The sequence below is a fragment of the Polaribacter pacificus genome, from assembly GCF_038024035.1.
In the GTDB taxonomy this organism is placed as follows: domain Bacteria; phylum Bacteroidota; class Bacteroidia; order Flavobacteriales; family Flavobacteriaceae; genus Polaribacter; species Polaribacter pacificus.
This window is the reverse complement of record NZ_CP150664.1, coordinates 173,015-230,685: the sequence shown is the minus strand read 5'-3', so window position 1 is coordinate 230,685 and position 57,671 is coordinate 173,015. Positions and strand designations below refer to the sequence as shown.

Here is a 57,671-nt window from a genome sequence, read left to right as displayed (position 1 = left end):
TTTGAAAAAAATTCTCCTCATTCTTTTTTTAGCAACCTTAAGCAGCACTGTTGCTCAAGGAAAAAAAATAAACATCCTACAAGGTCGCTATCTAAGTAAAGATGAGGCCAAGTATCCTGGAGCTACTATTTTTACAAAAGACAGTGAAGGCTTGGTGACTTTTGAACTCGATGGAGCTATCCTAACTTGTAAGAGAGCAATCTACTATGAAAAATTGAATTTTTTTAAGGCATATGGAAACGTGTTGATCAACCAAGGCGACACCATCAAACAAACCAGTGATTATGTAGATTATAATGGAAACACAAAGCTAACTGTCTCTTATGGTAATGTGGTTTTAAGAGATCCAAAAATGACCTTAAAAACAGATACCTTAAACTTTGATCGAGCTCAACAAAAATTATTTTACAAGCATCACGCAATCATTAAAGACCAAACCAATACCCTTGCTAGTAAAATTGGTACCTATTCTTTAGAAACTAATAAATTTACAGCAACAACAAGAGTTAAGATTACAAACCCAGAGCATGAATTAGAGTCTGAACACCTTGATTATTATACAAATACAGGCTATGCTTATTTGCATGGAGCCTCTACCATTAAAGGGAAAGACAATACCATCTATACAGAGAAAGGTTTTTACGATACCAAATTAGAAATCTCTCGCTTTGTTAAAAACTCAAAAATATTTTTTAAAGATAGAACTATCGAAGGTGATAGCTTGTATTATGATAAATTCAAAGGTTTTGCATCAGCAACCAACAACATAAAACTGGTAGATACCATTCAGAATTTTGTAGCAAAAGGAAACTACGCTGAGTTTTATCAATTTAAAGACTCTGCCTTTATTGTAGACAAAGCAGTTGCCATTACTGCCATCGAAAAGGATTCTATGTATATCCGAGGTGACACATTGTTAGTTACCGGAAAACCAGAAAATAGAATTCTTAGGGTTTACCACAACGTTAAAATTTTTAAATCTGATATGCAAGGCGTTTGTGATTCTATCCACAGCAATCAACAAACAGGCTTAACACGTCTGTTTAAAAACCCGGTATTGTGGTCTAAAAAGAATCAAATTACAGGAGATGACATCCACTTGATTAGCAATCCTGAAACCAACAAACTAGATTCTATCAAAGTCTTAAAAAACGCATTTATTGTTTCCTTAGATAGTATTGTAGATAAAACAGCTACCTATAATCAAATAAAAGGTAGAAACATGTATGGTACTTTTGAAGAAGGGAACCTAAAATACTTTTTTGTAGATGGCAACGCAGAAGTAATTTATTACAACAGAAATGATAAGGGCTATATAGAAACAATTACCAAACAAATTACCAGTTCTATAGAGTTTGAACTTGGTGAAGACAATAGTATTGACAGAATAAAATACATTAAAAAACCAGAAGGTAAATCATATCCTCCTGATAAACTACCTACTCAAGGAAGGCTGTTAAAAGGCTTTATATGGAGAGAAACGGAACGCCCATTAAGCGTTGAGGATCTCTTTAAAACTGCAGATACTTTAAAAAGTATCAAAGTTCAAACATCATCTAAGTAAACATGCATTCAGATTTTATAAAATACCAAGCTCAAACTTCTCCTCACCCCTTGTATTTAGAGGTGTCTCACGCAAAAGGCTCCTATGTCTTTGATGTTGAAGGAAAACAATATTTGGATTTTGTAGCGGGTGTGTCTGCCAATAGTTTAGGGCATAATCACCCTAAAGTTTCACAAGCCATCAAGGATCAAGTTGACCAATATACCCACGTGATGGTCTATGGAGAGTTTGCTCAAGCAGCGCCAGTAGCTCTTTGTAAACTTCTAACAAGTACCTTGCCTTTTGATAATGGAGCCGTCTATTTGACCAACTCTGGAACAGAGGCTACAGAAGGAGCTATAAAATTAGCCAAGAGAAGTACAGGGCGTTTTGAAATTATAGCTGCTAAGAATGGCTATCATGGAAACACGCAAGGCGCTATGAGTGTATGTGGACATGAAGAAAAAAATCAAGCTTTTAGACCACTTGTTCCCGGGGCAAGGTTTATTGAGTTTAACGAGTTAAAAGATTTAGAAAAAATCACTAAAAACACAGCTGCAGTCATTTTAGAAACCATCCAAGGGGGGGCTGGTTTTATAGCGCCTACCAATGATTATTTGCAAAAAGTAAAAGCAAAATGTACTGAGGTTGGAGCGCTTCTAATTTTAGATGAAATTCAGTCAGGTGTTGGACGTACCGGAACTTTTTGGGGTTTTGATAATTATAAGGTAGTACCTGATATCATCATTACCGGAAAAGGATTAGGCGGTGGAATGCCCATTGGTGCTTTTATTGCTCCTACTCATTTAATGAATCTATTGAGTAAGCAGCCTAAACTTGGACATATTACTACCTTTGGAGGACATCCTGTAATTGCCGCAGCAGGTTTGGCTACCGTACAAGAAATTATCGGCAGTACTTTAATGCAAACTGCTCTAGAAAAAGAAGCGTTGTATAGAAGCTACTTAAAACACCCTGCTATCAAAGAAATTAGAGGAAAAGGGTTGATGTTAGCTGTTTTGGTAGAAACTCCAGAATTGGCCACTCAAATTATTCTGCGTTGTTTTGAAAAGGGACTGCTCTTATTTTGGTTGTTGTTTGAAGGTCGTGCCTTAAGAATTACACCACCGCTAACCATTTCTGATCAAGAAATCAAAGACGGTTGTCAACTACTCATTGAAACCCTTGACGAACTAGCTAGCTAGTAATTTGTCCACAAAATAATTAAGCATTTTTTCTACCTCATTTACAGTATCTTTTTGAAGAGAAACATCTGTTAACCTAGGCAAGTGTTTTGCATAAAACAAATGGTTGTTAGACATTTCAAATAGATTTGTCGCCAAAGCATATGGATACTTATAGGTTGGGTTCACTTCTGAGATAACACTAGACACCAGGGTTACCAGGTTTTTATAACTCATAAAAAAGCCTTTAGAATTTTCAGTATCTACTTCCTTGGTATGATAAGCCTTTACTCCTTCTGAGATAACAATATTATGGAGTTTACTTTCATTAACATAAGCTACATTGGGATTCTCTTGAGCTGCATACACAATAGAATGAATTATAATTTGAAGCTTTTCTTTAGGGTCTTTAATGTTTTTTGTATTAATGCTAATCAAATAACTTGTCCATTGCCAATACCAGTTGACTAAAAAAAGCAATAACATATGCTTGTTTTCAAAATAACGGTAAATCGAAGTTTCTGTAGAGTTTATCTCTACAGCTAACTTTTTAAAAGTAAAAAACTCAAAACCAACTTGGTCAATTAAAATAATACTGTGCTTAATAATTTTTCTCCCCAAAACAAACTCTTGTGGTTCTTTTAGGTATAAGCCATCATTTAGCGATATTTTAATTTCTATACTCATCTGTATTTCTCTTTTAAAAAATTAAAAAAACAAATATATGAAAGTTTAACAACTTTTTATGATAGTAATACTATCATTTAAAAAGTATTGCTATATTTGTAAAAAAATAAAACAAAAAACAAACAATAAATGAAAGCACACACAAGAGAAACTCAAGCGACAATGACTCCAGAGAAATCATTGCAGTATCTTAAGGAAGGAAATCAACGTTTCCAAAACAATTTAAAAGCCAATAGAAATCTATTAGAACAAGTCAATGATACAGCCGAAGGACAGTTTCCTTTTGCAACCATATTGAGCTGTATTGATTCTAGAGTTTCTGCTGAGTTGGTTTTTGATCAGGGCTTGGGAGATATTTTTAGTGTACGAATCGCTGGTAATTTTGTCAATGAAGACATACTTGGTAGTATGGAGTTTGCCTGTAAGCTTGCTGGAACTAAAATAATTGTTGTTTTAGGGCATACCAGCTGTGGAGCAATCAAAGGTGCTTGTGATAATGCAGAACTAGGAAACCTAACCAAAATGTTAGGTAAAATTAAACCTGCAGTAAACGCAGTTGAAACACCTAAAGATGAAAACTTAAGAAACTCATCTAATTTAGATTTTGTAAATGATGTAGCTACAAAAAATGTTCATTTGACTATGGATAGAATCGTAAAAGAAAGTGATGTCTTAGCAGAGATGCAGAAGAAAGGTGAAATTAAAATCGTTGGAGCAATGTACAATATCCACACTGGAGAAGTTGTTTTTTACGAATCTTAAAAAAAAATAAATGAATCTGAAAAAGGATTTAAAAAGAATGGTAGCATTAGCAGTTTTGTTTTTGCTACCTTTTACTTTAAGTGGTCAACAAAATGATTTAGGAAATTGGTTTGTTTACATCGGCAATAAAAAACTAAACAATAACTGGAACCTACACACTGAAGTACAATATAGAAACTACAATTTTATAGGAGATTTAGAACAATTACTGCTCCGAACTGGTTTAGGTTATACCTTTAATGATCAGAAAAGCAATATACTTTTGGGTTATGGGTATATTCTATCTGAAAACTATTTACAGGCAACCAAAGATAAAAACACAGTTAATGAGCATCGCATCTTTCAGCAATTTACTTCAAAACAAAGCATAGGCTCTGTAGCATTAAATCATAGGTATCGATTTGAGCAGCGATTTATAGAAAGTGATTTTAAAATGCGGTTTCGTTATTTTTTAGGGGTCCAAATTCCTTTTAGCCCAAAAGAAAGCAATAAATACTATGTTTCTGCCTACAATGAAATTTTTCTAAACACCCAGTCTTCTGTATTTGATAGAAATAGAGTTTATGCAGGTATTGGTGTTCATCTCTCAAAAAAAGTTAGACTCGAGGCCGGGTATATGAATCAAATTTTTGAAAACTCAGGAAGAGATCAATTAAATATCATGACGTTTATAAACTTTTAACTCCTAATTTTTTACTTTCCTTAACACAAAACTCTTAAATTGTGTTAAGAGCTGTTAATCAAGCGTTAAATTCGATTTTTCAAAAAAACTATTGTTCTTTTTCATAGTCTTAGAAGTATAACTTTAAAAAACAAGTATACCATGAAAAATTTAAAAGTAACTTTAGCAATCATCTTATTTAGTGTTTCAACAATTGTTTCTGCAGCAGTAAAAACTGAAAGCCCAATTGGCGATGACTTAAGAACAGAAGTAGTAAAATTATTGGGACATCACCAATATGATTTAGAAAACAAAACCTTAGAAGCAGAAGTTTCTGTCTTGGTTAACAATAAAAATGAATTGGTTGTTGTTTCTGTAAATTCAAGTGATGCTGCATTGATCGCTTTTGTAACTACGAAATTAAATTACAAAAAAATTGATGGAAAAGGAATTGCAAAAGGAAGCATCTTTACCATCCCTTTAAAATTAACCTAATAAAACCAATACAATTAGTTTAAAAAAGCCCTAGAAATTTCTCTAGGGCTTTTTTAGTATCCAAATACACCAAAAGTGTTGACACAAAAAACCATGGTTAAGTGCTCCACAACAGAACCTTCAACTTATTTATTCTGGATTTTTAGATTCATTTAACAAGAAACTCACAAAATCTGTTAAAACCTGTTAATCAAGCGTTAAACATCTATTTAGACTGAAACTCTTTTGTTTTCTAGACGTCTTATAAGTATAACATTAAAATTTATAAATCATGAAAAAATTTAAAACTACACTTGCAATTATTACAATCAGCTTCTCAACAATCGCGTCAATTTCTGCAAACACAACTGAGCCTACAAGTGGTGAATTAGCAAAGAAAGCTTTAAGAGCTAAAATTGTTAAACTCTTAGGGAATCATCCTTATGATTTAAAAAGTGATGTGCTTAAAGCAGATGTCGCCATAATGCTAAACAACAAAAATGAGCTAGTGGTTGTCTCGGTAGAATCAGACAATGATCAATTAGATAATTTTGTCACCGGAAAATTAAATTATAAAAAAGTGATGATCAAAGGGATTGCTCCTGGGACGATCTACAAGGTTCCCGTTAAAATTAAATAAAGTTGATTGCTACAGTTTAAAAAAAGCCCTAGAATTCTCTCTAGGGCTTTTTTATGAGTTTATTTAGTAGCTCTTGTACTGAAGTAGAATTCCAATCAGCTGCCCCTACTTTTTTTACGTGGATCTTAGAGTTTTTGTCTATGATAAAAGTTGTCGGGATAGAATTGGATTGTAATGCTTTAGGTGGTATAGTCAATGAATTATATACTGGAAAATCATACTCTTTTTTATCAAAGAATGCAGAAATTGTACCCCAGTTTTCATCACTTACAAAAATAAATTCAACCTCGTCTTTATAGTTGTCATACAATTCTTTCATACTAGGCATCTCTGCAATACACGGCGGACACCAAGTAGCCCAAAAACTTACAAAAACAACTTTGCCATTTAGCTCATTTGCTTGAATATCTTTAGTGTTTAATCCTTTTAGTTGCCAATCAGTATCTTTTAAAACCTGTTGATCTTCTGCTGCAATCACTGTTGGTGAAAAAGAAAATATGCGTAAAAAGTACACTTTTGTTGGTGGATAAATAAACAAACCAATCAACACAACAAAAGCAATATTCCAAAAATGTTTTTTAATTTTTTTTACCATAATACATCTATAGTCGAACAAACTCCCATTAAATTACAAAAAAAAGACCCTAAAATAGGGTCTTTTTTATATAAATAACTAGTGCATAATTATGCAGCGTTTTCTTTTTTAATTAAGTTTAATGCAGAACCTTCTTTATACCATTCAATTTGTCCTTGATTATAGGTATGGTTAGCAATAATACTATCTTTAGTTCCATCTGCATGAACAACTTCTATAGTTAAAGGTTTTCCTGGTGCAAATTGATTTAAATCTAAGAAGTTAAAAGTATCATCTTCTTGGATTAAATCATAATCTGCTTCATTGGCAAAAGTTAAACCTAACATTCCTTGCTTTTTAAGGTTGGTTTCATGAATTCTTGCAAAAGATTTAACCAATACAGCAGCAACACCTAAATGACGAGGCTCCATAGCAGCATGCTCTCTAGAAGATCCTTCTCCATAGTTATGATCTCCAACAACGATGGTCTTAATACCAGCAGCTTTGTATGCTCTTTGTGTTTTAGGCACAGCATCATACTCTCCTGTTAGTTGACTTTTTACAAAGTTGGTCTTCATATTATATGCGTTTACAGCGCCAATCAAACAGTTGTTTGAAATATTGTCTAAGTGTCCTCTATAACGCAACCAAGGTCCTGCCATAGAAATATGATCAGTGGTACACTTCCCAAAAGCTTTGATTAACAACTTAGCTCCAGTAATATCAGTTCCTAAAGGTGTAAATGGCTCTAACAATTGTAATCTTTCTGAATCTGTTGCAACTTTAATAGTTACTCCACTTCCGTCTTTTTCTGGTGCTAAATAACCATCATCCTTAACTTCAAATCCTTTTGGAGGCAACTCCCAACCTGTAGGCTCATCTAACTTCACTTTTTCTCCATTTTCATTGATCAAATAATCAGTCATTGGATTAAAGTCTAAACGACCCGCAATGGTAATTGCAGCAACCATTTCTGGCGAAGCCACAAAGGCATGCGTATTTGGATTTCCATCTGCTCTTTTGGCAAAGTTTCTATTAAATGAATGTATAATAGAATTCTTTGGAGCATTAGAAGGATCACTATAACGTGCCCATTGACCAATACACGGTCCACAAGCATTGGTAAATATTTTAGCATCTAGTTGTTCAAAAACACCTAAAATACCATCTCTATCTGCAGTATAACGAACTTTTTCAGATCCTGGATTGATTCCAAACTCTGCTTTTGTTTTTAAACCTTTATCAATAGCTTGTTGAGCAATAGAAGCCGCTCTTGACAAATCCTCATAAGAAGAATTGGTACAAGATCCTATTAATCCCCACTCTACTTTTAATGGCCAATCATTTTTTGTAGCTTTTTCTGTCATTGCAGTACCAACCTTAGTAGATAAGTCTGGTGTAAAAGGTCCGTTTAATAAAGGACTCAACTCTGATAAGTTAATTTCAATTACTTGATCAAAATACTGCTCAGGATTTGCATATACTTCTGCATCTCCAGTTAAATATTCTTTTACTCCATTTGCTGCATCTGCAACATCACTTCTATCTGTTGCACGTAAATAACGTTCCATAGAAACATCATAACCAAAGGTAGATGTTGTAGCTCCGATCTCAGCACCCATATTACAAATGGTTCCTTTACCTGTACAAGACATAGATTCAGCACCCTCTCCAAAATACTCAACAATTGCGCCTGTACCTCCTTTAACAGTTAAGATATCTGCTACTTTTAAAATAACATCTTTAGGAGCCGTCCAACCGTTTAATTTTCCGGTTAACTTAACACCGATTAATTTTGGAAATTTTAACTCCCAAGCCATTCCTGCCATCACATCTACTGCATCAGCTCCTCCAACACCAATTGCTACCATTCCCAATCCTCCTGCGTTTACAGTATGAGAATCAGTCCCGATCATCATTCCTCCAGGGAATGCATAATTTTCTAAAACAACTTGATGAATAATTCCTGCACCTGGTTTCCAAAAACCAATTCCGTATTTATTAGATACAGACTCTAAAAAATTAAAAACCTCATTACTGGTATTCAATGCAGATTGCAAATCTTGAGTTGCACCTACTTTAGCTTGAATCAAGTGATCACAGTGAACCGTAGTAGGTACCGCAACTTGGCTTTTACCAGCTTGCATAAATTGCAATAATGCCATTTGTGCAGTTGCATCTTGACAAGCAATTCTGTCTGGAGCAAAATCTACGTAATCTTTACCTCTTTCAAAAGCTTTAGTTGGTTTCCCTTCCCAAAGGTGGGCGTATAAAATCTTTTCTGCTAGTGTTAATGGTTTTCCTGTAATTTTTCGAGCTTCATCAACTCTCTCAACTACATTCGCATAAACCGCCTTAATCATTTCTATGTCAAATGCCATATATCGTAATTGTTTAGTTTTTTCGTGGAACAAAAATACAATTTTTAGCTGAAATTAGAAAATAAACAGTGTATTGAAATGAATAATGAAGTATTGATAAAAAATGACGCATAAATTGAATAAACACTAAATAGTAGCTTTCAAAATAGCTCAAAATTATCAACTTGATAAAATGAGAAAATGTAAAGAAGCAGGTCTATAAGCCGAATCCTGTCTCTAATGAATTAGAGTCTTATCATTTATCTAGTTCTAAAATTACTTTTAGAATCGATCTGCCCACCCCTTGAAATCGAGCGAGTAGCCCTCAATCTTCAATATACGTGGCATTGCACCGCATAGAGTTTACCTGGTTTCACTACAGCCGAACTGTACTTGCTTTCTGTTGCACTTGTCCTCGACTTACGCCGGACGGATGTTATCCGCTATGCTACTCTTTGGTGTTCGGACTTTCCTCTTTATTCTGAACATGATTCAGTACAAAGCGATAAGATTGACCTGCTTTTTACCCTGCAAAAATACGAATAAAAAACCCACTTAATTTCTTAAGTGGGTAAATAGCTTTAAAAAAATTTAATAGCCTTATTGCTTTCTGCTTGTAATTTTAAACAGTATTACATAAACATATCTTTTACCTTCTCAAAAAAGGATTTATCTGATGTTTGAGGGTTCGGAACAAAATTGTCATCATCTTTCATCTTATCAAAGAATTGTTTTTGTTCTTTAGATAATTGCTGAGGAGTCCATACGTTGATGTGGATTAAAAAATCTCCATTTCCGTATCTTTCTATACTTGGCAATCCTTTTCCTTTTAATCGTAAAATCTTACCAGATTGAGTCCCTGCTTCTATCTTTATTTTTACTTTCCCGTTAACAGTTTCTATTTCTTTACTAGTCCCTAGAACTGCTTCTGATAAGCTAACATATAAATCAAAATGAATATTTGTCCCTTCTCTTTTTAAGGTAGCGTGTTGGATTTCTTCTATTAAAACCAACAAATCCCCAGGAATAGAATTTTTACCAGGAGCTTCATTTCCTTTACCAGCAACCTTTAACTGCACTCCTTCTGTAACCCCTGCAGGAATCTGAATTGAAACAGTTTCTTCTTTTACGATCAAACCTTCAGAATCTGATCCGCTAGGTCTTTTATCAATACTTTGACCAGCTCCTTGACAAGTAGGACAGCTAGTAGCTGTTTGCATTCTTCCTAGTATGGTATTGGTTACTCTAGTTACTTGACCAGATCCATTACAGGTAGAACAGGTTGTATAGGTAACTCCGTCTGCTTGAACTTTTCTACGGACTTTTACTTTTTTCTCAACTCCTTTTGCAATTTCTTCTAAAGTTAACTTTACACGAATTCGCATATTGCCTCCTTTAACTCTAGTCTGACGTTGTTGACCTCCGCCAAATCCGCCAAAACCTCCACCAAAGATATCGCCAAATTGACTAAAGATATCATCCATATTCATACCACCGCCACCGAAGCCGCCGCCGCCATGACCGTTTTCAAAAGCAGCATGACCGTATTGATCATAACGTGCTTTTTTATCTGGGTCACTAAGTATTTCATAAGCTTCTGCAGCCTCTTTAAACTTAGCCTCTGCTCCTGCATCATCTGGGTTTTTATCTGGATGATATTTTATTGCCATCTTTCGATAGGCCTTTTTTATATCCCCTACACTTGCAGACTTGCTTATTTCTAAGATTTCGTAATAATCTTTTTTTGCCATAACTAATATACTATACAGTTTTAATGAATCTCAATCACGCTATAAAACGCTATCTCCAATCATTATAAATTGTTTATTGTCCGATTACCACTTTTGGGTAACGGATTATTTTATCTCCCAATTGATATCCTTGCTCAACTACGTCAATTATTTTACCTTTCAAATTATCCGAAGGTGCTGGAATTTGAGTAATTGCTTCATGTAGATCGGCATCAAATTGATCGCCTGCCTCAACCTTCATGATATTCAATCCTTTTTGCTCAAGAGTCTTTTTTAATTTATCATTGATCAAGTTCATTCCTTTAAGCAACTCCTTGTCTTTCGCTTTCTTAATTTCTGACAAACCTCTGTCAAAATCATCTAAAATTGGCAGTAAAGTTGTCATTAATTCTTGACCTGCAGTTTTAAACAATTCAATACGTTCTTTAGTAGTACGCTTTTTATAATTTTCAAACTCAGCAAACAATCGTAAATATTTATCTTTTTCAGATTGAATTAACTCTTCGGCTGTAGGCTCAGTTTTAGGATTCTCTTGGCTTTCTTCTGTTTTTACTTCGTTCTCAACATTGTTGATTTCTTCTTCTTGTAACTTTTCTTCTTTACTCATTGGATGTAAACATTAAAATTCTAAGCTTTTTATTGGCAATAATGTTGCCAATAAAAAAATAGTGCCAAGTTGACACTATTTGTATACTTTTTTTAAAAAGAATTAATTTTCAATACGTTCAATTTTTGCACCAATAGCCCTCAATCGCTGATCTATATCTTCATAACCTCGGTCTATCTGTTCAATATTATTAATGATACTAGTTCCTTTTGCAGACAAGGCTGCAATCAATAAGGATACACCAGCACGTATGTCTGGAGATGTCATATTCGTTGCTTTTAACATCGATTGGAAATCATGTCCAATCACGGTTGCTCTATGGGGATCACACAAAATAACTTTTGCTCCCATATCGATAAGTTTATCCACAAAAAACAAACGACTTTCAAACATTTTTTGATGTATCAAAACCGTCCCCTTAGCTTGGGTAGCAATCACTAGCACAATACTCAATAAATCAGGTGTAAAACCTGGCCAAGGAGCATCAGAAATGGTCAATACTGAGCCATCTATATAATTTTGAATTTCATAACTCTCTTGTTCTGGGATAAAAATATCATCATTGCGTTTTTCTAGTTTGATTCCTAGTTTTCTAAACACATTTGGAATTTGTCCTAAATCTTTCCAGCTTACATTTTTAATAGTCAAAGCAGATCTTGTCATCACTGCCATTCCTATCCAACTACCGATTTCTATCATATCTGGCAAGACAGTATGCTCACAACCATGAAGTGATTTTACACCTTCTATGTGAAGTAAGTTAGAACCAACACCCGTAATTTTTGCTCCCATGGCATTCAGCATTTTTGACAATTGCTGAATATACGGCTCACAGGCTGCATTGTATATGGTTGTGGTACCTGTTGCTAAAACCGCGGCCATTAAAATATTTGCAGTTCCGGTAACAGAAGCCTCATCCAAGAGCATATCTGTTCCAAAGAGTTCTTTGGCTTCTACTCCATAAAACGACTCTTCTTTATTGTATCGAAAAGTTGCTCCGAGTCTAATAAATCCTTCAAAATGTGTATCAAGACGTCGTCTTCCTATTTTATCTCCACCTGGTCTTGGAATATATCCCTTACCAAATCTGGCTAATAAAGGACCTACAATCATAATAGAACCTCGCAATGAACTTCCATCTCGTTTAAATTCTTCAGATTCTAAATAATTTAAATTAAGATCATCTGCTTGAAAAGTGTATGAATTTTTACTTATTTTTTCAATTTTTACTCCCAGTTCTCCTAGAATAAAAATTAACTTATTAACGTCAATAATATTTGGAATGTTATTGACAGTTACCTTTTTATCGGTAAGTAAAACTGCACAAATAATCTGAAGAGCTTCATTCTTAGCTCCTTGTGGGGTAATACTACCACTTAATTTGTGTCCACCTTCAATTTTAAATGATGCCATAGCAATTATTTTTTTCTGTGATTGTTGTTTTTATGAGATTTAAAATTATTGCTCTTGTGGTTTTTTGCTCCTCCTCCTTGCTGAGTCGTACGCTTTTTTAATAAGTTTTTTGATTCAGAGAGCGGCTCAGTCGAAGCGGTTAAATCAATATTTCCATCAGACAAGTCTAATAAATGCTTAAAAATAACAGCATCATCAACGGTGTCTTTGTTCCAGTTTAAGTAACACTTTTTCATATGATTGGCAATAGAGTATTCTAAAGCTTCACGCTTTTCGTCCTTTTCCCAACTAAGTGCAACATCAATCATGGTTTGAATGTTGTTTCCGTAATAACGATATCTAGATGCTGATTTAGGATACGCTAGTGCTTCTGGTTTCTCTTGGAGCTCTTCTTTAGATGGCTTGTCAAAAGGTGAATCAGCATCCAATTTAAAATCAGACATGATAAAAAGTTGATCCCAAAGCTTGTGTTTAAAATCTGGCACATCTCTTAAGTGTGGTTGTAGATTACCCATAACGTCAACAATGGCTTTTGCCATCACATTGCGTTCTTCTTGAGTTTCAAGGCTTAAGCAATGATCAACTAATTTTTGGATATGTCTTCCGTATTCAGGTATAATCATTAAAGTTCTTTCGGAGTTGTATTCTAAATCAAATTCCATGTTTCTTTTTGTGTGAAGTCTTTTGTTCTTGCCCTCGAGCGCAGTCGAGTTCTCTAAAAAAAAGGTCTCGACTGCGCTCGACCTATGCTTGTTTTAATACGCTAAAATAAGGTTTGCAAATTAAGTATTTATTTTAAGCCATCAAAACTTAAAAACAAAAGTTCTACCCGATTACTTTTAATTTTGCAAATTGTAATAACAATTTCTTAAGTCCGACAGTTCCGAACTTAATTTCGGCTTTTTTATTAGGGCCCGAACCTTCTAAGCTAATTACTTCTCCAGCACCAAATCTGTTGTGCTCAACAAGTGATCCTACAACAATATTGGTGTCAAAAAGGTTGGTAGTATCTCCAGAGCTAGGCCTCACTTTTTTAAGATTGCTCGGAGGTTTTATGGATTCTTTTTTGGCGGTAAATTCTTGACGCTGTCTCTTAATTGGTTTTTGAAATCGAATGGTTTTTGGCTCAGTATCAAATAAAGAACTATCTACAAATCGATTTGTGCTTGCTTGCGGGCTGCTTGGTGTTAGATATTCCAAAAAACGTTCATCAATTTCTTCAAGAAAACGACTCGGCTCAGCATCAGTCAGTTTCCCCCAGCGATAGCGGGTTTGAGCATAGGTTAAATAGGCTCCTTTTTCTGCTCTGGTCAGTGCAACGTAAAATAGTCTTCGCTCTTCTTCCAATTCACTTCTGGTATTCATGCTCATCCCAGAAGGGAACAAGTTTTCCTCCAAACCAACAATATAAACATAAGGGTATTCTAAACCTTTAGACTGATGAATACTCATTAAAGAAACTCTTGGACTATCATCTTTATTTTCAGAATCAAAGTCTGTAGCCAGTGCCACATCTTCTAAAAACGCCGTTAATGATGCGTCTTCTCCGGTCTCTATTCTATCGGTAATAAAATCTTTAATTCCATTTAAAAGCTCCTGTACGTTCTCTACCTTGCTAACTCCTTCTGGTGTTCCATCTTTTTGCAAGTCTTTAATCAATTGCACCTGCTTAACTACCAAATCAGCAATTTCATAAGCGTTTTTGGTCTTGGCATCAATTTGGAAACGCAAAATCATATTGACAAAATTTTGCAATTTGGTTTTGGTACCTGCGTTAATTTTTAAATCTACCTGATCTAAATGTGTCAGAAGCTCAAAGATTGATTTTTTATAGTGATTGGCAGCAATGGTTAATCGATCTATTGTGGTTGCTCCAATACCTCTTGTAGGATAATTAATTACTCGAATCAAAGCTTCTTCATCCTTTGGATTGATAAGCAATCGTAGATAAGAAAGCGTATTTTTTATTTCTTGACGTTGATAAAATGAGATTCCTCCATAAATTTTATAAAGGATATTCTTTTTACGCAATGCATCCTCTAAAGCTCTTGACTGTGAATTGGTTCTATACAACACCGCAAAGGCATCAGCCGTCAATTGCTTGTTCATCATATTCTCCCAAATAGACTTGGCTACAAATCGACCTTCTTCTCCATCAGAAATGGTTCTCATCACCTTAATTAAGTCTCCTTGTCCGTTTGAGGTCCAAATCTCCTTATCTAAACGAGTTTTATTTTTTTCAATCACAGAGTTTGCAGCTTCTACGATAGTACTCGTAGATCTGTAATTCTGCTCAAGCTTAAAGGTTTTGACCTCTGGATAATCTTTTTGGAAATTTAAAATATTGTTGATATTGGCTCCCCTAAAACTATAGATACTTTGAGAATCATCTCCTACCACGCAAATGTTTTGAAAACGGTCTGCTAAGGCTCTAACAATTAAATATTGTGAGTGATTGGTATCTTGATACTCATCAACCATAATGTATTTAAAACGGTCTTGATATTTTGCCAACACCTCAGGGAATCGCGATAAAATCTCATTAGTTCTCAGCAGTAAATCATCAAAATCCATAGCTCCAGACTTAAAACATCTAGCTACATATTCTTTGTAAATATCTCCTAATCTTGGTCTGTTTGCATGCAAATCTGCCTCTACCAACTCTGGATTATTTACATAGGCTCTAACGGTAATCAAGCTGTTTTTTAATGACGAGATTCTACTCAACACTTGTTTTGGTTTGTATCGATCTTTGTCTAGATTCATCTCTTTTATAATTGCTGTAATCAATCGAACTGAATCTTGAGTATCGTAGATGGTAAAATTAGACGGAAAACCCAATCGATCTGCCTCAGAACGCAAAATTCTTGCAAAAACCGAGTGAAAAGTTCCCATCCATAAATTTTTAGCCTCACTCTGCCCAACTACAGAAGCAATTCGCTCTTTCATTTCTCTTGCAGCCTTATTGGTAAAGGTGAGCGACAAAATATTAAAAGAATCAACGCCTTGTTTCATTAAATGCGCAATACGGTAAGTTAGCACACGTGTTTTACCAGATCCAGCACCTGCAATAATGATCATAGGACCTTCATTTTGCAATACTGCGTCTTTCTGTGCTGGGTTTAATGTGCTTAAATAATCTGACAATGGATTGGCTTTTTTATGGAATATCAAAAGTACTATACCCTGTTGAGTTTGGCAATAAAAGTTATTGACATTTTAAAATCCTAAGACTATTTAGCCTAAAAAATCTGATTTAGATTTAAGGCAATAAAAAACCCACACTGTCAAAGTGTGGGTTGTATAAAATTTAAAAATGTTTAAAAATAAAAACGAAGTCCTAAGTTATAGTTTCTACCACGAGTAGAATAACCAATAGTTTCTTCATAATCTTCATTAAAAATATTATTGATACCACCTGTAAACATCAATCGTTCTTTATAAATACTATAGTTTGCGCTTAAATCAACAATGTTAAAGCTCTCAAGGTTTTTCTCAACAGTTTGAAAAGTGGTAGCATCGTAATAGCGTCCCATACGTTTCCCTACATTTCTATAAGACACAGAAACATAGCCATTTTCAATTGGCTGAACCTCTAAGCTTGCTGTAATTTTATTTTTAGGGATATAATCATTTTCAAAATCCTTATCCGTATAGGTATAACCAACAGAAAACTCTATTTGTTTATGTGGATAAATACTTGCAAACGCCTCAAATCCTTTGGCTTTGATTGTTGTGTTGGCATTTCCATATTGACCCCAAGGAGCGGTAGACAAACTGTTAAAAATAATCGCATTTTCTTCAGTTCTTGAAAAATAAACTGCATTGTATTGTATCCAGTCTCCAAATGATCCTTCAAAACCAGCCTCAAAAGTCTCATTAGTTTCTGGTTGTAAATCTAGATTTCCATAATCAGAAAACAATTGATACAAACTAGGCGCAATAAATGCCGTGCTATAAGAACTCAATAATTTTAAAGAGCTTTTATCAGATGAAAACAACTCATAAGAAGGGTTGATATGATATACTGTATAGTTGCCATAATTACTATGCGTATTAATTCTACCACCAAAATTAAGCGTTAGATTGTTTTGCAAACTAACAACTGCAGTTGCATACACATCAAAGGTGTTAAAATTAGCCAAATCACTACTGATAGCACCATAAGGAGTATCCGTTTGATTGTTGTGCGCCTGATAATTTAATCCGCCAATTAACTGAAAATTTTCTGAAAAATCATACTTATTAACTGCATCAAGTTGAACACTTTTCCCTTCATAGTTACTAGTATTTAGGCTTCTTTTGATGGAGTTAAATGAAGCCAAAAGATAGGCAGATCCATTGTCATAGGTATACTGTGGTTTTAAGGATACTCTAAGCTGTTTATTACTACCCCTATTTAAAATATTATCAACATAAGATCCACCGTCGTAATCATAATTAAAATCGTCGTAATTAAAAGTAGACTCAATATTAAACGCTGTATTTAGGCGGTATCCCAACTTTAACAAACCATGTACACTGTTGTAGTCATCTTCCTCAAAAACAGTGCTTGCTACTTGACTTTTTGCCGCAGACAATCCACTCGATTTAGAATAACTCAATGAACTTAAATAACTAAAATCATTAACAGTACCGTTTATATTAACCTGTTGTTTACTACTTGACAAACGAGAATTTGTGCTCTCTGCTGTGTTATTGGTACTTAAATTAAGTGAATAGCTTCCTGAGATAGATTGTTTTGCTGATTTTTTTAAAATTATATTAATCACACCTGTCGCAGCTCCAGAACCATACATGCTACTAGAAGCTCCTTTTAATACCTCAATAGAATCAATTTGATCCAAAGACAGAAGTCTAAAATCAAACTCCTGATTGATACCGGTAGGGTCACTTACAGGAATCCCATCAATCAACACAAGAATCTGACGATCTCTTCCACCTCTAATATAGGTACCTCTAATTCCACCTTGATTAGAATCGGCTCCTTTTACCTCTATACCTACTAAATTGTTTAAGAGTTGAGATACAGTCTTCCCTGCATTGTTTTTAATTTGCTCTTGAGTAATCTTAATAATTACCTTACCAACTTTCTCTTTTGACAAAGAAAATTTTGTGGCAGAAATAACCACCTCATCAAGTTTTAAATTTTTTTCTTGTTTTTGTTGCGCAGTCACCTGAACACAGGAAATACCAAACGCGATAGCCGAAGCTACGAATAGATTTTTTTTCATCAGTTTTGATTAAATTTTTACAATGAAATCAGGAAAAACGAGTACGAAATGAATAGTACACAAACTTTTGTCCCGAAAGTTTTTACTTTTTGAAATTTACGGCAGGTCTCCTGGCTTGCGTCTTGTAATGTACCTTCCCATTTGCGCAAAAAATAGCAGACAAACAGTGGTTAAAGAAATCATTACAAGCATTCTTTCTAAAAGAACAAAGCTTACAGTTGCGGGAACAGCACAGGCATTGAAAATTACGGTCTTCTCTTTTTTAAAAAAGCTCAGAACTCCTTTTCGCACCTATTTCCCTTTTAATCTATCAACTCATGTACTGAGGTGATAAAACCAAAAATTCATTGGCGAAAGTACTGCAATTTCAATCAATAAAAAAGCATAATTCTTAGATTTTTTTTTGTAATCTTGCACAAACTAATCCTATGAATTTTCGATTTACCACGCCCTATTTTAGCCTTATTTGCCTACTTTTTATTGTGGCTTGCAACCCAAAAAAGAACACAACAAACGACACTAAAAAGAGTGAAGAAATTAGTAAGATAAAGTATGCTAAAGGATTTGAAATCAAAACCGTAGATGGCGAAAAAAAATTAATCATTAAATCTCCATATCCAAACGCAACTGAACAATTTGTTTATACCATCCAAGCAAAATCTTCAGAGCAAAAACCTGGTAAATCTTCTAATACCATCTATGTTCCTTTAGAAAAAACAGTTGTTACTTCTACCACACACATACCCATGCTAGAAATGCTTGGCGTAGAAAAATCTTTAATAGGTTTCCCTCACACCGATTATATTTCTTCTGAAAAAACAAGAGCAATGATAGATAATGGTCAGGTGCAAGAAATTGGAAATAAAGCCGATATCAACACAGAGGTTCTCTTAGCTTTAAACCCAGAAGTTGTTATTGGATTTAGCATGAGTAAAACCAATAAAACCTTAAACCTGATAGAAAGATCTGGAATTCCAGTAATTTTAAATGGTGCTTGGTTAGAAGAAACTCCACTTGGAAGAGCAGAATGGATTAAGTTTTTTGGTTTGTTATATGACAAAGAGTTAGAAGCTGAGCAAATATTTAATGATATCGAGGCCAATTATTTAGCTGTCAAAGAGATTGCAATGACTGCAAGTAGCAAACCGACGATACTATCTGGAGCAGTAATGAGTAAAGACATTTGGAATTTGCCTGCAGGGAAAAGTTTTGTAGCCCAATTCTTAACAGATGCCAATACTAATTATTTATGGTCTGACACCGATGGTACAGGTAGTTTATCAATTAGTTTTGAAAGTGCTTTAGACAAGGGTAAGGATGCTGATTTTTGGATAGCTCCTGGCTACTTTACCACTAAAAAACAAATGCTTACCAGCAACGAGCATTATAAAGAGTTTACTGCTTTTCAAAAAGATCAGGTATTTACATTTGCGACCAAATTAGGAGCCACTGGAGGAACCCTTTATTTTGAATTAGCGCCTACACGTCCAGATCTGGTTTTAAAGGATATTATTAAAATCACGCATCCAGAATTACTCAAGGACTATGTGACCACCTTTTTTGAGAAGTTAAATTAATCGTTGATTAATTGACGCAATGGTATTGGAAGATCTACACCTTCTTTTACAAAACGTTTATGAACCGCTTCTTTTAAATCACATTTAAGTTTAAACTCTTGAAAGGGCTCATTTAACCAGACATAAGCTCTTAAATGAATAAACTCTTCTGTAACATCGATTAGTCGAACAGTGATTTGATGACCATCTGTAAGCACCTCTTCTGGAGTTCTGTTATCAATAACAAACTCTAACTTAACAGCTTCCTCTTGGATGATTCGTTTTGCCAGATCAACATCTGCACGAAGTCCTATTCTAAAATTATTAAAACTCAAAATATTTGAATCTTCAATGGTATGATTTAAAACCGATTCTGTACTAATGATTGAGTTTGGAATGATCAATCGTTTGTTTTCAAAATTATTGATTACAGTATGACGCAGTGTAATATCTTGAACAATCCCAATCCGTTCTTCATCTAATTTAATATAATCACCAACACGGAAGGGTTTAAAAACAACGATAAAAACCCCTGCAATTAAATTGGATAGTGCTGCTTGAGCAGCAAAACCGATGATGGCTGCTAAAATTCCCGCCCCAGAAAAAATCAAGGTTGCTTTACTCCTTAACCAGGGAACATTTGCCATGATATAAGCAAAAGCGCAAATTCCTAAAAAAAATTTAATAGAGTTTTTTAAGAAAAAAACACTGGTTCCTCCAAAGCGTTCCTGCTTTTTGTGTTTGATATATTTTACCAAAAAGAACCGTATGATTCTAGAAAGAATCCAGGTCACAAAAAAGACGAAAAACATATAGAGCAAAATGCTCCAAAAGTTATCTAATTTTAAAATATCGTCTAAATAATTCATCTAAAGTCTTTTGCTAAAACATGGTAATTTGCCCTTCATCACTATTTGAGTCTTCTTCTGATACATCCTCTTCATCAACCACCTCAACATCATTGACTGTAGGTTCTTCATAAGGCAATGACTCCAATAAGTTTACTTGCTTTATTTTATCAGTTGTCAACTGATTCCCTTGTGCTTTTATTCCTTTGACAGCAATGAATGATTCAAAATCAACTTCTACAGCCTCTAGGCTTCTCTTAGAAAACTGAACTTCAGCGACAGGTCTATAATCTGTGGCAATGATTTCTAATTGCGATTTAGGGTGTTCTGATATAAACAGCTCCTCTTTATCTACCTGATCAATTAAAAAACGCTTTACATAATAACGTTCTTTTTCTCCATCAAAATAAATAGCAGAGATTGGTTTCTTTGGATTCCATTTTTCCAAGACAATCATGTCTTCTTCAAAGTGCATCGCCAAATCTGGCTTTACGGCTTTTACTTTTCCACTTTGGGTGGCAATCAATAATTTATCTTCTGCTTTAAACTCGCCCAACAACTCACCTCTTTCATCAACATTTAAGCGCTGTACTGCATCATCAAACCAGATTTTTCTAGGCTTTAAGGTCGATACTCCAGCGGCTTTGAATTCTACTTTTTTTATAGGGTATTTAGTAATAGTATTTCCTCTTGACGCTCTTCCTTTAATGGTCAAATCAGAAAAGTCTATATCCCATTTTAATTTTTTCACACTTCCAACAGCTCTAAGGTTTATGGTTACAACCTCTGCTTCTCCATTTGGATTTGCAGTGAAATAATGTACCAAAGAACCTTTGTTTCCATTCGCTAGATCATAATCCTTATCTCTTGTAATAGAAGTCACTGTAAAACGCTTCATATAGCTTGGACCGTTTTTTCCATCTCGGTACATCATATTATAAACCGTTCTTTTGTCATTCTTTTTAAAGATGGCTAGATGAATAATATCTTTTCCTACAAATGTTTTAGCATCTACTCTAGTCACCAACATACTACCGTCTTTCTTAAAGACAATGATATCATCAATGTCTGAACAGTCCGTAACATATTCATCCTTTTTTAAGGAAGTTCCCACAAAACCTTCTTCTCGATTTACATAAAGCTTGGTGTTTCTAATCACTACTTTGGTTGCTTCTATATCGTCAAAAATTCGAATTTCTGTTTTTCGTTCTTTTCCTTCACCATAGGTTGATTTTAAACGCTTAAAATAATCCACAGCATAGGTGATTAGATTTTCTAAATGGTGCTTTACTTCGGCAATTTTATCTTCTAAACCTTCTATAAATTGTTTGGCCTTGTCTATATCAAACTTAGATATTTTTTTAATTCGGATTTCGGTCAAACGAACGATATCTTCTTCTGTGATTGCTCTTTTTAAATGCTTAATATGTGGTTGTAAACCTAGGTCAATTGCTTTGATAACACCGTCCCAGGTTTCTTCTTCTTCTATATCACGGTAAATTCTATTTTCGATAAAAATACGTTCTAAAGAAGCAAAATGCCATTGCTCTTCTAGCTCATTTAATTGAATCTCTAACTCTCGCTTTAACAAAGCAACGGTATTGTCCGTCGATTTGCGAAGCACCTCATGAACCCCAATAAATACAGGCTTGTTGTTTTCAATTACACAGCATAAGGGTGAAATTGAGTTTTCACAATTGGTAAAAGCATACAGTGCATCGATGGTTTTATCAGGCGATATACCTGTAGGTAAATGAACTAAAATCTCTACCTCTGCAGCAGTATTGTCTTCTATTTTTTTAATCTTTATTTTGCCTTTTTCATTGGCTTTTATTATACTTTCAATTAAAGTGGTGGTAGTGGTTCCAAAAGGAATTTCATTGATCACCAAGGTCTTTTTATCTAACTGTGAAATCTTAGCTCTCACTCGAACCTTTCCTCCTCTTTTTCCTTCGTTATAGTTGGTGAAATCTGCAATACCTCCTGTTAGAAAATCAGGTAAGATTTTAAAAGTTTTTCCTTTAAGGTGCTTTATAGAAGCATCTATTAACTCTATAAAATTATGTGGTAAAATCTTTGTAGACAGTCCAACTGCAATCCCCTCTCCTCCTTGAGCAAGCAACATTGGGAACTTTACTGGTAAATTTACCGGCTCTTTTCTACGACCATCGTAGGATGCTTGCCAACCTGTTGTTTTTGCATTAAATACCACATCCAAAGCAAACTTTGATAGTCTTGCCTCAATATATCTAGAAGCTGCTGCACGATCCCCTGTAAGGGTATTCCCCCAGTTACCTTGCATGTCTATCAAAAGTTCTTTTTGACCGATTTGCACCATTGCATCACCAATTGATGCATCACCGTGTGGATGGTACTGCATGGTATGACCCACAATGTTAGCTACCTTGTTGTAGCGCCCATCGTCCAAGTCTTTCATTGAATGCAAAATTCGGCGTTGAACTGGCTTAAAACCATCATCAATCGCTGGGACTGCTCTCTCTAAAATTACATAAGACGCATAGTCCAAAAACCATTCCTTGTACATTCCTGTAACTTTGGTAATGGTTTCTGTACTCTCTAATGGATTGTTCGTAATTTCTTCTTCGTGTGGATTGTTTTCTTCACTCATAAAGTGATGGTATTATATCTTTTCTTCGATTAAATCTAATTCTACTTTCAAATTCTCAATAATAAACTTTTGTCTATCTGGAGTATTTTTACCCATATAGAACTCTAACATTTCTTCTATGGATTTTTCTTTATCTAACATAACAGGATCTAAGCGAATATCGTTCCCTATAAAATGAACAAATTCATTTGGAGAAATCTCCCCTAAACCTTTAAATCGGGTGATTTCTGCCTTGCCTCTTAAACTTTCAATTGCTTCTTGCTTTTCTTCTTCAGAATAACAATACTTGGTTACCTTTTTATCCCGTACTCGAAACAATGGTGTTTCTAAGATGTACAAATGCCCTTCTTTAATTACTTCAGGAAAAAACTGAAGAAAAAAGGTGATTAAAAGCAACCGAATATGCATCCCATCCACATCGGCATCCGTTGCTATTACGATGTTGTTATACCTCAAGTTTTCTATACCCTCTTCAATATTCAAAGCAGCTTGCAAGAGGTTAAACTCTTCATTTTCGTACACAATTTTCTTGGACAAACCATAGGAGTTTAAAGGCTTTCCTTTTAAACTAAATACCGCTTGCGTGTTTACGTTTCTAGATTTGGTTATAGATCCAGATGCAGAATCTCCCTCTGTTATAAATAAAGTAGTTTCTAAGTAATTCTCTTTTTTAGTATCACCAAAATGCACCCTGCAATCGCGTAATTTTTTATTGTGTAAACTTGCTTTTTTAGCACGTTCTTTTGCTAATTTTCGAATACCAGAAAGCTCTTTACGCTCCCTTTCGGCTTGAAGTATTTTACGTTGAATTTTCTCAGCACTGTCTGGATTTTTATGTAAGTAATTATCCAAATTAGTCTTAAGGAAATCATTGATAAACGTTCTCACAGTTGGTAGGTCACCACCCATTTCTGTAGAACCCAATTTGGTCTTTGTCTGACTTTCAAATACAGGCTCCATCACTTTAATACTCACGGCAGAGATAATGGACTTCCGAATGTCTGAAGCCTCATAATTTTTGCCAAAATACTCGCGGATAGTTTTTACAACAGCTTCTCTAAAAGCAGCTTGATGTGTCCCTCCTTGTGTTGTATGCTGCCCATTTACAAAAGAGTGATATTCTTCAGAATACTGGGTCTTACTGTGGGTTATAGCCACTTCTATATCATCTCCTTTAAGATGAATGATTGGGTATAAGACATCTGTAGCAGAAGAGTTTTCTTGTAATAAATCTTTTAGTCCATTTTCTGAAAAAAACTTTTCTCCGTTAAAAACAATCGTCAAACCAGTATTGAGGTAGACATAGTTTTTTAACATCTTAGCTACGTACTCATGTCGGTATTTATAGTTGCCAAAAATTACTTCATCTGGAATAAACTGCACTTTGGTTCCTTTGCGAAGAGAAGATTCTTGAGGCGTTTCTTGAAGGCTTAGATTTCCCTTTTCAAATTGGGCAGTTACTGTTTTGTTTTCTCGAATGGATTGAACCTTAAAAAAAGAAGATAAGGCATTTACAGCCTTGGTTCCAACCCCATTTAAACCTACAGATTTTTTAAATGCCTTGGAGTCATATTTACCACCGGTATTCATTTTGGAAACTACGTCTACAACCTTTCCTAAAGGAATACCACGTCCGTAATCTCTAACAGTTACTTGCTTATCCTTAATAGAAATCTCTATCGATTTACCAGCCCCCATCACATACTCATCAATAGAGTTGTCAAGCACTTCTTTTAACAAAATATAGATACCATCATCAGGAGAAGAACCATCTCCCAATTTCCCTATATACATACCTGGTCGCATACGAATATGCTCCTTCCAGTCTAATGATCGTATATTGTCTTCGGTGTAGTTAGTTTCTTGTGTCATAAATCAATCTGCGGCTTTTTGAACTCCTTGCTAAATTAAGATATACTAGTAAAAAATAAAAACTCTATTGAATTAGTTATCAACAGAGTTTTAAATATTTATTTTAAGCATTTTAACGCCTACACATTGAATCTAAAATTCATCATATCTCCATCCTGTACAACGTACTCTTTTCCTTCAATAGATAGCTTCCCTGCTTCTTTTACTTTGGCTTCACTACCCAAAGCGACAAAGTCTTCATATTTGATAACTTCAGCTCTAATAAAACCTTTTTCAAAATCTGTATGAATCACCCCTGCAGCTTGCGGAGCTGTATCACCAATATTAATAGTCCAAGCTCTCACCTCTTTCACACCAGCAGTAAAATAGGTTTGCAAATTAAGTAATTTGTATGCTGATCTTATCAATTTTGATGAACCTGGCTCATCCAAACCAATGTCAGACAAAAACATTTGACGTTCTTCATAATCATCCAACTCATTAATATCTGCTTCTGTTGCAACTGCTAAAACAATGATCTCTGCATCTTCTTTTGCAACAGCTTCCTTAACTTTATCTACATAAGCATTTCCTGTAACTGCTGACGCTTCATCCACATTACATACATATAAAACAGGTTTTGCTGTAATCAACTGTAAGGTTTTTACAAACTCTTGTTCTTTTTCTGTAAATTCAATGGTTCTCACAGAAAGACCTTGCAATAAAGTCTCATGAATTTTTAATAAAATCTCAAGCTCAGCTTGCGCTTCTTTATTTCCTGTTTTTGCAGTACGCTTAACTCTTTCTAAACGTTTTTCAACAGTTTCTAAATCTTTTAATTGCAGCTCAATATCAATGGTTTCTTTATCTCTGATTGGATCAATAGTCGTATCAACATGGATAATATTATCGTTATCAAAACAACGAAGTACGTGTATAATCGCATCTGTTTCTCTAATATTTGCTAAAAATTGATTTCCCAATCCTTCTCCTTTACTAGCTCCTCTAACCAATCCTGCTATATCTACAATCTCTACAGTTGCAGGCAAAACTCTTTCTGGAACAACAAGTTCTTCTAGTTTTTGCAAACGCTCATCAGGTACATTTACGACACCAATGTTTGGTTCTATTGTACAAAATGGAAAATTAGCACTTTGTGCTTTTGCATTTGACAGACAGTTAAACAAGGTTGACTTTCCTACATTTGGTAATCCTACTATTCCTGCTTTCATTTGATATGTGCTGTGTTAAATTGATGCCAAAAAATAAAACTCTTTTTCTGTTAATCAAAAAATCGTCTTAAAATTTGCGAGTGCAAATATACTACTTTGTTAAAATTTTCCCTCATTTCTTATAAAATAAAAAGAATGTCATAGATTTATAAAAATTAATCGACCCATGAAGAATTTGATTTTAGGATGTTTTGTCTTTTTTCTAAGCAGTCAAGCATTGTTTTCTCAGAAAATCAATGGCAAAATTATTGATGCTAGAACCTTAGAACCAATGTCTAATGTAGCAGTGCAGCTTGATAAAAAAACAGGAACTTACTCAGATAATTTAGGGCTTTATGAGATTGACATGTTAGGGAAAAATCAATTGATTTTTTCTTGTCTTGGCTACACTACTAGAACCCTATCCCTTGACAGTCTTAAAATATTAAACTTTATCGTTGCATTATCTGAAAGAGAGAACAACTTAAAAGAAGTAGAACTAAACAGCAAAACCTACAGTTTAGATTCTTTATTGTTTTATATAGAAAAGAACAAGCATAAAAACTATGATACCAAAGCGCAGAAGCAAGATGTCTTCTTAAGAAAATCTAACCGAGCTGCCTTTGATAAAGTTGATTTTGACTTAGATAGAAGCACCCTGTTAAATCGGGCAAATGAAAAGCTAGCAAACAAAGAATTAAACATTTTCTCTAACAATATAAAAAACTCTAAATCAACATTTTACACAGACTACTATGCTACACACTCTTTTAAAAATGTGTATGTAGATCAATTAAAAAAAACGTATATCATTAGCAATATTGACAGTGCAAAAGCTTATAGAATTTCTACCAACCAAGAAGATTTTACTTTAGAAAAAATTCAAGAGAAAGGACAGCAATTAGTTTTAAATTATTTGGATAAAACCAAGAGTTACAAAGTTAAAACAGGTTTTTTTAAAGTAGATGACACCATTTCTATTCAAAAAATAAATCGTCAGGTAGACAGTAGAAAAAACACCTTTGACACCAGCACTCTAAAAAGTGATTTTTTAGAAACACAAAGAACTTTTAGTTTTTTAAACCCAGATTCTCCAAATAATTTTTTAGATACCAATTATTATAAATATCAGCTAAAATCTGTTCGAATAATTGATGATGAACTTACCTATGAATTGTTGTTTTATCCTCGAAAATCAAAAGCTAAATTTTCTGGCACCCTCTATGTCAATGCCTTTGATTTTGCTGTCAGAAAGGTAACTTACTCCTATGCTAAAGGAAAACGAGGCGAGCATATGAACCTCAAGCTAGTATTAGGTGTAAAGTATTCTGAAAACACTAGAAACGGCACAATACGCTACCAAAGAGACAACAATGATGTTTATCGAATACACTACGCTAAAGAAGAGCAAGGTAGGTATTTTTACGTCAATAGATCTTTTAAATTTATAGAGTATTCTTCTGATAAAAACAAGATAAAATTTGGCGTCAAATTAGAAGGGAATATCTATTCTACAACAGAAATGGTGGTTACAAAAACGGCTGCTACAAATCCGGATGCTATCAAAATGGTTCAAAAAAGAAAATTACTTCCTTTTTTATCTATTATTGACTACCATATGTCTTCTTGGAAAAACGGCGTTTTGCTAAAGCCTTTTTCTGAGTAATAAACAAAAAAAATCCTGTCGTAAAAACAGGATTTTTAAAAATATCTTTTATACTATTCACCGTGCATAAAGCGTTGTTTCTCTAACAAGGCTTCTTCAGTTTCAACGTTTTCATCATCTGGCACACAACAATCTACTGGACAAACAGCTGCACATTGTGGCTCCTCATGAAATCCTTTACACTCTGTACATTTATCAGCAACAATAAAATAAATTTCATCAGAAATAGGCTCTTGATCCTCATCTGCATTGGCTGATTTTCCGTTTGGTAAAACGATGCTCCCGTTTAAAGTTGTTCCGTCTGCGTACTTCCAATCGTCTGCTCCTTCATAAATAGCAGTGTTTGGGCATTCTGGCTCACAAGCCCCACAATTTATGCATTCATCAGTTATTATAATTGCCATAGTTTTTCTGTTTCAGTTTATGTACCTTTGCTACTGCAAAAATAAGTCCAAAATAGTTTACAACCAAAAGAAATGAACAGAATACAAAATCGAATTCAAGCTTTTGTTCAATTAGGAACCTTTTTAAGTCAATTTTCACAAAAAGAAATCATTAAAAAAGATAATATCGCACACAATGATTTGTTTTTTGATGGCTTTAAACATCAAATAAAATTAGCTGGCGAATCTAATTCTTGGTTTACCAAAGAAAACATACTATTTGCTCTAGAGAGTTGGTCAACTGCATTGACTTCAGACAATTTAAACGAATGGACTACCCAACTTGAAGGTTCAGAAAAAGCAAAAACAGTTGCCATTATTATGGCAGGAAACATCCCTTTAGTTGGCTTTCATGATTTTTTATCTGTACTTATTTCTGGACATGATGTATTAATCAAACAGTCTTCAAACGACAAACACTTATTGCCTTTTATAGCCAAATATTTAGAGTTTGCTGAACCTAGCCTTAAGGGAACCATCACTTTTACAGAACAGGCTTTAACAGACTATGATGCTGTGATTGCTACCGGAAGCAATAATACAGCTCGTTATTTTGATTACTATTTTAAAGACAAGCCCAATATTATTCGGAAAAGCAGAAATTCTGTTGCCATTCTTACTGGGAACGAAACAGATAAACAATTAGAAGCTTTAAGCGATGATGTCTTTCAGTATTTTGGGTTGGGTTGTAGAAGTGTTTCTAAACTCTATGTTCCAAAAGGCTATAATTTTGATGCTTTTTTTAATGGGATGTATGCAAAAAAAGAGCTTATTGAGAACGCCAAATACGCCAACAATTACGATTACAACAAAGCTGTGTATTTAATGAGTTTGTTTGATTTGCTTGAAAATGGTTTTCTGATGCTTAAAGAAGATCAAAGCTATGCCTCTCCTATTGCAACCGTATTTTATGAATATTATGAAGACTTAGAAACCTTAGAGCAAAAATTAGCAGCTGATGCAGACAAGATTCAGTGCGTCGTTTCTAAAGGAGTTCTAAGCAATGAAATTGAATTCGGAAAAACACAAAAACCAAAATTATGGGACTATGCTGACGGCATAAACACCTTAGATTTTTTATCAAAAATTTAGTCAATTGATATTTTAAACTAAAGTAGTTTCTAAATCCCTACAAAAAATAGATATTTGTTAGCCATAAACAACACACTGTAACAATGAAAAAACACAACTTTAGCGCTGGACCATGTATTTTACCGCAAGAAGTTTTACAACAAGCTTCAGAAGCAGTACTAAACTTTAACAATGATGACCTTTCTTTGATTGAGATCTCGCACCGTAGCAAACCTTTTGTAGCGGTAATGGAAAAAGCAAGAAACTTGGTATTAGAACTTTTAAACCTAGAAAACAAAGGCTATCAGGTATTGTTTTTACAAGGTGGTGCAAGCATGCAATTTTTAATGACTGCCTATAATTTACTAGATAAAAAAGCAGCCTATTTAAACACGGGAACTTGGGCAAGTAATGCCATTAAAGAAGCTAAAATGTTTGGTGAAGTAGTTGAAGTTGCTTCATCAAAAGATCAAAATTTTAATTATATCCCTAAAAACTATAGCATCCCATCAGATGCAGATTATTTTCATAGTACAAGTAACAACACAATTTTTGGGACTCAATTAAAAGAATTCCCAGAATTTGAGGGTGTTAATGTATGTGATATGAGCTCGGATATTTTTTCTCGTATGCTTGATTTTTCAAAATTTGATTTAATCTATGCTGGAGCACAAAAAAACATGGGACCTGCTGGAGCCACTTTGGTGGTTATCAAAGAAGATATTTTAGGAAAAGTAGAAAGAGAAATTCCTTCTATACTTAACTACCAAACGCATATAGGTAAAGAAAGTATGTTTAACACCCCTCCTGTTTTTGCAGTGTATGTTTCGATGTTAACTTTAGAATGGTTAAAAAACTTAGGTGGGATTCCTTTTATAGAAAAAGTAAATGAAAAAAAGGCAGCTCTTTTGTATGCAGAAATTGATAGAAATCCTTTGTTTAAAGGAATTGTTGCCAAAGAAGACCGCAGTACAATGAATGCTACTTTTGCTTTGGTAGATGAAAACATGACTTCTGTTTTTGATGGCTTATGGAAATCAGCAGGGATCAATGGTTTAAACGGACACAGAAGTGTAGGTGGTTATCGTGCAAGCATGTACAATGCATTGCCTTTATATAGCGTACAAGTTTTGGTTGATGTAATGCAAGAACTCGAAAGAAATGTATAACAAACTAACTGTTTGTTTAAAAAAATAAAAGTATATCAAATACTAGAATCTGATAACAAGAATAAAGAATGAAAATATTAGCAAATGACGGTATTTCGCAAAGCGGAATAATTACTCTTGAAAACAGTGGTTTTGAAGTAATAACAACCAAAGTAGCACAAAATCAATTAGAGAACTTTATCAATGAGCATAAAATTGACGCAATTTTAGTGCGTAGTGCAACTCAAGTTCGTCAAGAATTAATAGATGCTTGTCCAAGCTTAAAGCTAATTGGACGTGGAGGGGTTGGAATGGATAATATCGATGTAGAATACGCAAAAGGTCAAGGTTTGCATGTAATCAATACTCCTAATGCATCTTCTAACTCTGTAGCTGAATTAGTTTTTGCTCACCTATTTGGAATGGTTCGTTATTTGCACCAAGCCAATAGAGAAATGCCTCTTGAAGGTGATACACGCTTTAAAGATCTAAAGAAAGATTTTGCAGCAGGTTCAGAATTACGAGGAAAAACTCTAGGAATCATTGGTTTTGGTCGTATTGGAAAAGAAGTTGCAAAAATAGCTTTAGGAATAGGAATGAAAGTAATTGCTACGGATGCTATAATAGGAAAATCGTCTATCAATATTTCTTTTTACAACGGACAGTCTATTGATGTAGAAATTGAAACACAATCCATTGCTGAGGTTTTAAAACAAGCAGACTTTATAACTGTACACGTACCAAACCAAGGAAAACACCTTATTGGAACTAAAGAGTTTGAAGCCATGAAAGACGGAGTTGGAATTATCAATACAGCTCGTGGAGGTGTTATTGATGAAGTTGCCTTGGTCAATGCAATAGAAAAAGCCAAAGTAAGATATGCAGGTTTGGATGTTTTTGAAAGCGAACCAAACCCAGAAATACAGTTGTTAATGAATCCTGATATTTCATTAAGTCCTCATATTGGAGCAGCAACTTTAGAAGCTCAAGAGCGAATTGGAAAAGAGTTAGCTCAGCAAATTATTAGCTTACTTTCAGAATAATGGCAATTGTTAACCCGTTTAAAGCAGTTAGGGCAACCAGAGATAAAGTTGGCTTGGTGTCTTCCAAATCGTATGAAATTTATGCGACCAAGAAGCTAAAAGCAAAACTCAAATACAATCCGTATACGTTTTTACATGTAATCAATCCTGGTTACAAGTACAATCAAGAAACTTTGGGTGAACAACGTTTTAAGTTGGTTCACAATCGTTATTTAGAATTTAAAGAAGATGGTGTTTTTAAACAGGATGAAAAACCTGCTTTTTATCTTTATAAAAAAACAACACCAGAGAGTACATTTTGTGGAATCATCGCTGCTACTTCTGTAGAAGACTACAATAATGATATTATAAAAAAACACGAGGGTACCTTACACCTAAGAGAGCTATTATTTGAGAACTATTTAAAGAATACAGGTTTTAATGCCGAGCCTGTTTTGTTAACTTATCCTGACAATACTACCATTGCTAAAATCATAGAAAAGCACTTATTAAAGAGGCCAGAATATGAGTTTACCACCACAGACAAAAACACACACTGTATTTGGTTGATTGACAAACAGCAAGAAATTGAGATCATCCAAAATGCATTTAAAGAAATTTCTGCACTGTATATTGCCGATGGACACCATCGATCTTCATCTTCATGCTTATTAGCTAGACGACTTCAAGAAGAGAATCCTGATCACACTGGCTTGGAAGCTTATAATTTTTTTATGAGCTACCTGATCCCTGAAAGTCATCTAAAGGTTTATGAGTTCAACCGATTTGTTAAAGATTTAAACGGTTTAACAGTGGATGAGTTTTTAATAGAGTTGGATGCGTATTTTAGGATAGAAAACAAAGGGCAATCTTTGTATGTTCCAAAAGAAAAACATCATTTTTCAATGTATTTAAATGGAAATTATTATTCTTTGTATTTAAGAAAGACTGGATATGAGTTTACCGATGTATTGAGTCAGTTGGATACAGAAATTTTATATAAAACCGTTTTAAAACCCATCTTGGGAATCCAAGATATTAGAACAGATACCCGAATTTCTTACGCCCCTAAAAAGAACAACAGTTTAGAATTAAAAGAAAAAGTTGACAATGGTGAATTTCAAGTAGCTTTTGGCTTGGTCCCTATCAATATTGAAGAGATAAAGCAAATTGCTGATGCCAACCTTCAAATGCCTCCCAAAAGCACCTATATAGAGCCCAAGCTGAGAAGCGCTCTAACCATTTATGAATTTTAAAATAGTATTGTAATGGTCCAAAGCATTAAAGATAAACTAACCCAATTACACAAAGAAATTCCTAGCTCTGTGAGCTTGGTTGCTGTTTCTAAAACAAAACCAATAGCTGATATTCAAGAAGCCTATGATGCCGGTCAACGTATTTTTGGAGAAAATAAAATTCAAGAAATGCTTGGTAAATATGAAGTTTTACCTAAAGATATAGAATGGCATATGATAGGTCATCTACAACGAAACAAGGTTAAATACATGGCATCTTTTGTAAGCTTGATTCACGGAGTTGATAGTTTAAAAACGCTACAAGAGATTAATAAGCAGGCAAAAAAACATCAAAGAACCATAAATTGTTTACTTCAGGTAAGAATCGCAAAAGAAGAAACTAAATTTGGTCTTACTAAAGAAGAGACTGAAGCCATTTTAACTAGTGATGCTTTTAAAGAACTGAAAAACATAAAAGTTATCGGTTTTATGGGCATGGCAACATTTACAGAAGAGTTAGATCAAATAAACGACGAATTTTCTAGCTTACAGCAGTTTTATGAAAAACACAAACAACAACACCATTTAAACGTTTTATCTATGGGGATGAGCGGAGATTATCAGCTTGCAATCCAAAATGGAAGTACCATGATTCGAGTTGGAAGCGCCATCTTTGGTGAAAGAAATTATATTGCATAACCTACTATAAGCTAAAAAAAGAAACAATATTTTGTACGCAATTTTAGATATTGAAACTACTGGAGGAAAATACAATGAAGAGGGAATCACTGAGATTGCTATCTATAAATTTGACGGGCAGAAAGTTGTAGACCAATTTATTACCCTAGTTAATCCAGAAAAAGAGATCCAACCCTTTGTTGTTAAACTTACTGGTATTAACTCTTCTATGCTTAAAAATGCTCCAAAATTTCACGAAATTGCCAAACGGATTATAGAAATTACTGAAGATTGTACTTTAGTTGCTCACAATGCTAATTTTGACTACCGTATTTTAAAAACAGAATACGATCGCTTGGGTTATGATTATAAAAGAAACACCCTCTGTACAGTAGAACTCAGCAGAAAATTAATCCCAGACCAAAGCTCTTACAGTCTCGGAAAACTTTGTAAATCTATTGGGATTCCTATGAGTGACCGTCACCGTGCAAATGGCGATGCCTTAGCAACAGTCCAACTGTTTAAACTCATCCTAGACAAAGATTCTGATAAAACCATTATTGAGAGCTCTACAAAATTATTTGACAGCAAAAGAACTGCTGAAAAATTAACTAAATTACTTGAGCCACTCCCAACAGAAATGGGTGTCTATTATTTACACAAAGAATCAGGTGATATTATTTTTATAGGCAAAGGAAACAACGTCAAAAATGAAGTGAACATACAGTTTTTAAAAACATCTAAAAGAAGTAAAAAAATTCAAGAAAAAACACTTTCCATTAGCCATGAGCCCACAGGAAATGAACTAATTACTAATTTAAAGTACTACCTTGAACTAGAAGTAAACAAACCCAAATACAACCTTAACTCTTATAAAAAACTGACTACTGATCACTTTAATCATCCAAACATGATTTTGGTCGATAAAGGAAGAGTATTGGGTGAGCATTCTGTTATACTTATTGAAGAAGATACTGTTATTGGCTATGCTTTTACAAACTTAGCATTTCAAGAAAATCAAATTGAATTGCTTAAGACCATCATCACTCCTATTGAGAATAAGGCACTTGCCAAAACCATCGTTAAGAATTACCTAAGATCAAAAAAAGTCTTAAAAATTATTCGTTTTTAATCACTTTTAAAAATCTACTCCCTAAAAAATAGAAACAATTACTTGATTATTAGAATCGTAAACAAATATTTTTTTTTATTTTTAGGCAAAAATACGATAAATGCCGTATGGCAAATATCCTATGTGATAAATATATTTGTACACACAACCTAAAAACTGTTTGTTATGAAAAAGATACTTTTATCCGTACTGCTCTTAGTTTCTATAAGTTTACATGCACAAGAGTACGTAACTGGTTTAGAATTTAGTAAGGAAAAGTATGAAGAGGTCACCGAAACTGTCCCTTTAGTTACTAGAAGTTTAACTTCAATTCCTTCTAATTACAGTCTTAAATCATTTAGCCCTACTCCTGGTAATCAAGGAAGTCAACCATCTTGTGTTGGATGGGCAAGTGGCTATGGAGCAAGAACTATTGCAAACGCTATTAAAAATGGTTGGAAAGACAATACCTCTTTAATCAATCAAAATACATACTCACCTTCATTTGTTTACAATTTAATTAAAATGAAAGGAGATGACAATTGTACCAAAGGTTCTTATATCGCTGATGCCATGAAGTTGTTAAATACCTATGGGATTTTAAGCTTAAAAGATTTTACTTACAATGCAGCCAATTGTAAAGTGGTACCAACTGAGTATGGTCTTGAATTAGCAAAGAAAAATACTATTTTAACTTATGAAAGATTGGCAAAATGGGACAATCCTGTAAATCTTGTTGGAAAAGTAAAAAAGGCAATTGCCAATCAAAATCCAGTGGTTATTGGAATGCAAGTTTCATCTTCATTTTATAAAGTTAAAGGAGCTTGGAGCGGAGCACACTCTGGTGGTCTGGGTGGACATGCAATGGTTGTTGTAGGATATGATGACAACAAATATGGTGGTGCTTTTGAAATATTAAACTCATGGGGGACCAACTGGGGTAACAATGGTTTTATTTGGGTTACTTATGATGCATTTAAAGAAAACACCAAGACAGCTTATGTATTGGTTGATAAAAGCAAACCAAATGTAAATGATGATGACAATGATGATGTGGTTGTTACAAACAATAGCAATGGTCTGTCTGGAGAACTAAACTTAAGACTGAGCAACGGAGGCTATATGAACCCAATTTTATCAGATGAGGCTACTAGAAATTTCAATGTAGTTAAGGCTGTAAAGACAACTTATAGAATAGATAAGAGCTATACTTCTGGTACTCAATTTAGAATCTATTTAAAGAGCAAACAAAAAGGCTACGTATATTTAATCGGCTATGGATCAGGAGACAAATCAGTAAGCAAGCTTTATCCTTTTGAAAATTTTAGCGATTATTTTAATTATACTAACAGCGAAATAGCTTTGCCAAACGAAGATTATTTTATTGAATTTGATGCTACTCCTGGACGTGACATCCTATGTGTTTTATACAGTAAAGAAAAATTGGATATCAATAAAATTGTAAGCAGCATTAAAAACGGATCTGAAGATTTTGTTAGCCGCGTAAAGAAATCTTTACAAGCAAAAATCTTTAATGGAAATGATATCAGTTTTGAAAAAAACAAAATATCATTTACCACTAAAAGTAATTCTAGCAATGCAAGTGTAGTTCCTATTTTTATAGAAATGAATCATCAATAATTTTTTAGCATGAAACTTCAAAAACATTTACTTTTATTTAGCTTTTTAACAATTTCATTATTGAGTTTCTCTCAAGAAAAGTCCTTGTATTATGAGGATTATTCTTCTGGGAGCACTTGGCCAACAGGAAATAGTGATCGAAGAGAGTTAATAGTTGAAAACGGGAAATATTATTTTGAACATAAAAAAGATGATGATTTCTGGAATGTAACAACAAGAGACATTGATTTTAATACTTCAAAAGATTTTGAAATTGAAACATCAATTCAAAAAATAAAAGGAACAAAATCCTATGCTTTTGGGTTATTATTTGGAAACAAAGACATTGATAACACCTTTCACTTTATGATTGGCATCGATGGTCAGTATCGTGTTTCTGAAAAAAATAAAGGAGCTTACAATCAGATTCAAGCCTGGACTAAAGCAGAAAGTATTAATACAAACTACAATGATTACAATAAATTAAAAGTAAAAAAAACAGGCAATACACTTTATTTTTATATCAATGAGGCACTTGTTACGAGTACTGATTTTCGCCCCTTTTTTGGTAATAAAATTGGGGTGATGGTCTATAATCAACAAAAAATTGCTATAGATTATTTATCAGTAAAAGAACAATCTGGGACTACAGTTACAAACTCTGGTGGAAACATCATCATAAAAGATGACTTTAACAGCAATCCTAATAGTTGGCCAGAGTCAAATACTGAAAACATGGAAACTGTAGTCGCTAGTGGAAAGTATTATTTTGAGCACAAAAGGGCTACAGCAGGTTGGAACAGCACACACAAACTAACGATTGATACTTCTAAAGATTTTAAAATAGAAACAAAAATCCAAAAGGTAAGCGGTGTTGACAATTATGGCTATGGTTTACTTTTTGGAAGAAAAGACAATGACAATCAATATATTTTTGCCATCACTTCAAATGGATTTTATGGCATCGATAATTTTGACAATGGTACAAACACGACTATAAAAAAGTGGACAGCCACTCCACATATCAACAAAGGTGATAATGCCTACAATACTCTTAAGGTTGTAAAAGAAGAAGGCTTTATAAAATTTTATGTAAACGATCGTTATTTAAGCCTAATTAGCTACAAGGATTTAAGAGGAACAGATATTGGTTATGTTGTATACAATAAACAAAAAATCGCTGTAGAAGACCTTGAAGTTTCTTATTTAAATCAAACAAAACCATTTGTTAGCAATGATGATTTGGTTGTAACTACTGGTGATGTTTTGCTTGAAGAATTGTTTAACAACAACGCCAACAATTGGTCAATTGGGAACACCAATGATAGAGACATCTCTATTACAAACAGCCTTTATAATTTTGAGCACAAACACGAAGAAGGTGGTTGGGCTGTTAATATTCCTAAAACAATTGATACGACAAGAGATTTTGAAATTAGTACTACAATTAAAAAAGTTGGAGGTGTAGACAATTATTCTTATGGATTGCAATGGGCTAAAGAAGAAGGTAGTAGCTTTAGATTTTACATTTCTGGAAATGGTTATTATAAAATCTCTAGAATGGTTGATAACAAAGAAGAGGTGATTAAAAAGTTTACAACCTCTTCTTATATCAATAAAGGAAATGGTGCTACTAATAAATTAACCATTAAAAAAATTGGCGGCACTAATAAATTTTACATCAATGACAACTATATTACTGAAACTGATTTTGAATCTTTTTATGGGAATAGAATTGGATATGTTGTGTACAATAAACAAAAAATCGCTGTAGACAATCTAACTATAAAGTACTTAAAAAAATCAAATACCACTATTGTTACTGACAATACCTTACAAGTTCCGTTGTCTGAATCTTTTTCTAGCAATTCAAATGCCTGGTCTTTAAAGGATACAGAAGACACAAAAACTAGAATCACAGGAGGTAAATTATATGTAAAAAACAACAATGAGAAGAGTGGAGCATTTATCAGTAAAAAAATAGCAATTGATACAAGCAAAGATTTTATCATTGAGACATCCATTACCAGACAAGGAAGCTCTAACTCTTCTATCGCTTTTGTTTTTGGTAGAAAAAACAACACCAATGAATATGATTTGTTCTTGTCTAAAGACAGTTATTTGTTTAGACGTTTAGAAAATGATACTTCAAATAAGATTATTCCATGGACAACAACAAGTGCGTTAAAAACTACTGCATACGCATCAAATATTATTAAAATTGTCAAATCTGGGAGCTTATTGCGTTTTTATATCAATGGAACTTATATAAATGAAGCGCCATTTACCCCTTTCTTTGGTGATTACTTAGGGTATAGTGTATATGAAAAACAAGAGATTTCTGTTGATTTTTTAAACATCTCCTACCCTAGCAATAATGATTTTAATGCACCTCCAGAGGTGGTTATTACAGAGCCTATCGTAGAACGTGGATTTAAAATTGTAAAAACAAAGAAAATTCTTGTCAAAGGAAAAGCAACAGATAAAGATGGTATTTATGAAATAAAAATCAATGGTATTGACGCTACAATTAAAGAAACTGGAGAGTTTAGTGCAGAAGTGCCTCTTAAAATAGGAGACAATGATTTGGTGGTAAAAGCAACCGATTTAAAGCAAGCTTCTTCTACAAAAACCTTTAGTATTAAAAGAAAATCTCCAGATGTTGTTAATGATGATGTAGTAGTGGTCAACAACAATGACAACACCCTAGATGTTGGATTTGGTAAATACTATGCGCTATTGATTGGTGTAAGTAATTACGGTGATGGTGCTATTACTGACTTAGGAGGGCTTCCTTCTAAAGACGCTCAAGATTTAGCAAACATCCTAATCAATAAGTACAATTTTAATAAAGAAAATGTAGTTGTCTTAAACAATAGCCCAAAGGAAAATGAAATTATCAAAGAATTTAGCAAGCTTAAAAAGAAAGTAACCAACAAAGATAATTTGTTAGTTTTTTATGCTGGACACGGTATTTATGATGAGAAAAGTCAGGTTGGGCATTGGCTACCCTCTGATGCTGATATGGAATATGAATTGAATTTAATTAGCAACTCACAAGTTGTTGATTACTTAAAAGGTATTCAATCAAAACACACCTTATTAATTTCAGATGCTTGTTTTAGTGGTAGTATTTTTAAAACACGTGAGTTTAAAGCAGCGCCAAAATCTGTTCAAAAGAAGTATGAACTTACTAGTAGGAAAGCCATTACCAGTGGTACTTTAAAAACAGTTCCTAACAAAAGTGTGTTCTTAAAATATTTATTAAAGCGGCTAGAGGACAACAGCAACAATTATTTATCTGCACGTCAACTCTTTAACAATATAGAAGAACCTGTGATGAATAATAGCCCTAACACTCCTCAATACGGAACTATTTATGGTATTGGAGATGAGGGAGGTGATTTTATCTTTATCAAAAAACAATAAAAATTCTACTTTTTTCATTCAAAAAGCTCTAGTTTAATTGTAAATTAGAGCTTTTATTCTTTTAAAAAATATATTGTAGTATTATTGTACAATTAAAGTAAAACTCTTGAAAAAACAAACACAGAACACATCGTGGAAACATCGTTTGCATGAGATTATTTACGAGGCAGATACTAGAGCAGGAAAACTGTTTGATGTGGTGCTTCTTATTGCTATTTTAGCAAGCGTACTGTTGGTTATGTTAGAGAGTGTTGAAAGCATTGACTCTAAATACCATTATTATTTAAATATTTCTGAATGGGTAATCACACTTCTGTTTACCATTGAATACATTTTGCGAGTTATTGCCATAAACAAACCGACAAAATATATTTTTAGCTTCTATGGAATTATTGACCTCCTATCAACATTACCAAAGTATTTAGCAATCATATTTACCGGAACTCATAGTTTAATTGCATTGCGTTTACTGCGTTTGTTGAGAATCTTTAGAATCTTAAAACTAACTCGGTATATTGGAGCCTCTAACAACCTTATGGTTGCTTTAAAAGCCAGCAAAGCTAAAATATCTGTCTTTTTATTTTTTGTTGTAATTGTTTGTACCATTTTAGGTACAGTAATGTATATGATAGAAGGTGCAGAAAATGGTTTTACAAGCATCCCAAGAAGTGTATATTGGGCAATCGTAACCCTTACCACTGTTGGCTTTGGAGATATCGCCCCACAGACTCCTATAGGGCAGTTTATTGCGAGTATTATCATGATTTTGGGGTATGGTATTATAGCCATTCCAACAGGAATTGTAAGCACACAGATTGCTAAAATGGAAAACATAGACACCAATACACAAGCTTGCCCAAATTGTGGAATAGAAAAACACAAAGACGGTGCTGAGTTTTGTTATAATTGCGGTAATAAACTCAATTAAATGCCAGAAATTTTTCCAAAAACTTTGATTGTTATTGTTGGACCAACTGCGATTGGTAAAACAGCACTTAGTATTCAATTAGCCCAACATTTTAAAACAGAGATTCTCTCGTGTGACTCTAGACAATTTTATAAAGAAATGACGATAGGGACCGCTGTTCCCTCTACTGATGAACTAGAAGCAGCAAAACACCATTTTATTCAAAATAGAAGTGTTTTTGAAGATTATAATGTAGGGCAATTTGAAGTGGATGCATTAAAAAAAATAACTGAAATTTTCTCTACAAACTCCACAGCTATTATGGTTGGTGGTAGTGGTCTTTACATCGATGCAGTGGTTAAAGGCTTAGACAGTTTTCCTAAAGTTGACCCAAGCATCCGAGTGCAATTAAATGAGCAATTAGAAAACAAAGGAATAGAGTCTTTGCAAATGCAGCTTAAAGAGTTGGATTTAAAAAGTTATAATACAATTGCCTTAGATAACCCTCATAGGTTAATCAGGGCCTTAGAAATTTGTATTGGAAGCAACCAGCCCTACTCTAGTTTTATCAATAAGGATAAAAAACAACGAAAATTTAATATTCTAAAAATTGGCTTAGAGGCAGATCGTAGCGTTTTGTATGATCGAATAAACCAACGGGTAGATTTGATGGTTGAAGCGGGGCTCTTTGAAGAAGCTCTCGAATTGCATAAATTTAAAGACTTAAACGCACTTCAAACTGTTGGGTATCGTGAACCTTTTGCCTATTTTGATGGGCTTATAAGCAAAGAAAAAGCGATCGAAGAAATCAAAAAGAATAGCAGACGATTTGCAAAACGGCAATTAACCTGGTTTCGAAAAGACCCAGAAATTGTTTGGTTCGCATATGATAAAGATTTTAATGAAATTTCTAAAACCGTTGAGCAGCTTTTACCTATAAAGATGTAAGGGTCTGTTAAATTAATCAGAATTTTAACCACAAACTCAACTGCTTTCTTATATTTGTCTTTTAATCAATTATAAAAATCCATGAAATTTAAAATTACACTTTTTATAGCTATACTTTTTAGCAGCTTATCTATTCAAGCACAAAACAAAGTCGGAACCGTAGACAGCGAGTATATCCTTTCAAAAATGCCACAAATGGCTGCTGTTCAAACTCGAATTTCTGATTATGGGGCTAAACTAGATTCTAGTTTTAATATTAAAGTAAAAGAATATGATGCCAAAGTAGATGCTTATAAAAAAGCAGAAAAAACCATGACAGATATCGTAAAGAAATCTAAATATGAAGAGCTTGCAAACTTAGAAGAGGATTTGCAAAAATTTAGACAAAATGGTATCACTATGATGCAACTTAGACGAAGTGAGTATCTAAAACCTTTGTATAAAAGAATTACTGAAGTTATTGCAGAGGTAGCAAAAGCTAATGGTTATTCACAAATTTTAACCATCACTGGAAATGAATTGGCTTATTTAGATTCTAAATTTGACGTCACTAAGTTAGTAATGGCAAAAATGGGAATCAAAGATGATTCTAAATAATGTCATTAAGTAAACAATAAAAAAAAGAGAAGCTAATCGCTTCTCTTTTTTTTATCTAAAATTTATATTATCTTCTACTGTAATTTGGAGCTTCTTTGGTAATAGCTACATCATGTGGATGACTCTCATTAATACCACTTGCAGTGATTCTAACAAAGGTTCCTTTGTCTTTTAGAGCTTCTATGTCTTTTGCTCCGCAATAACCCATTCCGGCTCTTAAACCTCCCACAAATTGATGAATGCTTTCAAACAATTCTCCTTTGTATGGAACTCTTCCCACGATTCCTTCTGGAACTAACTTTTTAATATCATCTTCAACATCCTGAAAATAACGATCTTTTGATCCTTGTTTCATGGCTTCAACAGATCCCATACCTCTGTATGATTTAAATTTTCTACCTTCATAAATAATTGTTTCTCCTGGTGATTCTTTGGTTCCTGCTAGTAAAGACCCTAGCATCACAGAATCTGCTCCTGCTGCAATGGCTTTTGGAATATCTCCTGTGTATCGAATACCTCCATCTGCAATTACTGGAACTCCAGATCCTTTTATGGCCGCTGCAACTTCTAGAACTGCAGAAAACTGTGGAAATCCAACACCAGCTACTACTCGAGTGGTACAGATAGAACCAGGTCCTATTCCTACTTTTACAGCATCTGCACCCGCATCAACTAAATATTTAGCAGCTTCTGCGGTAGCAATATTACCTACAACTACATCCAATTTTGGGAATCTTTTTTTCACTTCTTTTAAGACAGTTACCACACCTTTGGTATGTCCATGTGCTGTATCAATTACAACAGCATCAACACCGGCATTGACAAGCGCTTCAGCTCTTTCAACAGCATCGGGTGTAACACCTAATGCAGCTGCAACTCTTAAACGTCCATAAGAGTCTTTATTTGCCATCGGTTTTTGAGTAACCTTGGTAATATCTCTAAACGTAATTAATCCTGATAATTTAAAAGCATCATCAACAATTAGTAACTTTTCAATTTTGTTTTTTTGCAAAATACTTTCTGCAGATTTTAAAGAAGTTCCAACCGCAGCGGTAACTAAGTTTTCACTAGTCATTACCTCACTGATTGGTCTGTCGTTTTTATGTTCAAAACGCAAATCTCTGTTGGTAACAATCCCTTTTAAAATGCCATCTTTATCTACAACAGGAATCCCACCAATATGGTGTTCTTTCATTAGTAATTTGGCGTCTAATACAACTGCATCAACTTGTAGAGTAACAGGATCGATAATCATTCCAGACTCCGCTCTTTTTACTTTTCGAACTTTAAGAGCTTGCTCTTCAATAGACATGTTTTTATGCAACACACCGATACCTCCTTCTCTGGCAATGGCAATGGCCATAGCAGATTCTGTAACGGTATCCATAGCTGCAGATACTATCGGTACGTTTATAGTAATGTTTCTTGTAAATTTTGTTTGGATGCTAACTTCTCTTGGAAGTACATCAGAAAAGGCGGGTACTAAGAGTACATCGTCGTAGGTTAAACCTTCTCCTACTACTTTTGAATTGTGGGCTATCATAGGGCAATCAACTTATCAATTAATTGCGAGCAAATTTACGACTATTTATTGGATTTTAAAGAACTTAATTGGTATATATCCCTTTTTTAGTAATTACAGATTTGAGAATGACAAAAACGGAAAGTGTAAAACTAAAAGTCATCAAAATTCCGGATAGCATAATTATATATTTAAACCATAGAACTCCAGTCCACAGAAAATAAATACCACCAAAAGTCATTAAAATTGATAAAAAAGGCTCAATCATTAAAAATAATTTAAGCTTCTCGTTAATATCCGTTGTTGCCAAGATTAGAGAAATTAAAAAGAAAATGACAGAAAGCGATAAGATATGATTGTGAACCATTGTCAAAACTTCAGGTTTAGATTTTTTAAACTTCATTGTGGTAGCAAAATCATCTGTTTCATTACCTAAATAACGCTCTTCAATTCCTTTTGGATTTGAATTTGTTGTTTCTTTTACAAAAGTGATTCCTCCATAAAAACCGATACTAAGCATCACGATAAAAAAAACGATAAGGATTTTTATTTCTCTTGGTAATTGGTAAATAGATCCGGCTATTTTCATTGAAAAATAGTGTTTGTATATAATATATTTAAATCTTGTAAAAAAACATTTATAGCCTTCGTTATTGACTGGGCAGATATAGTCGCTCCAGAAATAGCCATAATATTCGTATTGTAAATCAAATTATCTCCTTTGTTTTTTCCGATAAATTGTTTTAACCAACGATTACTTCCTATTTCTCCTCCATAATCTTCTCTATAGATGAGTACCTTTGTTTTAACTATGATTAAGTTTTTATCTAATAAGATCACATAATCAAATTCATCAGTTTTGCTTAGTGCCTTGTCAATATAGGCAAAACCCTTGATCTCATTATTTTCTTTAATTTTAAATAAACTCTGATCAGAAATGGGTTTATTTAATTGATCATTTATTTCTTGACTTATCACTATAGCTTCTAAGACAGGGTTCTTTAAGTCAAAGGTTTTTGCAATCTCCTTCAGTGCTTTTTTTTGCAAATTATTAGTGACTCCATTTATTGTATACAATACAAAGGTACTCAAGACACTAATTATAAATATTTTAAAAAAGTTCATTTTCTAAATGTTGATAAAAGGTTGATACCGTCTTTTCTAATTAGAACCATACACCGATTCCAAAGTTTAATTGATTTGTTTGTTTATTTGCTGCATTATCCTTTAACTGGTAATCTGCTTTAACAACCGCCCCATTTGCTATTAAATAACTCAATCCAAAAGTCCACTCTTGCCTATTATATGTATCATTTTCAACTAAATTTCCTGCTGTTGAAGCATGGGTATTATAATCTTCATATCTAACAAAACCAATAAGTTGTTGCTTTTTTTGAAGTGCTAACAAATTATAGCCAGTTTCTAAGTAATACCCCTGAAGTATGCTTCCTAAATCTTTACCAGTGGCCAAGTTATATGATTCGGTATCTGATAAGGCACCTCGAACAAATTGTCCTCTTACACTAAATCGTTGTTTTGCATATCGAGCGTCAAGACCTATCATAGAAATTCCTATATCTGCTCCTGCAACAGCTTCGACATCTTTTGGAGATTGTGTTCTACCGAAATAGCCGGAGAGTCCTAAACGCAGTCCTGGTAAACCATAATAATCTAATTTTCCTGAAAAATTGATATTGTTGAAATTAGATTTGATGCCCTTTTGCCTTCCTCCACGCAACCCACTACTACCTCCGAGTTGTCCGCTAATAATAGTTCCATTTTCGTCAGAAAGTGTCGATTGAAAACCATTAAAAACATAAAGTTGATAACGTAAAGATGCAGCAGCTGATTTTCCTGCGACACCTATACCAATTTCCCTCCAAGTTGTAGGTACAATCGCGACATCCATGCTTGGTCTCTCAACTCCATTAAATGTGGTTGGCTCATGGTACTCATTGATAATTCCCATCGGAACTAACATTAAACCAGCTCTCAAATTCACCTGATCATTTAAACTGTATTGCAAAAAGGCTTGTTCAACATAGACCTCTTTTACATGCTCAAATTCTATTTCCGTTACAAATTGAGTACGATCGTCAAATTTGTAACCAAACAATAACACAAGTCTCTGAACATCTAGTTCTGCGTTTTTTCCTGAAGGTCGATTGTAGGTAATTTCACCATAACCACCAACGGTTACTCCTTTAGTATTAATATTTCCAGACAAAATTCTTTGTGCGGTATTCTGTTGATTTTGTTGGTTTTGACTAAAAAGATTTGAACCAACAAAAAGGGCGAATAAAAATATAATATATTTCATTAATTTAGACTAGTTATAAATAATTTAATAATATTTGCGCAAAAATAAGAACATAAATAAGAATAAAAAAATTATTTAGAATTAATTTAAATAAAAATGAAACCTAACAAATAACTATCTTACTTTAAAGATTTTAGGTATAAAATGATTGAATTTCTAATATCAAATGATTTTTCTGTTCCTGTTGGTTTATAAACAGAAACTACTTCTTTATTTTCTTCGGTCAGAAAAGGAATGTCGTAGCCTTTTAGCAGGTAATCTGAAAAAGCTACAGTATAAATTTTATTAGGGTTGATTGGTTTTGATTGTACATACCACCCTTTGTTTTTCTTTTGTACATTATATCGCTGCAAATAAGCACCAGTCCCTTTCGCTTTTTCTCTAAAATCCAATACTTTTAGTAACAGACTCCCTTTCAATTTAACTTTTAAAACAGCACCACCATAAGGCAATACCCTAAAAATATCTACAGGAGTAATTGCTCCTTCTAGCTCATCATCAATTCTAATTGATCCTCCATTAACCAAAGCACAATCCACAGCATCATCAAAAGCATAAGACATAGATTTTGTGATTAAGACACCTAAATTGGTCTGAATGCTTCTAATCGGTTTGTCTCTTCCATCTAATGGTGTTTGAGCATTTAAAATTATTTCTTCTGGCTTGTCTATAATCTCTTTGATCTTTTTCTTTAAAATGCCCTGCCATTTATTAACAACAACAGCTGTTTGCTCATTTTCTACAATATCTGAGTTGATCTCTTTTAAGACTGATTGAATGCTAGTCTTTTTGGTTTTCTTATCATAACTAATTTTATGAACGTAAACGGTTTTGGCATTTGCATCCGCTTTTGCCACAAAAGAATCTCCTTGTGGAATCAGCATATTTGTATGCTCATGCCCACCCATAATCAAAGGAATATTAGGAAGTCGTTTTGCAATTTCAAGATCTTGAGCAATAGTCACATGGGTGAGTCCAAAAACAACATCTACCTTGTCTTTTAAATCTGCATAAGAACGTTCTGCTTCTTTAAAAACATCTTTGTACGCAACATAATCTCTGGGATTAGAAGGAACACAAACACTTATAAAACCAATCTTAATTGTGGTTCCATCTGCATCCGAAAATTCTTTAATAAAGGTATCCCCAACTTTATTGTGTTTGTTTGAAAAAGGTGAAAGAACACCATCTTTATTTTGTAAAACATTACCAGAAATCCAGTTAAAATTACTTTCATCTAAACGCTTTTGGAGATCAGTTGCACTTAAATCAAATTCATGATTACCAAAAGCCACTAGATCTACTCCCATCGCATTCATTGTTTCGATCATCTGCTTGCCACGGATACGCTCTCCTTGATATTGTATGGTCCCTAATAAAGATGGATTTAAAAAATCTCCAGCAACAAACATAAATGTATTGCTATTTTCTTTTAATAATTGCTCATGTACTGTTGCAACACGAGCCATCCCTCCATATTCTCCACCTTGTATGGGAGCAATCTCATAAACGTCATTAAGCTGTAAAAAAGTAAAATCAATTTTTCCATCATCCTGATTACAAGAAAATAGAGCAGCTATTGACACACAAAAAAATAATGCTTTTGTAAATTTCATTTTAAGATAACTTTTAAAATTTTGACTTTCTTTAAACAAACACGAAACCTAACATCGCTGCCTTTTTGAACCTCAGCCTGCCATGCCTCCAACAGGTAATCGGCAGTCAGGTTTGAACCTCCTCACCTTTGTACCTCTACCTTAGTTAAAAACGTTTAAAGCCACATTATAAGCACTTTCAAAACTCATGGGTTTAATATGGGTCTCTGCTTTTTCTTTGGTAAAATAAGACACTAATTTTTCAGTCGGCATATTGCCCGTTAATTCATCTTTTGCCATAGGGCAACCACCATAGCCCATAATAGCACCATCAAAACGCAAACAGCCAGCTTTATAGGCAGCATCTACTTTTTCATGCCATGTGGTAGGAGTTGTGTGTAAGTGAGCTCCAAATTCAATTTGAGGATATGCAGGTATCAAATTAGAAAACAAATAAGAGATAATGTCTGGAGTAGAACTACCAATTGTATCTGAAAGCGATAAGATCTTAACGCCCATTTTGGATAATTTTTCTGTCCATTCTCCTACAATTTCAACATTCCAAGGATCTCCATATGGATTTCCAAATCCCATAGAAAGGTAAGCGACTACCTCTTTATTAGACTTGTTTGCGATGTTTAGAATTTCATCTAATGTCTCAATAGATTCTGCAATGGTTTTATGCGTATTACGCATTTGAAAATTTTCTGATATTGAAAACGGATAGCCTAAGTAATCTATCTCTTCAAACTGTGCAGCATCTTCTGCACCTCTTACATTGGCTATAATTGCCAATAATTTACTTCTGGTTTCAGAAAGATCTAATTGAGATAAAACTGCGGCTGTATCTCTCATTTGAGGAATCGCTTTTGGAGAAACAAAACTCCCAAAATCTATCGTATCAAAGCCTACTCGCAGCAATGCATTGATATATGAAGCCTTTATTTCTGTAGGGATAAAATGAGATTTTATTCCCTGCATAGCATCTCTCGGACATTCTATAATTTTAACGCGATTCATCGTTCAAATATACAATAAAAGATCATCCAAAAAAGTGTGAATTTCAAGAAAATGTAGCCGTCTAAAGGTAAAGCACTTAGACCATAATAAAAATGGCAATTGCAATAAATACCACAATCTGCGTCCATTTTAAATACAAACCAACATTATTGTGGCTTTTAATATAGGTCGAAATTTTACCCGCCAAAATAGCTATAGTAGAAAATATAAGAAGAGAAACGATCATAAATATAAGCCCTAGCACATAAAATTGCACTACAGTACTCAGTGAATCACTGAATAAAAAACCAGGAAAAAAAGCCAAGAAAAAAATAGATACTTTGGGGTTTAACACATTCATTATAAAACCTTGTTTAAACAACTGTGTGGTTGATTTTTTTGCCACATTAGCTTCAGAAAAAGCAATAGAAGCATCAGATTTATACACTTTATATGCTAAATAAATCAAATAGAACGCTCCAAATAATTTAAGTGCAAAAAACAAAGAATTACTTTGTTGAATAATAGCAGAAACCCCAAAAGCTAATAAAGTAGTGTGCACAATGCACCCAGAAATTAATCCGTAAACAGTAGCCAAACCATACTTTTTACCATTGACAATGCTTTGTGTTAACACATACATATTGTCTGGTCCGGGAGAAAAGGCTAATGCTGTTGTAGCAAGCGCAAACGATACCAATATTTCTATCATAAACCAACTATTAGTGTTTTAAAATAGCTTTATTGATTTTCTTAATCAAACTAGGGCCTTCATAAATAAATCCGGTGTATACTTGTACCAAATCTGCACCGGCTTTTATTTTCTCTAAAGCGTCTTCTGCAGAATGAATCCCTCCTACTCCAATGATTGGAAAAGATTTATTAGAGGTATCTGCCAAATACTTAATTACTTTAGTACTCTGACTTTTAATTGGTTGTCCGCTAACACCACCATTTCCAATATCAGCTAAACGTTGAGTAGTTGCTTTTAAATTATCCCTAGTTGTGGATGTATTTGATGCAATCACACCATCAATTTTAGTTTCTGCAATCAGGTCTATAATTTCATCTAATTGAATCGTATTTAAATCTGGGGCGATTTTTAGCAAAATTGGTTTTTGTTTTTCTTGCTGATTGTTTATTTGCTGAACAGCAGAAATTAACTCTACCAAATAATCTTTGTCATTTAGTTTTGCATGGCTACCCACATTAGGACAACTAACATTTAGCACAAAATAATCTACATAGGGGTGTAATGCTGTAAAAACCTCGCAATAATCTTCTGTGTAATTCTCGGGTAAGGTTGCTGTGTTTTTCCCTAAGTTACCACCAATAATAACTTGACCTTTATTCTTTTTTAAGTTGGTGATAGCTGCTTCAATTCCGTCATTATTAAATCCCATTCTATTGATGATTCCACGATCATCTTTTAAACGGAACAATCGCTTTTTAGGATTCCCTATTTGTCCTTTTGGCGTCACAGTTCCTATTTCAATAAAACCAAAACCAAAATTTGCGAGTTCATTGTATAGTACCGCATTTTTGTCAAATCCTGCTGCTAAACCCACGGGGTTCTTAAAGCTTATTCCAAACACTGTCCGTTCAAGTTTCTTATCGTTTACTTGATACATACTTCTTATGATACCCGGTACAAAAGGTATTTTATGCAAGAACTTAATAACTGAAAAAGTAAAATAATGAACTTTTTCTGGATCGAATAAGAATAAGATTGGGCGAATCAGTAATTTGTACATATATAATTTTATAAAAAAAGCTCCAAAAAGGAGCTTAAAAATTTATCTTAAAACAGCTTCTAAGTTTTTCTCAAAAGTCGCTTGCAATTTTTGCATGATCTTATCAATCTGCTTGTCTTCTAGTGTTTTGTTTTGGTCTTGTAACACAAAACTAACGGCATAAGATTTTTTACCTTCTGGTAATTTATCACCCTCATATACATCAAACAAATCAACCTCTTTTAATAAGTTTTTTTCTGATTGGAATGCCAAGTTGTATATCTCCTTAAATGTTTTTCCTTTATCCAACAATAAAGCTAAATCTCTTTTTACTGCAGGAAATTTAGGCAAATCAGATACTTTTACATTTTTGTTACCACAAAGCTTTAAAATAGTATCCCAATTAAAATCTGCAAATAAAACTTCTTGTTTAATTCCGAATTCTTTTAAAAGAGAATTTTTTATGACTCCAAAATCAACCAATTTGATTTTGCCTAAGCTTAAAGAAATTCCTTCAGAAAACACATCAGATTTTGTTGGTGTCGTTTTTACATTGGTTATTCCTAATCGTTCTAAAATTGATGATACAATTCCTTTTACATAAAAGAAATCTGAATTTTGAGAAACGATTTTCCAGCTATCTTTTGTTCTGTTCCCAGTTACAAAAAGAGTTAAATGCTTATCTTCTTGATAAGTATCGTTGTATTTGTGGTAGGTTTTTCCAAACTCATACATCTTTAATGCGCTGTTCTTTCTGTTGATGTTATACCCAACTGACTCTAGACCACTAAACAGTAAGGACTGACGCATCACTTTTAAATCGCTGCTTAACGGATTTAATATTTCTACGTTGTTCTCCTCGTTTAAATTGTCTGTTAAAGCCACATATTCTGACTTTGTTAATGAATTGGCCATTGTCTCATTAAATCCTAATGAACTCAATTGATTGGCAACAATGTTTTCTATCTTAACTTCTTTGTTGGTATCAAAAGAAATAGATGTATTTAATTTATGAGAAAACTCAATATTATTATACCCATATACTCTTAAAATTTCTTCAATAATGTCTGCTTCTCGCTGAACATCTACTCTATATGAAGGAATTGTCAGTCCTAAACCTCCTTCTGTTTCACTATTGATTCTAATCTCTAAGGAAGCCAAGATATTTTTGATTGTTTCTTTTGGGATTTCTTGTCCTAATAAACGATAAGCATTATCATAAGATAAAAACACTTGGAAGTCTTCTATTTTTTCTGGATAGAAATCCATAATATCAGATGCTAGTGTTCCTCCTGCATATTCTTCTATTAGCAATGCAGCTCTTTTTAAAGCATACTTGGTCATATTAATATCTACTCCACGTTCAAATCGAAAAGAAGCATCGGTGTTTAGAGCATGTCTTTTAGCTGATTTTCGAATAGAAACAGGATTAAAAAATGCGCTCTCTAAAAACACTGATGTTGTATTTTCTGTAACTCCGGAGTTCTCACCACCAAAAACACCTGCCAAACACAATGGGTTGCTTTCTGCATCACAGATCATAATATCTTCTGCATCCAAAACTCTCTCTACACCATCTAAGGTGGTGAATTTTGTTCCAGGTTTAAGTGTTTTAACCAACACTTTGTTCCCTTTAATTTTTAAGGCATCAAAAGCATGCAAAGGTTGTCCAAGCTCATGCAATACATAATTAGTGATGTCTACAATATTATTTTTAGGTGTTATTCCAATGGCTTTGAGTCGATTTTGAATCCATTCAGGGGCGTCTTTAATCACTACATCTGTGATAGAAATACCACTATATCTTGGCGCAAGATCTCTATCTTCTACCTCTACGTCAATTTTTAGTTTTCGCTCATCTACATGAAAATCACTTACAGATGGAGATATTAATTCCAAGTTAATATCTTGTTGCATTAAGCCTGCTCTTAGATCTCTAGCTACACCAAAGTGACTCATTGCATCTGCTCTATTAGGTGTTAGCCCAATTTCAAAAACATCATCCTGCTCAATATTAAAAACTTCTGCAGCAAGGGTTCCTGGTTCAATACTAGCATCTAATACAAGTATTCCATCGTGACTAGACCCTAATCCGAGTTCATCTTCTGCACAGATCATACCATGACTTTCTTCTCCTCTAATTTTACCTTTTTTAATGGTAAAACCATCTCCTTTATCAACGTATAAGACAGTTCCAATAGTTGCTACAGGTACTTTTTGACCTGCGGCCACATTAGAAGCTCCACAAACAATTTGTAATGGCTGTTCTTGCCCTATATGAACTGTTGTAATTTTTAATCGATCGGCATTGGGGTGTTGAACACAAGTTAGTACTTCTCCAACAACAATCCCTTTAAGACTCCCTTTGATAGATTCTTTGGTTTCAATCCCTTCTACTTCTAATCCTAAATCTGTCAGTAATTCTCCTGCTTTAGAAGCTTCCCAATCTATTTGTAAAAATTGTTTTAACCAATTGTATGATATCTTCATCTGTGTATGCTCAAATTTTCAACAGCAAATTTACGTATTTTATCTTAAATTTTAATACGTAATAAAGGCTAGTTTTGTTCTCTTTTTCTCTTTTTAATACTATGATTCTTCTGGGCTATCCTCTGGCAACTCACGTTCATCATTTCTAATTTTTCGAGTCCCAGCATACATATCGTATCGCACCAAACGACAATCCAAATCTCCATTTTTTAATGGAATTCTTTTTGAGGTTCTTAACCCTACATGCTTAAGTGCTTCCATATCAGAAGTAATAAACCAAACTGTAGAATCTGGGTATCCATGTTTTAGGGTGTCTCCTATTTTTTTGTAAAATTCTGCAGTATCAATATTTAAACGCTCTCCATAGGGTGGATTAAATAAAATAGTGGTTTTACCAAACACTTCTTTTTTTGAATTAAAGAAGTTCACATGATGTACCCCTATAAATTCATCCAAATTGGCATTGACAATATTGTCTTGTGCTTTTCTAACAGCAGATGGTGCTTTGTCAAAGCCCATTATTTTAAAATGAGAGCTTCTAATCTTTTTAAGCAAGACATCTTGAATTAGAAAATACAAATCTTCATCATAATCTTTCCAATTTTCAAAACCAAAATGCTTTCTGTTGATGTTGGCAGGAATATTATTGGCAATCATGGTTGCTTCAATTAAAATTGTACCAGAACCACACATCGGGTCTATAAAATTCTCATCTCCAGTATATCCTGAAAGTAAAACCAAACCTGCAGCTAATACTTCATTGATTGGCGCTATATTAGTTGCGCTTCTATACCCTCTTTTATGTAAAGAATCTCCAGATGAATCTAAAGATACAGTACACAATTCTTTTTGAATATGTACATGTATTTTTAAATCGGGATATTTAAGGTCTACATTGGGTCTTTTACTGTATTTGTGTCTAAAGTAATCAGCAACTGCATCTTTTGATTTTAGGGTAATATAATGTGAGTTTGTCGTAAAATTTTTAGAATTGACAACTGCTCCAATTGAGAAAGTACCATCAACATCCAAATACTCTTCCCAGTTAATTTTTTGAAGTCCTTTATACAAATCTTCTTCATCAAAAGCCTTAAACGTTTTAATGGGTTTAAGGATACGTATGGCTGTTCTTAAAGCTATATTTGCTTTATACATAAACCCTTTATCTCCTTTAAAAGAAACATTACGCACGCCTATTTCTACATCTTGAGCTCCTAAATTTTTAAGCTCTGTAGCCAGTACTTCCTCTAACCCAAACATGGTGGTAGCCACCATTTTAAAATCTTTATTCATATTCATACTGCAAAAATAATTTAATATCTTTGAAAAGCCTCCTTTTTTAAACTTTTATAATTACACACTATGAAAAGAAAATTACTTTACATCATGTCATTGCTATGCACATTAACTATATACGCTCAACAATGGCAACGGACTGGAGGACCTATAGGAGGTTTGGGATACAATTTAAAAATTGACCCCACCAATAACCAAATAATTTACATCACAGATGCCCTATCTGGTATCCACAAAAGTACTGATGGAGGAGCTACATGGATTCCAAAAAATAATGGAATTACCTCAAGAAGTGGAGACTCAAACGATGCTATTCCTGTTTTTACAGTAGCCATTGATCAAAATAATCCAACAACCATTTGGGCAGGGACAGAATATGATAGCGGAATCTATAAATCAACCGACAGTGGTGAAAATTGGACAAAGAAAAATAATGGGATTATAGAAACAAACATAGTATTTAGAGAAATTAGTGTCGTTAATGGCGATTCTAATACCCTTTTTGCCAGTGGAGAAGTTCCTACAGGTAATCAGGGTAATGAATTTGAAAAAGTTAATGGCGTAATCTATAAATCTACAGATGGTGGAGAAAATTGGAGTAGAATTTGGAGTGGAAATAGCTTAGCTAGATGGTTGTGTATTGGTGGCAATCCAATAAACCTGGTATCATCTACGGGAATTTTTGACCGAGAAGCAACAAATACAGTTGGAATGGGAATCATGAAATCTACAGACGGAGGAGCTACTTGGAATCAGTCAAATAATGGAATAACAGGAAGTCTTTTTATTGGGGGGATGTCAGATTCATCGACGCCGGGTTTATTATATATTGCTACAGGAAACAATGCAGAAGTAAATTTAGATACTCCAATTAAAGGTGGTGTTTTTAAATCAACAAATGGAGGGACTACATGGACACAAGTTATCTCTTCTTCAGATGTTATTTTGCCTGGTTATACAGAAGATGTTTTTAATGCTGTAAAAATTGCGCCTTCAAACAATAATATTGTCTACGCAGCAAGTGCGTATGCCTTTTACAGAAGTGATGATGCTGGAGCAACTTGGACGGGTCATCGCGGAGGATCACTAAGTTCTCCTTCACCTTGGGGACCAAGCGGAATTAGAGCTGGAGTTCCTATTGAAATTACCATAGACAAAACAAACCCTGATATTGTCTATGCTGCAAATTATGGTGGTGGCATATTTAAATCTACTGACGGAGCAAAAACTTGGCAAGTTTTAGGTACAGGTTATTCTGGAGCAACAATCCACAAAATAGCCCCTGATCCTCAAAACACTTCAGCTTTTTTAACTATTGGAAGAAGCGGTCCATTTAAGTCAACGAATAATGGAACTACTTATGACGGGTTATATTATGAAGAGGCCGGTCATGCTGAATGGTATGGAGCGGCTGTACATCCAACAAATAGCAATACCCTTTTTATTTCTGATGAGCATGAAGGTTTAATTTTAAAAAGTACCACAGGAGGAACAAGTTGGACAACAAAATTTAATCAACCAAACGCAACTGCAAGTGTTTTTAATCAAAGACATGGTGCCAAAGAGCTTATAATCTCTAAAAGCAATCCTAATGTAATCTATGCTGGTTTTGCATATCAGTTTTTTTATAGCGATCCTGATAACACAACTTTTCCAAATAGTTTTGGAGTTTACAAATCTACCGATGCTGGAGAAACTTGGACACAAAGTGGAACAACAGGAATTTCTGCAACAAACTTAAATATTACAGCTTTGGCTGTGAATACCACTGATGAAAACTCAGTTTATATTGGTTTACGGGGTGATGGCTTGTTTCATTCTACTGATGGTGGAGCAAATTGGACAAATATTGGTCAAGGAATGCCTGATCAAACAATTCATGGAATCGCTTTAGCTGATAATAATTCAATTATTTATGCTGCAACTAAAAGTAAAGGAGTGTACAAATCGACAGATAATGGAAATAATTGGACACAAGTTTTATCTGAAGTAAATACTTCTACTGATTTCCCGACCAAGTTATTAATGAGCATCGCTGTAAACCCAACCAATAAAAAGAATATTGTAGTTGGTGATATCCATACAGGAGTTTATATGACAACTGATGCTGGAGCAAATTGGACAAATATTAATCAAGGATTAGCAAATAGGGCAATTACTTCTTTGGCTTTTTCATCTGATGGAAAAACCTTGTTTACAGGAACTAAAGGGTCTGGTGTATATTCTTATAACACTACTACTCTAGCCGTTGATAACTATTCCAATCTTTCAATACTAAAAAATGCATATCCCAATCCTAGTTCAGGGAAAATTACTTTAGATTTGCAACCAAATACTTTTCAAAGCTTAGAAGTAGAAATTTTTTCGATTACAGGAAAACGCATACTAAAGAAAAGCTACAAAGTAAAAAACAACAAAGTAGAGATCAATTTACAACATCTTAGCAAAGGAATGTATATTGTAAGTTATCCTTTGTTAAATGGACTAAAGAAATCATCACAAATTTTAATTGAATAATTCAAATTGAACACACAAAAAGATTGGTTTACATCTTGGTTTGACACGCCTTATTACCACATTCTATATAAACATAGAGATGATAGTGATGCTGAGCTCTTTATGGAGAATATCACAAAAGAACTACAGTTAAAAAACACTTCAGAAATTTTAGACATCCCTTGTGGAAAAGGAAGGCATGCTGTCTATCTGAACACCTTAGGTTATAAGGTTGTTGGGGCTGATTTATCATCAAATAGTATCAATTTTGCAAAACAATTTGAAAATGAGGTTTTAAAATTTGAGGTTTGGGACATGCGTACCCCATTTAACCAAAAGTTTGATGCAATTTTTAACCTGTTTACAAGCTTTGGTTATTTTGAAGATGATCAAGAAGATATTTCTATTTTAAAGAACTTTAAAAAAGGACTTAAAGAAAATGGAATTCTTGTGATGGATTTTTTAAATGTAAGCTATGTTAAAGAACATTTAATTGAGAAAGAAATTAAAACTGTTGAAGGCATTGATTTTCATATTACAAGAAAGATAGAAAATGGTTTTATCATTAAAGAAATTCATTTTTTTGCAGACGATGAAAACCACAGTTATATTGAAAAAGTAAAATACTTGGACAAAGATAAATTTGTAAATTATTTTGAAAATGCAGGTTTTAATATAAACCAAGTCTTTGGTTCTTATCAATTAGAAGATTTTGATCCCAGCAGTTCTAAACGCTTAATTTTCGTATTATCATGACCTATACTTTATTAATTGCTTCTGTAATTATTGGAGCACTTATAGTTTTATTTTTTAAACCCAATACAAAATTCACTCGTTTATTGTTGTCATTTAGTGGTGCTTACCTACTATCAGTCACTATTTTACATTTGTTACCAGAGGTGTATGAACATACCGATGTGGATTCAAAAAAAGTAGGAATTTTTATATTAATCGGAATACTACTTCAGTCTATTTTAGAGTCTTTTTCTAAGGGTGCAGAACACGGACATATCCATATTCACTCTGAAGAAAATAAATTCCCATATTTACTTTTTATCAGTCTATGTATTCATGCTTTTTCTGAAGGGATACCAATTCATCACGAAGGAGATGATTTATTATGGGCAATTATTGTGCATAAAATTCCAATTGCCATAGTACTTACAACATTTTTGATTCATGCAAAATATTCAAAAACCAAAATATTAGTGTTTTTAGCAGGGTTTGCCTTGATGAGTCCTTTAGGAGTTTTTATTGCAGATAAAGTAGTTTTCTTTACTGATTATAGCACAGAAGTTACAGCCCTAATTATTGGGGTATTTTTACATATTTCTACAATAATACTCTTTGAAAGCTCTGA

The 57,671-nt window shown here is 33.8% G+C and carries 46 protein-coding genes, 1 other RNA gene and 1 riboswitch (1 of these 48 cut by a window edge); of the genes, 22 read left to right on the top strand and 25 right to left on the bottom strand.

Annotated elements, in window-relative coordinates:
* Position 1: 1 nt before the first annotated feature.
* Positions 2–1,564, top strand: a complete 1,563-nt coding sequence (locus WHC90_RS00995; RefSeq protein WP_188598866.1) for an OstA-like protein — start codon at positions 2–4, stop codon at positions 1,562–1,564.
* A 2-nt stretch (positions 1,565–1,566) separates the two neighbouring features.
* On the top strand, positions 1,567–2,748 hold the full coding sequence (locus WHC90_RS00990) for an aspartate aminotransferase family protein (protein ID WP_188598867.1): 1,182 nt from the start codon (positions 1,567–1,569) through the stop codon (positions 2,746–2,748).
* Here the strand turns inward: WHC90_RS00990 and WHC90_RS00985 are convergent.
* Positions 2,737–3,414, bottom strand: a complete 678-nt coding sequence (locus WHC90_RS00985) for a TetR/AcrR family transcriptional regulator (protein WP_188598868.1) — start codon at positions 3,412–3,414, stop codon at positions 2,737–2,739. The two genes, WHC90_RS00990 and WHC90_RS00985, sit on opposite strands and share 12 nt — an antisense overlap.
* Before the next feature lie 129 nt (positions 3,415–3,543).
* Between WHC90_RS00985 and WHC90_RS00980 the strand changes: the two genes are divergently transcribed.
* From WHC90_RS00980 to WHC90_RS00965, 4 genes are all read left to right on the top strand, one after another.
* Positions 3,544–4,176 carry a carbonic anhydrase family protein gene (locus WHC90_RS00980; RefSeq protein ID WP_188598869.1) on the top strand — a complete coding sequence of 211 codons (633 nt, stop codon included), beginning with the start codon at positions 3,544–3,546 and terminating at the stop codon, positions 4,174–4,176.
* Positions 4,177–4,186: 10 nt separating this feature from the next.
* Positions 4,187–4,858, top strand: a complete 672-nt coding sequence (locus tag WHC90_RS00975) for a DUF2490 domain-containing protein (protein WP_229664929.1) — start codon at positions 4,187–4,189, stop codon at positions 4,856–4,858.
* A 141-nt stretch (positions 4,859–4,999) separates the two neighbouring features.
* Positions 5,000–5,332, top strand: a complete 333-nt coding sequence (locus tag WHC90_RS00970; protein WP_188598870.1) for a hypothetical protein — start codon at positions 5,000–5,002, stop codon at positions 5,330–5,332.
* Positions 5,333–5,603: 271 nt separating this feature from the next.
* Positions 5,604–5,951 (top strand): hypothetical protein, encoded by a 348-nt coding sequence (locus tag WHC90_RS00965; RefSeq protein ID WP_188598871.1) that lies wholly within the window; start codon positions 5,604–5,606, stop codon positions 5,949–5,951.
* Between the two features lie 40 nt (positions 5,952–5,991).
* Here the strand turns inward: WHC90_RS00965 and WHC90_RS00960 are convergent, their stop codons facing one another.
* The 9 genes from WHC90_RS00960 to WHC90_RS00920 all read right to left on the bottom strand — a co-directional run bounded on the left by WHC90_RS00960 (position 5,992) and on the right by WHC90_RS00920 (position 17,890).
* Positions 5,992–6,546, bottom strand: a complete 555-nt coding sequence (locus tag WHC90_RS00960; protein ID WP_188598872.1) for a TlpA family protein disulfide reductase — start codon at positions 6,544–6,546, stop codon at positions 5,992–5,994.
* Positions 6,547–6,635: 89 nt separating this feature from the next.
* Positions 6,636–8,906: an aconitate hydratase gene (locus WHC90_RS00955; RefSeq protein WP_188598873.1), complete on the bottom strand. Its 2,271-nt coding sequence runs from the start codon at positions 8,904–8,906 to the stop codon at positions 6,636–6,638.
* Between the two features lie 183 nt (positions 8,907–9,089).
* Positions 9,090–9,408, bottom strand: an RNA gene (gene rnpB / locus WHC90_RS00950) — RNase P RNA component class A.
* Between the two features lie 109 nt (positions 9,409–9,517).
* Positions 9,518–10,636, bottom strand: coding sequence for a molecular chaperone DnaJ (gene dnaJ / locus WHC90_RS00945; protein WP_188598874.1), 1,119 nt, complete (start codon positions 10,634–10,636; stop codon positions 9,518–9,520).
* A 73-nt stretch (positions 10,637–10,709) separates the two neighbouring features.
* The gene (locus tag WHC90_RS00940; RefSeq protein WP_188598875.1) at positions 10,710–11,243 is read right to left on the bottom strand and encodes a nucleotide exchange factor GrpE; all 534 of its coding nucleotides are present in this window, start codon (positions 11,241–11,243) and stop codon (positions 10,710–10,712) included.
* A gap of 102 nt (positions 11,244–11,345) precedes the next feature.
* Positions 11,346–12,656, bottom strand: a complete 1,311-nt coding sequence (gene murA, locus WHC90_RS00935) for a UDP-N-acetylglucosamine 1-carboxyvinyltransferase (protein WP_188598876.1) — start codon at positions 12,654–12,656, stop codon at positions 11,346–11,348.
* Between the two features lie 5 nt (positions 12,657–12,661).
* Positions 12,662–13,318 carry a DUF4290 domain-containing protein gene (locus WHC90_RS00930; RefSeq protein WP_188598877.1) on the bottom strand — a complete coding sequence of 219 codons (657 nt, stop codon included), beginning with the start codon at positions 13,316–13,318 and terminating at the stop codon, positions 12,662–12,664.
* Between the two features lie 163 nt (positions 13,319–13,481).
* Positions 13,482–15,803: an ATP-dependent helicase gene (locus tag WHC90_RS00925; protein WP_188599271.1), complete on the bottom strand. Its 2,322-nt coding sequence runs from the start codon at positions 15,801–15,803 to the stop codon at positions 13,482–13,484.
* Positions 15,804–15,976: 173 nt separating this feature from the next.
* Positions 15,977–17,890: a TonB-dependent receptor plug domain-containing protein gene (locus tag WHC90_RS00920; protein ID WP_188598878.1), complete on the bottom strand. Its 1,914-nt coding sequence runs from the start codon at positions 17,888–17,890 to the stop codon at positions 15,977–15,979.
* 83 nt (positions 17,891–17,973) lie between these two features.
* A riboswitch (cobalamin riboswitch) is annotated at positions 17,974–18,246 on the bottom strand.
* A 72-nt stretch (positions 18,247–18,318) separates the two neighbouring features.
* On the opposite strand from WHC90_RS00920, the gene WHC90_RS00915 reads away from it, so the two are divergent.
* Positions 18,319–19,467, top strand: coding sequence for an ABC transporter substrate-binding protein (locus WHC90_RS00915; RefSeq protein ID WP_188598879.1), 1,149 nt, complete (start codon positions 18,319–18,321; stop codon positions 19,465–19,467).
* Here WHC90_RS00915 and WHC90_RS00910 read toward each other — a convergent pair.
* The 4 genes from WHC90_RS00910 to ychF all read right to left on the bottom strand — a co-directional run bounded on the left by WHC90_RS00910 (position 19,464) and on the right by ychF (position 26,006).
* Positions 19,464–20,315, bottom strand: a complete 852-nt coding sequence (locus tag WHC90_RS00910; protein ID WP_188598880.1) for a mechanosensitive ion channel family protein — start codon at positions 20,313–20,315, stop codon at positions 19,464–19,466. The two genes, WHC90_RS00915 and WHC90_RS00910, sit on opposite strands and share 4 nt — an antisense overlap.
* Before the next feature lie 13 nt (positions 20,316–20,328).
* On the bottom strand, positions 20,329–22,923 hold the full coding sequence (locus WHC90_RS00905) for a DNA gyrase/topoisomerase IV subunit A (protein WP_188598881.1): 2,595 nt from the start codon (positions 22,921–22,923) through the stop codon (positions 20,329–20,331).
* Between the two features lie 12 nt (positions 22,924–22,935).
* Positions 22,936–24,795: a DNA topoisomerase IV subunit B gene (locus WHC90_RS00900; RefSeq protein ID WP_188598882.1), complete on the bottom strand. Its 1,860-nt coding sequence runs from the start codon at positions 24,793–24,795 to the stop codon at positions 22,936–22,938.
* Positions 24,796–24,914: 119 nt separating this feature from the next.
* Positions 24,915–26,006 carry a redox-regulated ATPase YchF gene (ychF, locus tag WHC90_RS00895; protein ID WP_188598883.1) on the bottom strand — a complete coding sequence of 364 codons (1,092 nt, stop codon included), beginning with the start codon at positions 26,004–26,006 and terminating at the stop codon, positions 24,915–24,917.
* A gap of 166 nt (positions 26,007–26,172) precedes the next feature.
* Here ychF and WHC90_RS00890 point away from each other — a divergent pair, with 166 nt between their 5' ends.
* The gene (locus tag WHC90_RS00890; protein ID WP_188598884.1) at positions 26,173–27,651 is read left to right on the top strand and encodes a carboxypeptidase-like regulatory domain-containing protein; all 1,479 of its coding nucleotides are present in this window, start codon (positions 26,173–26,175) and stop codon (positions 27,649–27,651) included.
* Between the two features lie 53 nt (positions 27,652–27,704).
* On the opposite strand, the gene WHC90_RS00885 is transcribed toward WHC90_RS00890, so the two are convergent.
* A complete protein-coding gene (locus WHC90_RS00885) occupies positions 27,705–28,055 on the bottom strand; it encodes a 4Fe-4S binding protein (RefSeq protein ID WP_188598885.1) in 351 nt (116 codons plus the stop codon).
* A 72-nt stretch (positions 28,056–28,127) separates the two neighbouring features.
* Here WHC90_RS00885 and WHC90_RS00880 point away from each other — a divergent pair, with 72 nt between their 5' ends.
* The 11 genes from WHC90_RS00880 (at position 28,128) to WHC90_RS00830 (ending at position 41,860) form a co-directional block, all read left to right on the top strand.
* Positions 28,128–29,186, top strand: coding sequence for an acyl-CoA reductase (locus WHC90_RS00880; protein ID WP_188598886.1), 1,059 nt, complete (start codon positions 28,128–28,130; stop codon positions 29,184–29,186).
* Between the two features lie 83 nt (positions 29,187–29,269).
* On the top strand, positions 29,270–30,334 hold the full coding sequence (gene serC, locus WHC90_RS00875) for a 3-phosphoserine/phosphohydroxythreonine transaminase (protein ID WP_188598887.1): 1,065 nt from the start codon (positions 29,270–29,272) through the stop codon (positions 30,332–30,334).
* Positions 30,335–30,402: 68 nt separating this feature from the next.
* On the top strand, positions 30,403–31,356 hold the full coding sequence (locus tag WHC90_RS00870; protein ID WP_188598888.1) for a D-2-hydroxyacid dehydrogenase: 954 nt from the start codon (positions 30,403–30,405) through the stop codon (positions 31,354–31,356).
* A complete protein-coding gene (locus WHC90_RS00865) occupies positions 31,356–32,591 on the top strand; it encodes a DUF1015 domain-containing protein (RefSeq protein ID WP_188598889.1) in 1,236 nt (411 codons plus the stop codon). The genes WHC90_RS00870 and WHC90_RS00865 overlap by 1 nt, the downstream gene beginning before the upstream one ends.
* A gap of 12 nt (positions 32,592–32,603) precedes the next feature.
* A complete protein-coding gene (locus WHC90_RS00860) occupies positions 32,604–33,269 on the top strand; it encodes a YggS family pyridoxal phosphate-dependent enzyme (RefSeq protein ID WP_188598890.1) in 666 nt (221 codons plus the stop codon).
* 31 nt (positions 33,270–33,300) lie between these two features.
* Entirely contained in the window at positions 33,301–34,380 is a 1,080-nt protein-coding gene (locus WHC90_RS00855; RefSeq protein WP_188598891.1) for an exonuclease domain-containing protein, read from the top strand.
* Positions 34,381–34,545: 165 nt separating this feature from the next.
* On the top strand, positions 34,546–36,000 hold the full coding sequence (locus tag WHC90_RS00850) for a C1 family peptidase (RefSeq protein ID WP_188598892.1): 1,455 nt from the start codon (positions 34,546–34,548) through the stop codon (positions 35,998–36,000).
* A 9-nt stretch (positions 36,001–36,009) separates the two neighbouring features.
* Positions 36,010–39,408 (top strand): caspase family protein, encoded by a 3,399-nt coding sequence (locus WHC90_RS00845; RefSeq protein ID WP_188598893.1) that lies wholly within the window; start codon positions 36,010–36,012, stop codon positions 39,406–39,408.
* Between the two features lie 106 nt (positions 39,409–39,514).
* Positions 39,515–40,336, top strand: a complete 822-nt coding sequence (locus WHC90_RS00840) for an ion transporter (protein WP_188598894.1) — start codon at positions 39,515–39,517, stop codon at positions 40,334–40,336.
* Positions 40,337–41,263, top strand: a complete 927-nt coding sequence (gene miaA, locus WHC90_RS00835; protein ID WP_188598895.1) for a tRNA (adenosine(37)-N6)-dimethylallyltransferase MiaA — start codon at positions 40,337–40,339, stop codon at positions 41,261–41,263.
* A gap of 81 nt (positions 41,264–41,344) precedes the next feature.
* Positions 41,345–41,860, top strand: a complete 516-nt coding sequence (locus WHC90_RS00830; protein ID WP_188598896.1) for an OmpH family outer membrane protein — start codon at positions 41,345–41,347, stop codon at positions 41,858–41,860.
* 67 nt (positions 41,861–41,927) lie between these two features.
* Here WHC90_RS00830 and guaB read toward each other — a convergent pair whose 3' ends face one another.
* The 10 genes from guaB to WHC90_RS00780 all read right to left on the bottom strand — a co-directional run bounded on the left by guaB (position 41,928) and on the right by WHC90_RS00780 (position 53,812).
* Positions 41,928–43,403 (bottom strand): IMP dehydrogenase, encoded by a 1,476-nt coding sequence (gene guaB / locus WHC90_RS00825; RefSeq protein ID WP_188598897.1) that lies wholly within the window; start codon positions 43,401–43,403, stop codon positions 41,928–41,930.
* Positions 43,404–43,467: 64 nt separating this feature from the next.
* Positions 43,468–43,971 (bottom strand): hypothetical protein, encoded by a 504-nt coding sequence (locus WHC90_RS00820; protein WP_188598898.1) that lies wholly within the window; start codon positions 43,969–43,971, stop codon positions 43,468–43,470.
* On the bottom strand, positions 43,968–44,507 hold the full coding sequence (locus WHC90_RS00815; RefSeq protein ID WP_188598899.1) for an FMN-binding protein: 540 nt from the start codon (positions 44,505–44,507) through the stop codon (positions 43,968–43,970). Before WHC90_RS00815 ends, WHC90_RS00820 begins: the two co-directional genes overlap by 4 nt.
* 40 nt (positions 44,508–44,547) lie before the next feature.
* A complete protein-coding gene (locus WHC90_RS00810) occupies positions 44,548–45,702 on the bottom strand; it encodes a porin (RefSeq protein ID WP_188598900.1) in 1,155 nt (384 codons plus the stop codon).
* Positions 45,703–45,821: 119 nt separating this feature from the next.
* Positions 45,822–47,318 carry a bifunctional metallophosphatase/5'-nucleotidase gene (locus tag WHC90_RS00805; protein ID WP_188598901.1) on the bottom strand — a complete coding sequence of 499 codons (1,497 nt, stop codon included), beginning with the start codon at positions 47,316–47,318 and terminating at the stop codon, positions 45,822–45,824.
* 141 nt (positions 47,319–47,459) lie between these two features.
* On the bottom strand, positions 47,460–48,317 hold the full coding sequence (locus tag WHC90_RS00800; RefSeq protein ID WP_188598902.1) for a hydroxymethylglutaryl-CoA lyase: 858 nt from the start codon (positions 48,315–48,317) through the stop codon (positions 47,460–47,462).
* A 76-nt stretch (positions 48,318–48,393) separates the two neighbouring features.
* On the bottom strand, positions 48,394–49,008 hold the full coding sequence (locus WHC90_RS00795) for a LysE family translocator (protein ID WP_188598903.1): 615 nt from the start codon (positions 49,006–49,008) through the stop codon (positions 48,394–48,396).
* A gap of 10 nt (positions 49,009–49,018) precedes the next feature.
* Positions 49,019–50,050 carry a quinone-dependent dihydroorotate dehydrogenase gene (locus WHC90_RS00790; RefSeq protein ID WP_188598904.1) on the bottom strand — a complete coding sequence of 344 codons (1,032 nt, stop codon included), beginning with the start codon at positions 50,048–50,050 and terminating at the stop codon, positions 49,019–49,021.
* A 42-nt stretch (positions 50,051–50,092) separates the two neighbouring features.
* Positions 50,093–52,519 carry a phenylalanine--tRNA ligase subunit beta gene (pheT, locus tag WHC90_RS00785; RefSeq protein ID WP_188598905.1) on the bottom strand — a complete coding sequence of 809 codons (2,427 nt, stop codon included), beginning with the start codon at positions 52,517–52,519 and terminating at the stop codon, positions 50,093–50,095.
* Positions 52,520–52,618: 99 nt separating this feature from the next.
* Positions 52,619–53,812, bottom strand: a complete 1,194-nt coding sequence (locus tag WHC90_RS00780; RefSeq protein ID WP_188599272.1) for a THUMP domain-containing class I SAM-dependent RNA methyltransferase — start codon at positions 53,810–53,812, stop codon at positions 52,619–52,621.
* A 69-nt stretch (positions 53,813–53,881) separates the two neighbouring features.
* Here WHC90_RS00780 and WHC90_RS00775 point away from each other — a divergent pair, with 69 nt between their 5' ends.
* The 3 genes in view from WHC90_RS00775 to WHC90_RS00765 are tightly spaced (at most 6 nt apart) and all read left to right on the top strand, a layout consistent with a single transcriptional unit that may run on beyond the window.
* Positions 53,882–56,332 (top strand): VPS10 domain-containing protein, encoded by a 2,451-nt coding sequence (locus WHC90_RS00775; protein WP_188598906.1) that lies wholly within the window; start codon positions 53,882–53,884, stop codon positions 56,330–56,332.
* A 6-nt stretch (positions 56,333–56,338) separates the two neighbouring features.
* Positions 56,339–57,067, top strand: coding sequence for an SAM-dependent methyltransferase (locus WHC90_RS00770; RefSeq protein WP_229664930.1), 729 nt, complete (start codon positions 56,339–56,341; stop codon positions 57,065–57,067).
* A protein-coding gene (locus tag WHC90_RS00765) for a ZIP family metal transporter (protein ID WP_188598907.1) crosses the window boundary here: on the top strand, positions 57,064–57,671 show its 5' portion. The gene runs 79 nt beyond the window's last position; only the first 608 of its 687 coding nucleotides appear in the window; its start codon is at positions 57,064–57,066; its stop codon lies off the right edge, out of view. The genes WHC90_RS00770 and WHC90_RS00765 overlap by 4 nt, the downstream gene beginning before the upstream one ends.

What these genes read in the sequence shown, in the direction of transcription:
- WHC90_RS00975 (WP_229664929.1), top strand. Translation starts at nt 4,187, where the DNA reads ATGAATCTGAAAAAGGATTTAAAAAGAATGGTAGCATTAGCAGTTTTG.
- WHC90_RS00890 (WP_188598884.1), top strand. Translation starts at nt 26,173, where the DNA reads ATGAAGAATTTGATTTTAGGATGTTTTGTCTTTTTTCTAAGCAGTCAA.
- WHC90_RS00880 (WP_188598886.1), top strand. Translation starts at nt 28,128, where the DNA reads ATGAACAGAATACAAAATCGAATTCAAGCTTTTGTTCAATTAGGAACC.
- WHC90_RS00965 (WP_188598871.1), top strand. Translation starts at nt 5,604, where the DNA reads ATGAAAAAATTTAAAACTACACTTGCAATTATTACAATCAGCTTCTCA.
- dnaJ (WP_188598874.1), bottom strand. Translation starts at nt 10,636, where the DNA reads ATGGCAAAAAAAGATTATTACGAAATCTTAGAAATAAGCAAGTCTGCA.
- WHC90_RS00800 (WP_188598902.1), bottom strand. Translation starts at nt 48,317, where the DNA reads ATGAATCGCGTTAAAATTATAGAATGTCCGAGAGATGCTATGCAGGGA.
- guaB (WP_188598897.1), bottom strand. Translation starts at nt 43,403, where the DNA reads ATGATAGCCCACAATTCAAAAGTAGTAGGAGAAGGTTTAACCTACGAC.
- WHC90_RS00960 (WP_188598872.1), bottom strand. Translation starts at nt 6,546, where the DNA reads ATGGTAAAAAAAATTAAAAAACATTTTTGGAATATTGCTTTTGTTGTG.
- pheT (WP_188598905.1), bottom strand. Translation starts at nt 52,519, where the DNA reads ATGAAGATATCATACAATTGGTTAAAACAATTTTTACAAATAGATTGG.
- WHC90_RS00860 (WP_188598890.1), top strand. Translation starts at nt 32,604, where the DNA reads ATGGTCCAAAGCATTAAAGATAAACTAACCCAATTACACAAAGAAATT.
- miaA (WP_188598895.1), top strand. Translation starts at nt 40,337, where the DNA reads ATGCCAGAAATTTTTCCAAAAACTTTGATTGTTATTGTTGGACCAACT.
- WHC90_RS00980 (WP_188598869.1), top strand. Translation starts at nt 3,544, where the DNA reads ATGAAAGCACACACAAGAGAAACTCAAGCGACAATGACTCCAGAGAAA.
- WHC90_RS00790 (WP_188598904.1), bottom strand. Translation starts at nt 50,050, where the DNA reads ATGTACAAATTACTGATTCGCCCAATCTTATTCTTATTCGATCCAGAA.
- WHC90_RS00990 (WP_188598867.1), top strand. Translation starts at nt 1,567, where the DNA reads ATGCATTCAGATTTTATAAAATACCAAGCTCAAACTTCTCCTCACCCC.
- WHC90_RS00885 (WP_188598885.1), bottom strand. Translation starts at nt 28,055, where the DNA reads ATGGCAATTATAATAACTGATGAATGCATAAATTGTGGGGCTTGTGAG.
- WHC90_RS00780 (WP_188599272.1), bottom strand. Translation starts at nt 53,812, where the DNA reads ATGAATAAAGATTTTAAAATGGTGGCTACCACCATGTTTGGGTTAGAG.
- WHC90_RS00940 (WP_188598875.1), bottom strand. Translation starts at nt 11,243, where the DNA reads ATGAGTAAAGAAGAAAAGTTACAAGAAGAAGAAATCAACAATGTTGAG.
- WHC90_RS00810 (WP_188598900.1), bottom strand. Translation starts at nt 45,702, where the DNA reads ATGAAATATATTATATTTTTATTCGCCCTTTTTGTTGGTTCAAATCTT.
- murA (WP_188598876.1), bottom strand. Translation starts at nt 12,656, where the DNA reads ATGGCATCATTTAAAATTGAAGGTGGACACAAATTAAGTGGTAGTATT.
- WHC90_RS00920 (WP_188598878.1), bottom strand. Translation starts at nt 17,890, where the DNA reads ATGAAAAAAAATCTATTCGTAGCTTCGGCTATCGCGTTTGGTATTTCC.
- serC (WP_188598887.1), top strand. Translation starts at nt 29,270, where the DNA reads ATGAAAAAACACAACTTTAGCGCTGGACCATGTATTTTACCGCAAGAA.
- WHC90_RS00850 (WP_188598892.1), top strand. Translation starts at nt 34,546, where the DNA reads ATGAAAAAGATACTTTTATCCGTACTGCTCTTAGTTTCTATAAGTTTA.
- WHC90_RS00820 (WP_188598898.1), bottom strand. Translation starts at nt 43,971, where the DNA reads ATGAAAATAGCCGGATCTATTTACCAATTACCAAGAGAAATAAAAATC.
- ychF (WP_188598883.1), bottom strand. Translation starts at nt 26,006, where the DNA reads ATGAAAGCAGGAATAGTAGGATTACCAAATGTAGGAAAGTCAACCTTG.
- WHC90_RS00805 (WP_188598901.1), bottom strand. Translation starts at nt 47,318, where the DNA reads ATGAAATTTACAAAAGCATTATTTTTTTGTGTGTCAATAGCTGCTCTA.
- WHC90_RS00845 (WP_188598893.1), top strand. Translation starts at nt 36,010, where the DNA reads ATGAAACTTCAAAAACATTTACTTTTATTTAGCTTTTTAACAATTTCA.
- WHC90_RS00905 (WP_188598881.1), bottom strand. Translation starts at nt 22,923, where the DNA reads ATGAGTGAAGAAAACAATCCACACGAAGAAGAAATTACGAACAATCCA.
- WHC90_RS00955 (WP_188598873.1), bottom strand. Translation starts at nt 8,906, where the DNA reads ATGGCATTTGACATAGAAATGATTAAGGCGGTTTATGCGAATGTAGTT.
- WHC90_RS00910 (WP_188598880.1), bottom strand. Translation starts at nt 20,315, where the DNA reads ATGAATTATTTAGACGATATTTTAAAATTAGATAACTTTTGGAGCATT.
- WHC90_RS00865 (WP_188598889.1), top strand. Translation starts at nt 31,356, where the DNA reads ATGGCAATTGTTAACCCGTTTAAAGCAGTTAGGGCAACCAGAGATAAA.
- WHC90_RS00795 (WP_188598903.1), bottom strand. Translation starts at nt 49,008, where the DNA reads ATGATAGAAATATTGGTATCGTTTGCGCTTGCTACAACAGCATTAGCC.
- WHC90_RS00915 (WP_188598879.1), top strand. Translation starts at nt 18,319, where the DNA reads ATGAATTTTCGATTTACCACGCCCTATTTTAGCCTTATTTGCCTACTT.
- WHC90_RS00830 (WP_188598896.1), top strand. Translation starts at nt 41,345, where the DNA reads ATGAAATTTAAAATTACACTTTTTATAGCTATACTTTTTAGCAGCTTA.
- WHC90_RS00870 (WP_188598888.1), top strand. Translation starts at nt 30,403, where the DNA reads ATGAAAATATTAGCAAATGACGGTATTTCGCAAAGCGGAATAATTACT.
- WHC90_RS00970 (WP_188598870.1), top strand. Translation starts at nt 5,000, where the DNA reads ATGAAAAATTTAAAAGTAACTTTAGCAATCATCTTATTTAGTGTTTCA.
- WHC90_RS00775 (WP_188598906.1), top strand. Translation starts at nt 53,882, where the DNA reads ATGAAAAGAAAATTACTTTACATCATGTCATTGCTATGCACATTAACT.
- WHC90_RS00900 (WP_188598882.1), bottom strand. Translation starts at nt 24,795, where the DNA reads ATGACACAAGAAACTAACTACACCGAAGACAATATACGATCATTAGAC.
- WHC90_RS00985 (WP_188598868.1), bottom strand. Translation starts at nt 3,414, where the DNA reads ATGAGTATAGAAATTAAAATATCGCTAAATGATGGCTTATACCTAAAA.
- WHC90_RS00815 (WP_188598899.1), bottom strand. Translation starts at nt 44,507, where the DNA reads ATGAACTTTTTTAAAATATTTATAATTAGTGTCTTGAGTACCTTTGTA.
- WHC90_RS00930 (WP_188598877.1), bottom strand. Translation starts at nt 13,318, where the DNA reads ATGGAATTTGATTTAGAATACAACTCCGAAAGAACTTTAATGATTATA.